General features: G+C 70.9%; 35 protein-coding genes and 3 pseudogenes. 19 read left to right on the top strand and 19 right to left on the bottom strand.

Annotated elements, in window-relative coordinates:
- The first annotated feature begins 132 nt into the window (after nt 1–132).
- Nucleotides 133–786 carry a ThuA domain-containing protein gene (locus AB0D27_RS32880; protein WP_362516000.1) on the top strand — a complete coding sequence of 218 codons (654 nt, stop codon included), beginning with the start codon at nt 133–135 and terminating at the stop codon, nt 784–786.
- Here AB0D27_RS32880 and AB0D27_RS32875 read toward each other — a convergent pair.
- Nucleotides 783–1,097 (bottom strand): annotated as a pseudogene (locus AB0D27_RS32875) (substrate-binding domain-containing protein); the annotation flags it as partial. The gene AB0D27_RS32880 and the pseudogene AB0D27_RS32875 sit on opposite strands and share 4 nt — an antisense overlap.
- 138 nt (nt 1,098–1,235) lie before the next feature.
- On the opposite strand from AB0D27_RS32875, the gene AB0D27_RS32870 reads away from it, so the two are divergent.
- Nucleotides 1,236–2,849 (top strand): carboxylesterase family protein, encoded by a 1,614-nt coding sequence (locus AB0D27_RS32870; protein ID WP_362515999.1) that lies wholly within the window; start codon nt 1,236–1,238, stop codon nt 2,847–2,849.
- Nucleotides 2,850–3,137: 288 nt separating this feature from the next.
- Here AB0D27_RS32870 and AB0D27_RS32865 read toward each other — a convergent pair.
- The 4 genes and pseudogenes from AB0D27_RS32865 to AB0D27_RS32850 all read right to left on the bottom strand — a co-directional run.
- Nucleotides 3,138–3,371: pseudogene (locus AB0D27_RS32865) on the bottom strand (substrate-binding domain-containing protein); the annotation flags it as partial.
- Between the two features lie 38 nt (nt 3,372–3,409).
- Complete coding sequence (mmuM, locus tag AB0D27_RS32860) at nt 3,410–4,336, bottom strand: homocysteine S-methyltransferase (RefSeq protein ID WP_362515997.1); 927 nt, start codon at nt 4,334–4,336, stop codon at nt 3,410–3,412.
- 162 nt (nt 4,337–4,498) lie between these two features.
- Nucleotides 4,499–6,592, bottom strand: coding sequence for an autotransporter (locus tag AB0D27_RS32855; RefSeq protein WP_362515995.1), 2,094 nt, complete (start codon nt 6,590–6,592; stop codon nt 4,499–4,501).
- A 666-nt stretch (nt 6,593–7,258) separates the two neighbouring features.
- The gene (locus tag AB0D27_RS32850) at nt 7,259–8,086 is read right to left on the bottom strand and encodes an oxidoreductase (RefSeq protein ID WP_362515993.1); all 828 of its coding nucleotides are present in this window, start codon (nt 8,084–8,086) and stop codon (nt 7,259–7,261) included.
- Between the two features lie 94 nt (nt 8,087–8,180).
- Here AB0D27_RS32850 and AB0D27_RS32845 point away from each other — a divergent pair, with 94 nt between their 5' ends.
- The gene (locus tag AB0D27_RS32845) at nt 8,181–9,095 is read left to right on the top strand and encodes a LysR family transcriptional regulator (RefSeq protein WP_362515992.1); all 915 of its coding nucleotides are present in this window, start codon (nt 8,181–8,183) and stop codon (nt 9,093–9,095) included.
- Nucleotides 9,096–9,248: 153 nt separating this feature from the next.
- A complete protein-coding gene (locus tag AB0D27_RS32840) occupies nt 9,249–10,658 on the top strand; it encodes an RICIN domain-containing protein (RefSeq protein ID WP_362515990.1) in 1,410 nt (469 codons plus the stop codon).
- Between the two features lie 62 nt (nt 10,659–10,720).
- On the opposite strand, the gene AB0D27_RS32835 is transcribed toward AB0D27_RS32840, so the two are convergent.
- Complete coding sequence (locus tag AB0D27_RS32835; RefSeq protein WP_362515988.1) at nt 10,721–12,397, bottom strand: rhamnogalacturonan lyase B N-terminal domain-containing protein; 1,677 nt, start codon at nt 12,395–12,397, stop codon at nt 10,721–10,723.
- Between the two features lie 189 nt (nt 12,398–12,586).
- Here AB0D27_RS32835 and AB0D27_RS32830 point away from each other — a divergent pair, with 189 nt between their 5' ends.
- The 4 genes from AB0D27_RS32830 to AB0D27_RS32815 all read left to right on the top strand — a co-directional run bounded on the left by AB0D27_RS32830 (nt 12,587) and on the right by AB0D27_RS32815 (nt 17,004).
- Nucleotides 12,587–13,630: a rhamnogalacturonan acetylesterase gene (locus AB0D27_RS32830; RefSeq protein ID WP_362515986.1), complete on the top strand. Its 1,044-nt coding sequence runs from the start codon at nt 12,587–12,589 to the stop codon at nt 13,628–13,630.
- A gap of 68 nt (nt 13,631–13,698) precedes the next feature.
- Nucleotides 13,699–15,405, top strand: a complete 1,707-nt coding sequence (locus tag AB0D27_RS32825) for a DUF2264 domain-containing protein (RefSeq protein WP_362515985.1) — start codon at nt 13,699–13,701, stop codon at nt 15,403–15,405.
- A gap of 370 nt (nt 15,406–15,775) precedes the next feature.
- The gene (locus AB0D27_RS32820; RefSeq protein ID WP_362515983.1) at nt 15,776–16,234 is read left to right on the top strand and encodes a hypothetical protein; all 459 of its coding nucleotides are present in this window, start codon (nt 15,776–15,778) and stop codon (nt 16,232–16,234) included.
- Complete coding sequence (locus AB0D27_RS32815) at nt 16,231–17,004, top strand: isocitrate lyase/phosphoenolpyruvate mutase family protein (protein WP_362515981.1); 774 nt, start codon at nt 16,231–16,233, stop codon at nt 17,002–17,004. Before AB0D27_RS32820 ends, AB0D27_RS32815 begins: the two co-directional genes overlap by 4 nt.
- 15 nt (nt 17,005–17,019) lie before the next feature.
- Here the strand turns inward: AB0D27_RS32815 and AB0D27_RS32810 are convergent.
- Nucleotides 17,020–18,171: pseudogene (locus AB0D27_RS32810) on the bottom strand (amino acid permease); the annotation flags it as partial.
- A gap of 108 nt (nt 18,172–18,279) precedes the next feature.
- On the opposite strand from AB0D27_RS32810, the gene AB0D27_RS32805 reads away from it, so the two are divergent.
- Nucleotides 18,280–18,735, top strand: a complete 456-nt coding sequence (locus AB0D27_RS32805) for an Lrp/AsnC family transcriptional regulator (protein WP_362515979.1) — start codon at nt 18,280–18,282, stop codon at nt 18,733–18,735.
- 23 nt (nt 18,736–18,758) lie between these two features.
- Here AB0D27_RS32805 and AB0D27_RS32800 read toward each other — a convergent pair whose 3' ends face one another.
- Nucleotides 18,759–19,343 carry a WHG domain-containing protein gene (locus tag AB0D27_RS32800; RefSeq protein ID WP_362515977.1) on the bottom strand — a complete coding sequence of 195 codons (585 nt, stop codon included), beginning with the start codon at nt 19,341–19,343 and terminating at the stop codon, nt 18,759–18,761.
- A 258-nt stretch (nt 19,344–19,601) separates the two neighbouring features.
- On the opposite strand from AB0D27_RS32800, the gene AB0D27_RS32795 reads away from it, so the two are divergent.
- The 3 genes from AB0D27_RS32795 (at nt 19,602) to AB0D27_RS32785 (ending at nt 22,658) form a co-directional block, all read left to right on the top strand.
- Complete coding sequence (locus tag AB0D27_RS32795) at nt 19,602–21,305, top strand: PHP domain-containing protein (protein ID WP_362515976.1); 1,704 nt, start codon at nt 19,602–19,604, stop codon at nt 21,303–21,305.
- Nucleotides 21,302–21,889, top strand: a complete 588-nt coding sequence (locus AB0D27_RS32790) for a hypothetical protein (RefSeq protein WP_362515974.1) — start codon at nt 21,302–21,304, stop codon at nt 21,887–21,889. The genes AB0D27_RS32795 and AB0D27_RS32790 overlap by 4 nt, the downstream gene beginning before the upstream one ends.
- A gap of 475 nt (nt 21,890–22,364) precedes the next feature.
- The gene (locus AB0D27_RS32785; protein WP_362515972.1) at nt 22,365–22,658 is read left to right on the top strand and encodes a hypothetical protein; all 294 of its coding nucleotides are present in this window, start codon (nt 22,365–22,367) and stop codon (nt 22,656–22,658) included.
- A 274-nt stretch (nt 22,659–22,932) separates the two neighbouring features.
- Here the strand turns inward: AB0D27_RS32785 and AB0D27_RS32780 are convergent, their stop codons facing one another.
- The 7 genes from AB0D27_RS32780 to AB0D27_RS32750 form a co-directional block, all read right to left on the bottom strand.
- Nucleotides 22,933–25,800, bottom strand: coding sequence for a glycoside hydrolase family 2 TIM barrel-domain containing protein (locus tag AB0D27_RS32780; protein ID WP_362515971.1), 2,868 nt, complete (start codon nt 25,798–25,800; stop codon nt 22,933–22,935).
- A 12-nt stretch (nt 25,801–25,812) separates the two neighbouring features.
- A complete protein-coding gene (locus tag AB0D27_RS32775) occupies nt 25,813–26,697 on the bottom strand; it encodes a carbohydrate ABC transporter permease (protein ID WP_362516002.1) in 885 nt (294 codons plus the stop codon).
- 8 nt (nt 26,698–26,705) lie between these two features.
- Nucleotides 26,706–27,668 (bottom strand): sugar ABC transporter permease, encoded by a 963-nt coding sequence (locus AB0D27_RS32770; RefSeq protein ID WP_362515970.1) that lies wholly within the window; start codon nt 27,666–27,668, stop codon nt 26,706–26,708.
- 20 nt (nt 27,669–27,688) lie between these two features.
- Nucleotides 27,689–28,951 (bottom strand): sugar ABC transporter substrate-binding protein, encoded by a 1,263-nt coding sequence (locus AB0D27_RS32765; protein WP_362515968.1) that lies wholly within the window; start codon nt 28,949–28,951, stop codon nt 27,689–27,691.
- A gap of 69 nt (nt 28,952–29,020) precedes the next feature.
- Nucleotides 29,021–29,326 (bottom strand): ricin-type beta-trefoil lectin domain protein, encoded by a 306-nt coding sequence (locus tag AB0D27_RS32760; RefSeq protein WP_362515966.1) that lies wholly within the window; start codon nt 29,324–29,326, stop codon nt 29,021–29,023.
- Between the two features lie 321 nt (nt 29,327–29,647).
- Nucleotides 29,648–30,913: an ROK family transcriptional regulator gene (locus AB0D27_RS32755; protein WP_362515965.1), complete on the bottom strand. Its 1,266-nt coding sequence runs from the start codon at nt 30,911–30,913 to the stop codon at nt 29,648–29,650.
- Nucleotides 30,914–31,101: 188 nt separating this feature from the next.
- Nucleotides 31,102–32,352: an FAD-binding protein gene (locus AB0D27_RS32750; protein WP_362515963.1), complete on the bottom strand. Its 1,251-nt coding sequence runs from the start codon at nt 32,350–32,352 to the stop codon at nt 31,102–31,104.
- 175 nt (nt 32,353–32,527) lie between these two features.
- Here AB0D27_RS32750 and AB0D27_RS32745 point away from each other — a divergent pair, with 175 nt between their 5' ends.
- Entirely contained in the window at nt 32,528–33,535 is a 1,008-nt protein-coding gene (locus tag AB0D27_RS32745) for a hydroxyacid dehydrogenase (protein WP_362515962.1), read from the top strand.
- Between the two features lie 25 nt (nt 33,536–33,560).
- On the opposite strand, the gene AB0D27_RS32740 is transcribed toward AB0D27_RS32745, so the two are convergent.
- On the bottom strand, nt 33,561–34,400 hold the full coding sequence (locus AB0D27_RS32740) for an alpha/beta hydrolase (RefSeq protein ID WP_362515960.1): 840 nt from the start codon (nt 34,398–34,400) through the stop codon (nt 33,561–33,563).
- A gap of 23 nt (nt 34,401–34,423) precedes the next feature.
- Complete coding sequence (locus AB0D27_RS32735) at nt 34,424–35,221, bottom strand: alpha/beta hydrolase (RefSeq protein WP_362515958.1); 798 nt, start codon at nt 35,219–35,221, stop codon at nt 34,424–34,426.
- A gap of 120 nt (nt 35,222–35,341) precedes the next feature.
- Between AB0D27_RS32735 and AB0D27_RS32730 the strand changes: the two genes are divergently transcribed.
- The 4 genes from AB0D27_RS32730 (at nt 35,342) to rsgA (ending at nt 40,657) form a co-directional block, all read left to right on the top strand.
- Nucleotides 35,342–36,004 carry a pyridoxamine 5'-phosphate oxidase family protein gene (locus AB0D27_RS32730; protein WP_362515956.1) on the top strand — a complete coding sequence of 221 codons (663 nt, stop codon included), beginning with the start codon at nt 35,342–35,344 and terminating at the stop codon, nt 36,002–36,004.
- A gap of 57 nt (nt 36,005–36,061) precedes the next feature.
- The gene (locus tag AB0D27_RS32725; RefSeq protein ID WP_362515955.1) at nt 36,062–37,381 is read left to right on the top strand and encodes a radical SAM protein; all 1,320 of its coding nucleotides are present in this window, start codon (nt 36,062–36,064) and stop codon (nt 37,379–37,381) included.
- A 302-nt stretch (nt 37,382–37,683) separates the two neighbouring features.
- Nucleotides 37,684–39,168, top strand: a complete 1,485-nt coding sequence (locus AB0D27_RS32720) for a cellulose-binding domain-containing protein (RefSeq protein WP_362515953.1) — start codon at nt 37,684–37,686, stop codon at nt 39,166–39,168.
- 397 nt (nt 39,169–39,565) lie between these two features.
- The gene (gene rsgA / locus AB0D27_RS32715) at nt 39,566–40,657 is read left to right on the top strand and encodes a ribosome small subunit-dependent GTPase A (protein WP_362515952.1); all 1,092 of its coding nucleotides are present in this window, start codon (nt 39,566–39,568) and stop codon (nt 40,655–40,657) included.
- 104 nt (nt 40,658–40,761) lie between these two features.
- Here rsgA and AB0D27_RS32710 read toward each other — a convergent pair whose 3' ends face one another.
- Nucleotides 40,762–41,502, bottom strand: coding sequence for a peptidase E (locus AB0D27_RS32710; RefSeq protein WP_362515950.1), 741 nt, complete (start codon nt 41,500–41,502; stop codon nt 40,762–40,764).
- A gap of 65 nt (nt 41,503–41,567) precedes the next feature.
- Entirely contained in the window at nt 41,568–41,936 is a 369-nt protein-coding gene (locus tag AB0D27_RS32705) for a PPOX class F420-dependent oxidoreductase (protein WP_362515948.1), read from the bottom strand.
- 139 nt (nt 41,937–42,075) lie between these two features.
- Between AB0D27_RS32705 and AB0D27_RS32700 the strand changes: the two genes are divergently transcribed.
- Nucleotides 42,076–43,320: an SGNH/GDSL hydrolase family protein gene (locus AB0D27_RS32700; protein ID WP_362515946.1), complete on the top strand. Its 1,245-nt coding sequence runs from the start codon at nt 42,076–42,078 to the stop codon at nt 43,318–43,320.
- A 15-nt stretch (nt 43,321–43,335) separates the two neighbouring features.
- Nucleotides 43,336–43,632 carry a Tn3 family transposase gene (locus AB0D27_RS32695; protein WP_362515945.1) on the top strand — a complete coding sequence of 99 codons (297 nt, stop codon included), beginning with the start codon at nt 43,336–43,338 and terminating at the stop codon, nt 43,630–43,632.
- Nucleotides 43,633–43,903: the final 271 nt, after the last annotated feature.

The raw sequence follows: 43,903 nt of genomic DNA, 5'->3' as shown, positions 1-43,903 counted from the left end.
GGGGCGCTGCCCCCTGGACCCCCGCTCCTCAAACGCCGGAGGGGCTGAATCTTGCCCCGGGCCTCAAACGCCGGAGGGGCTGAATCTTGCCCCTGCTGGGGCTCGGCCGGCCCCGGAAATACGCTGGGGGCCATGAGCCCTCGCGTTGTCGTGTACACCCGCACCGCCGCCTACCGGCACGCCTCCATCCCCGACGCCGTCGCCGCCGTACGGTCCCTCGGGGCGGCACACGGCTTCGGCGTCGACGCCGGCGAGGATCCCGGGGTCTTCGAGGCGCCGCTCGATGCGTACGCGGCGGTCGTCTTCCTTTCCACCAGCGGGGAGGTGCTGACGCCGCAGGGACGCGAGCGGCTCGCGGAGTACGTCGAGGGCGGTGGCGGGTTCGTCGGGGTGCATGCCGCCGCCTGTACCGAGTACGACTGGCCGTACTACGGCGAGTTGCTCGGGGCGCGCTTCGACCGGCACCCGGACTGTCAGCCCGGTAGGGCCGTCGTCGAGGACCGGCGGCATCCGGCAACCGAACACCTGCCACCCTTCTGGGAGTTCACGGACGAGTGGTACGACTTCCGGGCCAGCCCCCGCGGTGCGGTGCGCGTGCTCGTCTCCGCCGACGAATCCTCGTACGAGGGCGGCGGCATGGGCGAGGATCATCCGCTGGTGTGGTGCCGGGAACAGGGCAGGGGCCGGGTGTTCTACACCGCGCTCGGGCACGCCTCCCAGGCGTACGAGGACCCGGCCTTCCGTGCGCATCTGCTCGGCGGCATCACCTGGGCGGTGGGGCACTAGCCGGGTACCGGGCCCGTGCTCGACCGCTCCACCAGGCGGGTCGACAGCTCCGTGCGCGTACCCTCCGGCTGGTCGCCCGCCATCATCCGGACGAGCAGCCGCAGGGCCGCCGCCGCCATCTCGGAGAGCGGCTGGCGCACGGTGGTGAGTGCCGGAGTGGCCCAGCGGGACTCGGGGAGGTCGTCGAAACCGACCACGCTGAAGTCGTCCGGGACGCTCAGCTCCCTTTCGGCCAGGGCCTGGTAGGCGCCGAGTGCCATCTTGTCCGAGCAGACGAAGACGGCGGTGGGCGGTTCAGGGAGGTCGACTACGGCTCGACCAGCGGAGGCTTCGACCAGACCGGTTTCGGCACGTTGCTGTACGCCAAATAGGCATGTCCGCAGGAATACCGGGAGGTGATGTGATGCTCTGATGTGAACGCTTCGGAGCGGTGGGGAGCTGGTGGCCGGATGGCGGTGGACGCGGTGGACCCGGTTGATCGGACGAAGGACCCGGTGGTCGCCACCCCCTACGGAGCGGTGCGCGGCCGGTACGAGAACGGGATCGCCGTCTTCCGTGGCATCCCGTACGCGGCACCGCCGTTCGGGCCCCGCCGCTTCCGGCCACCGGTGCCGCCCGAGCCCTGGGACGGTGTGCGCGACGCGGGCGCCTTCGGGCCGACTCCGCCCAAGCCGCCGTACTCCGAGGCGTTCGCCCGGCTCCTGTCCGACCCCGTCGTGCCCGGCGACGACTGCCTCAATCTGAACGTGTGGACGCCGGAGCCGGACCCGGGTGCCCGGCTCCCCGTCATGGTGTGGATCCACGGCGGGGCGCTGACCCGGGGCTCCTCGGCCGTGCCCGTCTACGACGGACGCGCGTTCGCCCGCGACGGCGTGGTCCTCGTCTCCCTCAACTACCGCCTGGGAGTGGAGGGTTACGGCCTCTTCCCGGACGCGCCCGCCAACCCGGGGCTGCGCGACCAGCTCGCCGCGCTGGAGTGGGTGCGCGAGTCCATCGCGCGGTTCGGCGGCGACCCGGGCAGCGTCACCGTCTTCGGCGAGTCCGCCGGAGCCATCAGCATCGGCGCGCTGCTGGCCGCCCCACGCGCCCGGGGCCTCTTCCACCGGGCCGTGCTGCAGAGCGGGCCGCCCGAGGTGAGCGACCGTGACAAGGTGCGCCGCATGGTCCGCAGGATGGCCACCCGGCTGAAGGTCCCGGCGACGGCCGAGGCATTCTCCGCCGTCGACCGCGAACTGCTTCTGCGCACCCAGGCCGAGGTGAGCAGACTCAGCAGCCCGGTCCTCGGCGGTCCCGCCTTCGGCATCGTCGTGGACGGGGACCTGGTGCCGCGCGACCCGTTACGGGCGCTCGTCGAGGGCGCCGCGCCGGATGTCGGCCTCCTCCTCGGCTGGACCAGCGAGGAGTACCGGCTGTGGCTGGTGCCGGGCGGTCTGCTGGAGCGCGTCGACCGGCTCGGCCCGGTCGCGCTGGCCGGTGCCATGGCCCGCTGCCGCTGCGGCCACGAGGTGCCCCGCGGCTACCGCGCCCTCCACCCGGACACGGGAACCGCGGAACTCGTCGGCCAGATGGTCACCGATCACGTGCTGCGCGTCCCACTGCACCGCCTGGCCGACGCGCGAGGCGGCGAGTCCCCGGCATACGTCTACGAGTTCGCGTGGCCGTCGAACGTACCGGACCTCGGTGCCTGCCACGGCCTGGAACTGGGCTTCGTCTTCGACACCGCCGACGTACCGGAGTCGGCAAAACTCGCCGGGGAGGGCGCCCCGCGGGAACTCGCCGACGCGATGCACAGCGCGTGGGTACGGTTCGCGGTCGACGGCGACCCCGGGTGGGCCGCCTGGGACGCCTCCCACCCGGTCCGGGTCTTCGGCGCCGGTGAACCGCACACCGTCCACGGCCCACGCGACCGCGAACTCGCCCTGTGGGAGGCGGAGTCGGCCAAACCCGTCGGCGCTGCGGAGTCCACCCCGGCGGTGCGCCCGCCCACCGGTCCGCCCACGCGCACGGCACCGCTGTCCGCCGTACGGCGCTTGCGTCGCGCCGGCGGTGCCGGTCGGCCGTGACGACGTCGTCGAGGCGGGGATGAGCGGCGGCAGCCCTTCAGCGCCGTCGAAGCCATGCGCTCGACGAAGCCATGCCCTCGACGAAGTGCCCCTGCGCCACGGGGCGCCCAGCCAGAACGAGTCGGCCACCCACTGACCGATGAGCGTCCCAGCGACCCCCGGCGGCGTACGACGTGATGGCCGGGAGCGAGGCCGGCGGCCGGCACAGGTTCAACATCGCCGGATGAGCCCGGAATCCAAGCCGTCGGACGGCGCGGACGGTGAGGGCGGCGGGGTGAGCCGGGCGGCTCACCGCCCGCCGTCCTCCCGTCGCGCCACCGAGTCACGCACGACCACATGCGTGCCCAGCAGGAGGTGTTCGTTCGGGGCGTCCGGGGTGCGGCCGAGGGCGGTGCGGACGGCGAGGCGGCCGAGCTCCTCGTAGGGCACGTGGACCGTGGTGAGCGGCGGGTGGAGATCGCGGGCGAACGGGATGTCGTCGTAGCCCGCGAGGGAGACGTCGTCCGGGACGCGCAGGCCCGCTACGGGTAGGGGCGGCGGGAGCGAGGAAGACCCGGCGCTCACGCGGGCCGCAGCGTCTGTGCCACGCCCGTGATCGCCTCCGGTCCGACCCGGCAGCATCCCCCGACGAGGCGGGCACCCGCCTGCTGCCAGCCCCGCACCTGCTCCGCGGTGAAGGTGGAGCGGCCGGCCCAGGCCCGGGCCCCGGCGTCCCACCGTTCCCCGCTGTTCGGGTAGACGACGACCGGCTTGCCGGTGACGCGCGCGGCGGTGGCGATCGCTCCGTCCACGTCCTGAGGAGCACAGCAGTTCACACCGACCGCGATGATCTCGTCCGCGTCGGCGGCCAGGGCGAAGGCCTCCTCCAGAGGCTGCCCGGCCCGCGTACGGTCACCCTCGACGGTGTACGACAGCCACGCCGGCACCCCCAGCCCCCGCACGACACGCAGCAGCGCCCGCGCCTCGTCGGCGTCCGGCACCGTCTCCAGGGCCAGCGCGTCCGGCGCGGCGGCGGCCAGCACCTCCAGGCGCGGCCGGTGGAACCGCTCCAGTTCCTCGACACTCAGTCCGTACCGCCCCCGGTACTCGGACCCGTCCGCGAGCATCGCCCCGTACGGCCCGACCGACGCGGCCACCCACAGCGGCCGTGCGACGCCCTTCGCGTGCGCGCGCCGGGCGGCCTCCCGCGCCAACTCGACGCTCCGCCCGAGGAGTTCGGACGCCTTGTCGTGCGGGATGCCGCGCTTGGCGAAGCCCTCGAAGGTCGCCTGGTAGCTGGACGTGATCGCCACATCCGCGCCCGCCTCGAAGTAGGCGAGATGCGCCTCGACGATCGCCTCGGGCCGCTCCGCGAGCAGCCGCGCGGACCACAGCTCGTCGCTCAGGTCGTGCCCGGCCGATTCCAGCTGGTTGGACATGCCGCCGTCGAGGACGACCGGGCCGGCGGACAGGGCGTCGGCGAGGGTGCGGGTGGTGGTGCTGGTCATGTCCTGACGCTAGTCGATGCGGGCGACAGCGCCTTTTTCTGTCCATCACGTGAACATTGAGCCCACGATGTGGGACACGCACGGGATATGATCCCGCTCCTTCCACGTCCGATCACCCACCCTCGCCTTCCATTGCGGCCCCCCGCACTCCCGCCCCGGCCGTCACCGGGGAGCCGCGTGTCGCCGTCCGGCGCGTCGGCGCGTGCGCCTGCGCCGGACCAGCGGGACGGCGAGTGCGGCCACGAGCGGCGCGAGCGCCAGTGGCCACCAACTGTGCGTGCCAGCAGCGGTGTTGAGCGCCGCGGTGCGTTTCACGGAGGGGGCTGCGGAGGCGGACGGAGTTGTCGACCGGTGCTTCGACACGGCCTTCAGAGTCACGTCGTTGCCGTCGCCGCCGCGATAGCTGATCCGGTACGTCGTGTCGGCGAGCTTGATCTCGGCGCCCTCTCTCAGGCCGGTGAAGGCGCCGGTCGTCTTCGCGTGGCCGGTGTGGTCGAGCACCGTGATCTCACGCGCGGGGTCGGTTCCGGCGGCCGACAGGTCGAGGTCGCCGGCCAGGCGGACCGTGCCACCCGCCTTCAGGGGCTTGTCGCCGAGGACCAGTGTGCCCTTGGCGTGCTGCGTGTAGCCGCCGGTCACCGTGAGGGCGCCGGCGACCTCGCCGTCGCTCACCACAAAGCCCCCTACCGTGCCCTTGCCGGTGAGCGAGGTGGACACCCGCAGGGCTGCCGTACCGGCGTCGAGCCGCGCCCCGGCCGAGGTGAGCCGGATCGCCCTGCTGTGCGCGAGCGAGGCGCCCGCGGTCAGGGCGAGCGTGCCCTTCGTGACGGTCGTCGCCCCGGTGTACGTCACCTCGCCGCCCGACAGCGTCGTGGTCGCAGCGCCCGACTGGGTGAGCCCACCGCTGCCGCCAACACGGGAGAGGGTCAGGGGAGTTGTGGTGTTGCGGACGACCAGCGTGCCGTCGTTCACCACCCGCCGGCGTGCCGTACCCGTCATCAGCGAGCCGTCGCCGCCCCGTTCGCCCGAGCCCAGCCGCAGCACGGCTCCCTTCTCGATGGTGGTCGACCCGTCGTAGTACTGCTGGGCCGCGAAGGTGACGTCGTTGCCGCGCGTCCCCTTGATCACGACGTCCCCGGCGCCGGGCGCGGCCAGCGTGTCGTGGTACTTGCCGCCGCCGATGGGGGCGCCCAGTGTGACCGGCCCGTTGTAGGCGAACGTCAGCCGCGAGCGGCGTCCGCTCGCCTCGTGGAGGTTGATGTAGACGGTGTCCTTGGTGCCCGGCATGAAGATCTTGTGGGTCGTGCCGTCGCCCCATTGGACGTTCGCGCCCTCGATGTTGGTGCCCCGCTTGTTCAGGTCATGGGCGATCTCGCGCCAGTTGATGCCTGGGTCGCTGAGCGAGGGGCTGGTGTCGCCGCCCTGGTCGCTGTAGCTGTACTGGCCGGTGAGGACCACCTTGCTGCCGGGCCGCGTATGGACGTTGATGTCACTGCCGTACTCACGCTGGTAGAAGTTCTGGCGAATCGTGATCGTCTGGTACAGCGGGGTGTCGATGATCCAGGAGCCCTGGTTGAGGATGGCGCGGGCGTTCGGGAGCGCCACCGGGTACTCGGGGCGGCCCACCGCCATGCCCGTACCGTTGTCGATCACCCCGGAAAAGGGGTGGGTTCCGGCCAGGTCGAGGGTGCCCCACATGTTGCGGGGCTGGGTGACGAGGCCCGAGCCGCTGATCGTGCCGATGTTGAAGGTACGGGTCAGCGACAGGCGCAGCGTGCCGTCGACCCGGACGTTCAGCTGGTTGAGCTGGTAGCCCGGTGTGCTGTACGGGAAGTGGCCGATGAGGCCGGTGCCGCCGCCCGCGCCGTACTGCAGGGTCGCGCCCCGCTGCACGGTCACCGCAGGCGGATCGGGGTTGGCGACCGTCGTGTACGGGTGGTTGCCGCCCTGCGTCCGCACGGTCTGCCGCTGCCGGGCCCTGGGCAGCGTGAAATCGCTGTCCTTGGTCAGGATCAGCGTCCCGCCGCCGCGCACCGTGAGGGTGCCCTCGCCATGGAACATCCCGTCGTACGTCGTCGTCCCGGCCGGCACGGTCACCGCCGTGTCTCCGGTGAGCGTCACGTCCCGGCCTGCGAGCACGTCGGCCGTGACGTCCCGGGTCCCGGCGGCCGTCGCGGGGGGCGTGGTGAGCATGAGGGCGACCGCCGCGAGGACTCCGGCGGCGGCCGCTGACTTGTGGTCGATATGGCTGCGCACGTGTCGGAGACGGTCCGCACGCCCGCCGATAACAGAAACTTCGGCACGCTCTCGCCCGACCGGCCACGGACCAGCCTCTCGCGACCCGGGCTCCACTCCGCGCCGCGGAAAACCCGGACGTCCCGGAGGAGCGGAAGCCCACGGAGAGCCGCTCCGCCGCGGCGGAGCCGTACGCCGGGGGAGCCGTACGCCGGGGGCGCCGTACGCCGGGGGCGCCGTACGCCGTGGAGATGCCGGGCGCTGCGAAGGGGCGGGAGGCCGAGCGGGACCAGATGCCGGGGGTAGGTGCACGCCGTGGAGATGCTGGGCGTCCCGGAGAGGCGGGAGGCCGAGCGGGGCCAGATGCCGGGGGCAGGTGCACGCCGACGAGATGCCAGGCGTCCCGGAGAAGCGGGAGGTCGCGGAGGAGCCGTAAGCCGCGGGGAAGCGCCGCGGGAAGCCGTACGCCGCGGGGAGCCGGGCGCCCCGCCCAGCGGCCCGGCTCGTCGGCCGCACGCGCCGCGTTCCGCGTCACCGCCGCACCCGTGGCGGAGGAGCCGTACGCCGTGGGGAAGCCGTACGCCTCGAGGAGCCGGGTGCCCCGCCCAGCAGCCCGGGTCGTCGGCCGCGGCTGCACCCGCCGCGTTCCGCTTCACCGCCGCACCCGCGTCACCCTCCGCCCCACCCTCACCCCTCGAACCCCGTCTCCCGCGCCACCTTCTCCCACGCGGTGATCTCCGCGCGCTGTGCGTCGAGGTGACCGACCACGGCGTCGACGCCGTCGTCGCCGAGTGGCAGCCGCAGGGGGGTCTTCTCGGCGGCGAGGGCGGTCAGTACCGCCGCGACGCCCCTCGCCGGGTTGCCGGGCTGGTCGCCGTCACCGCCGGCGACGGCCTGGCGGGTCGGGCCGACCGTGTCCGCGTAGTCGGCGATCTCCTCGCTCGCGGTGGCGCCGCCCAGCAGGTTCGTGCGAAACGAGCCCGGCTCCACGATCAGCACCTTGATACCGAGCGGGGCGGCCTCGGCAGCCAGCGCGTCCGAGAACCCCTCGAGCGCGAACTTGGTGGCGCAGTACGCGGAGAACCCCGGGTACGTCATCTGCCCGCCCATGCTGCTCATCTGGACGATCGCGCCCGAGCGCCGTTCCCGCATGTGCGGAAGGACGGCGCGCACCAGGGCGGCGGGCCCGAAGAAGTGCAGGTCGAACAGGGACCGCAGCTCGGCGTCCGTGGTCTCCTCGGCGGCGCCGACATGGGTACGGCCCGCGTTGTTGACCAGGACGTCGATCCGCCCGTGCCGCTCGACCACATCGGCCACGACGGTGTCGATGCCCGCCGGGTCCGTGACGTCGAGGGTGAGTGCCTCGACCTGGTCGGGGTGGGCCGCCACCAGATCGGTCAGCGCCTCGGGCCTGCGGGCCGTGGCGACCACGACGTCGCCCGCCGCGACGGCCGCTTCTGCGAACGCCCGGCCGAAACCGCTGTTCGCGCCGGTGACCAGCCATACCTTGCTCATGTCCGACTCCCTCGTGCGTGTCCTGATCCCGATGTGTCGAGCTTCGCCGCACACCGGGTCGCCCGTCCAAGACCCTTCGTGATAACCAATGGTTATGGCCTTGGACGTTCACGGGCGGGACCTGCGCTATTTCGTCGCGGTCGCCGAAGACCTGCACTTCACGCGTGCCGCGGAGCGTCTCTTCGTCTCCCAGCCCGCGCTGAGCAAACAGATCCGGGCGCTGGAGAAGCAGTTGGGCGCGCAGCTGTTCGAGCGGGACCGGCAGGGCGTGCGGCTGACCGCGGTCGGCTCGGCCCTGCTGCCGTACGCGCGCCGCGTGCTCGCCGACTGGGACGCCGCCTCCGATGCCGTGGCACGGGCCAAGGCCGAGCAGCGGGCCACCCTCGTCGTCGGGATGAGCACGAGCCCCGGGCGCGGAGGTCTGCTGCCGGCCATCAGGTCCCGGTTCAGCGAGGCATGCCCGGCGGCCAAGGTCGAGCTGCGGCAGGTGAGTTGGGCGGACCCGAGCGCCGGGCTCGCGGACGGCTCCGTGGACGCGGCGTTCGTCTGGCTGCCGGTGCCGGACGAGGGGCGCTACGCGTGGGTGGTGGTGGCCGAGGAGCCGCGCCATGTCGCGCTGCCGGACACCCATCACCTCGCGCCCCGGCAGGAGATCGACTTCGGGGACCTCCTCGACGAACCCTTCATCGCCATCCCCCGGTCCGCCGGTGTGCTGCGTGACTACTGGCTCGCCCTCGACGCCCGCGCCCGCGCCGGACGCCCGGCGCGCATCGGCGCGGAGGCCGCCAACGCCGACGAGACGTACGAGGCCCTGGTGGACGGCAGAGGCGTCTGTCTGCTCGCCGCGGGCAACGCGCCCCTGCTCACCCGGGGTGGTGTCGTCACCCGCCCGGTGCGGGGCATCTCGCCGAGCCGGTTCGCCCTGGCGTGGCACGCGGACGACCGGCGCCCGCTGGTGCGGGCCTACGCGGAAGCGGCCCGGCTGGCCGCGGGCCGCCGCTCCGGCTGAATCGCCCGCTCTCCGGGAAGTTGTCGGTCTCGTCCGACCCGTTGACCTCCTCGTAACGCACCCTTACCTTTTCGACGTTCGGTATGGCAGATGCCGTACGAGATGTCGAACGTGAAACTCCTGTTGCCACGACTCTGAAGGAGAGTGCCTGAGATGAGACGTGTGTACGCGGTCCTCCTCGCCCTCTGTCTCGCGTGCGCCGGCGCTCTCGCGCTGGCAGGACCCGCCCAGGCCGCGCCCCAGACCATCACCAACGGCACCCAGTTCACGGACACTTCGGGTGTCGCCGTGCACGCGCACGGCGGCGGCGTCATCAAGGTCGGCAGCTACTACTACTGGTTCGGCGAGCACCGCAACGCCGACAACACCTTCCAGTACGTGGACGCCTACCGCTCCACCGACCTGAAGAACTGGGAGTTCCGCAATCACGTCCTGAGCCAGTCCAGCGCGAGCGAGTTGGCGAGTGCCAACATCGAGCGCCCGAAGGTCATGTACAACGCGTCCACCGGCAAGTTCGTGATGTGGATGCACAAGGAGAACGGCACCGACTACAGCGAGGCGCGCGCCGCCGTAGCCGTGTCGGACACGGTGGACGGCCACTACACCTACCAGGGCAGCTTCCAGCCGCTCGGCCAGTACATGTCCCGTGACATCACGGTCTTCGTCGACACGGACGGCACGGGCTACATGGCCTCCGCCGCCCGCGAGAACTACGACCTCCAGATCTACAAGCTCACCGCCGACTACACGGGCATCGAGGGCCTGGTCGCCGACCCGTGGCACGGCGGCCACCGCGAAGCGCCCGCCCTCTTCAAGCGGGGCGGGGTGTACTTCATGCTGACGTCGGCGGCGACCGGCTGGAACCCGAACCAGCAGCAGTACGCGACCGCCACGAGCATCGCCGGTCCCTGGACCGCCATGACGAATGTCGGCGACTCGACGGCGTACGGCTCGCAGACCGCGTACGTCCTTCCTGTGCAGGGGACTTCGGGCACCTCGTATCTCTACTTGGGCGACCGCTGGGGCAACTCCTTCGGCGGCACCGTCAACGACTCCCGTTACGTATGGCTGCCGTTGACCTTCCCGACCTCGACCACGATGTCGATGTCCTGGTCTCCGGAGGTCACGATCGACACGGCCGCCGGGACGATCAGCGGGACGAGTGCCACGTACAACACGCTGATCGCGCGGCACTCCGCCAAGTGCGCCGACGTGACCAGTCAGTCGCTGTGGCCGGGCGCCGTGATCAAGCAGTACGACTGCAACGGCGGCAACAACCAGAAGTACTGGTTCAAGTCCGTCGGCAGCGGCTACTACCAGCTGATGGTCAGGAACAGCTCCCTGTGCGTGCAGGAGAACTCCGCCACGGTCACCCAGGAGAACTGCGGCTCGGCCACCAACCAGCAGTGGTCGCTCACCACCACCGGCTCCTACGTCAACGTCACGTCCCGCGCGAGCGGCAAGTGCCTGGACGTGTCCGGCGCGTCCACCGCCAACTCCGCCGCGATCATCACGTACACCTGCAATTCAGGCACCAACCAGCAGTGGACCCGCGGGACATGAGCCAAGCGCTCAGTACGACGCACGCTGCCCGGCACCACCTCCAGGGTGCCGGGCAGCGGAGTTCAGGCCAGCAGGTCGATCGCGTCGATCGACGTGCCCGCGCTGAGGTAGCTCGTCGTGCCCGAGCCGCTGACCACGTCGATCTTCAGCACGTTGTACTGGCTGGTGTCGGTGAGCCACGCACTGGCCGGAACGCTGTACGTGAACGTGTGGTTGTTGCCCCGGTACGAGCCGACTGTCAGAGACCGGGTGCTGGGCTGTGTGGGCGGCGAAGGGATCGACGACACCCAGCTGTTGACCGTGACCTGCGGCCGGCCGTTCGCGTACGCCGTCGTCACCCCGATGCGCAGGGTGTGCGCGGCGGCGGCCTGGGCGGCGGTCAGCTTGAAGTACACCAGCAGCCCGCTGTTGACGTCCTTCCAGATGTATGCCGGGAAGGCCGAGGTCTCGCTGCCGCTGCCGATCACCACGTTCCCGGTCCACGACGCGGCCCGGATGTCGGAGGGATGGGCGTACGTCATCAGGTCCGCGTTCTTGAAGCCGCTCGGCGTGCCGTCCCAGGTGCCGATCCGCCAGATCGCGCTCGCGTTGCCCGGATCGTTGGAGGACGGGATCGCGATCGTGTTCAGGGTGGTCGTGGCGCCCGCCGTGACCGTCACCGAGGTGGTGTACACGGCGAGTTCGCCCTTGAAGACGGTGAGGGTGTACGTCCCCGGAAGGACGCCGGCGATGGAGTAGTAGCCGTCGGTCGCTCGGGCGGAAGCCCAGTACTGAGCAGCCGAGTTGGCGAGCCCGACGGTGTACGCCCGCGACGTGTCGCGGCCCGAGATGCCGACGCCCGCGACCTTGCCCCGGCCGCTCGCGGCGACGTACCCGGAGATGCCGAGCGAGTCCGCCCACGAGGTGGTCAGGGTGCCCGGGTAGAGGGACGAGGAGGGCGCGCCACCGTCCGTGAAGGCGATGACGTAGGGGCCCTGAAGGCCGAAGCGCTGGGCCTCGGTCTGGTTCTCGCCGTAGTAGAGGATCTCGTACAGGCCGCCGCCGTCCGCGCTCTGGTGCCGCAGCAGGGAGCGGTAGAACGGGCCGCCGGAGGCCTTCTCGTGGTTGCTGCGCACGATCCACAGGCCGACGCTGCCGGTGGTCCAGCCGATGTAGGCGTAGTCGCTGACGCGGAGCTTCGAGTAGTGCTTGGAGCGGGTCTGGCCGTCGGACTTCGCGAACACGTCGGCGGACTCGATGGTGGTGGGCGCGTAGGTGTAGGAGTCGGGCTCGTCGTTGAGGAACAGGCCCGCCTTGACGCGCACGATGTAGCGGGTGGCCGAGACCGACGCATCGGCCTTGTTGGTCCACAGGTAGACGTTGTTCTCGCCGCTGCGGGCGGCGTAGTAGTGCCTCAGCGTGCCGTACGAGACGGAGACGAGGATCGTCGAACCGGACTGCGCGATCGTCACGGTGGAGGTGCCGAGGCCCGACTCGACGTGCGAGTTCTTGCCGCCGTAGCCCTGGTACTCGGTTCCGCGGTAGACCAGCGAGGTGAGGTCGCCGTTGGTCTTGCTGACCTTGAAGACCAGGTTCGCGCCGGTGTCGATGACGTAGTTCGAACCGTCGTCCGTGTAGCCGAAGCTCGCCGCGCTCGCCGTCGTCGCGAGGGGACCGGCGAGGGCGGCGGAACCGGCCGCGGCGGCACTGCCGAGTACGAAGGTGCGGCGGCGGACCGGTCTGGGGACGGATCCGGACATGGGGGTGCCTCCTTCGGGAGGTGTGGGGGTGCGGGTGTCTCGCAGCGTGACAGTTGAATCGATTTCGCGAAAGGGCTTTCGCTCTCTGGTAGTTGGCATTCATGTGAAAACGGCTCGAGGGCTAGAAAGCGCTTGCCCATAGCGGTACGGTCCAGCGGCCAGGCCTTGTCCGTGACGGAGGAGCCCCACGTGAGACGTTTCAACACCGCCCTGCTGGCGGCGGTCGCGTTGAGCACCGCCCTGTCGGCCGTACCCGCCCAGGCCCATGACCGGCAGCGCACGCTCGGCATCGACAACTGCACCGGCACCGCCTGCCACTTCGACGTCCCGCCCGGCACGTACGACGTGAAGGTGCTCCTCGGCGGCGACGCCCAGTCGAGCACGAGCGTCGGCGGCGAGACCCGGCGATCCCTGCTCCCCGAGACCATCGCCGGAGCGGGCGAGCGGGTCGCCCGCGGCTTCACCGTGAACGTCCGCACCCCCGAGGGTGAGCCCACCGGTGCCGAGGGATCGCCCGGACTCGACCTGGTGATCGGCGGCTCGGCACCCGCACTCGCCGACATCGAGGTCACCCCCGCCCGGCACACCCGTCAGCTCTTCCTCGTCGGCGACTCCACGGTCTGCGACCAGCCCGGCGACCCGTACTCCGGCTGGGGCCAGCAGCTGCCGCAGTACCTGCGCAAGGGCGTGTCCGTCGCCAACTACGCCGACTCCGGCGAGAGCACGGTCACCTATCTGGCGAACCCGCAGCTGTGGGCCACCGTCCAGCCGCTGACCCGCCCCGGCGACCTGGTCCTGGTCCAGCTCGCCCACAACGACAAGACGACCGACGAGGCGACCTACCGGGCCAACCTGGAGACACTGGTGACAGGCATCCGGGAGAAGGGCGGCCGCCCGGTGCTCGTGACGCCCATCGTGCGACGCTGGTTCAACTCCGACGGCACCCTGAACAACAACACCGCGCTGCTGGTCAACGGCCTCGGCGTCGACCATCCGGCCGTGATCCGCTCGGTCGCGGCGGCGGAGGACGTGCCGCTGATCGACCTCACCGCCCAGACCAAGGCGCTCGTCGAATCCCTGGGCGTCGAAGGCTCCAAGGCGCTCTACCTCTACAACGAGAAGCGGGACAACACGCACACCTCGGTGCACGGAGCGACGGTGTACGCGGGTCTGGTCCGTGACGAACTCGTCGCCCAGCATCTGGTGCCGGAAGGCCTGGTGCGGGTGGGATGAACTCCTGGGGCGTCCCGACCGGAACCGGGGCGCCCCAGGCCTGCGCGCTGGAAGGAACGGAACCACCGATGGACCTGCCCCCCGACGACCCGACACTGAGCCCGTACACCGGCTACACGCGCGCCCACTGGGAGGCGGTCGCCGACTCCCTGCTCTCCGCGGTCGCCCCGTACGCCACCGACGGCGGCGCGCTCTACCACCTCCCGGGCGAGCACACGAGCTGGTCCGGCAGGCTCTCCGACGGCCTTGAGGGCTACGCCCGCACGCTGCTGCTGGCCGCCTTCCGTCGCGACGAGAAGGTCCTGGAGCGGTACGCGGACGGCCTCGCCGCCGGAACCGCCGGGGTGTGGCCCCGAGTCGAGCACCGCAGCCAGCCGCTCGTCGAGGCCGCGTCGATCGCCCTCGCGCTGCGGCTGACCCGGCCGCTGCTGTGGGACCGCCTCGACGACGGCGTCCGGCAGCGGGCCGCGCAGTGGCTCGGCGACGCGCTGACGGCCGAACCCTGGCCCTGCAACTGGGAGTTGTTCCCGGTGACGGTCGGCGGATTCCTCCAGGAGATCGGGTATGAGCGCGAGGCGTCGGGCGCCGCGATCGACCGGGGTCTGGAGCGCATCGAGCAGTGGTACGTCGGCGACGGCTGGTACACCGACGGCCCAGGCCGAGCCTTCGACTACTACAACGGCTGGGCCATGCACCTGTATCCGGTGCTGCACGCGTGGCTGGCCGACGACAGCCGCCTGCTCGACCTGTACGGCGGCAGACTGGAAGCCCATCTCGCCGACTACGCCCGCCTCTTCGGCGGCGACGGCGCGCCGATGCTCCAGGGCCGCTCCCTCACCTACCGCTTCGCCACCACCTCCCCGCTGTGGCTCGGCGCGCTCACCGGCCGTACGCCGCTGTCCCCGGGCGAGACCCGACGGCTCGCCTCCGGTGCCCTGCGCTACTTCCTCGACCGGGGCGCGCTCGACGAAGACGGCCTGCTCACCCTCGGCTGGCACGGCCCCGACGAGGCACTCCTGCAAGGCTATTCGGGCCCCGCCTCCCCGTACTGGGCCAGCAAGGCCTTCCTCGGTCTGCTCCTGCCGCCGGACCACGAGGTGTGGACGGCGCCCGAGGAAGTGGGCCCGACGGAACGCGCCGACGCCGTCACGCCCGTCGGCCCGCCCAACTGGCTCCTGCAGTCGACCCGTTCGGACGGACTGGTCCGCCTCCACAACCACGGCAGCGAGGACGCCCGCTACGACCCGTACTACACACGGCTCGCCTACTCGACGGTGACGTGGCCGTCGGAGTCGTACGACAACAGCGTGATCGTGGGTGACGACGCCGGCCGCACCGACATCGAGCCGCTCGGTGCGGGCGAGGGATGGGTGGCCTCCCGCCACACGGTGGCCGCGGGCATTCACGTCACCAGCCTCGTCGTCGCGCGGGGCGCGGTGGAGGTGCGCGCTCATCTGGTGGCGGGAGCGGCACCCGGGACACCGGTGCGCGTCACGGGCTGGGCGGCGAGTGACCACGTACGCTCCGAACTCCTCCCGGTGCACGGGCCATTGGGCTCGACGGAGGTGACAGGCGATGGCGCCGGCCTCTTCGTCGCCCTGGCCCGACTCACCGCCGAACCGGACCCCCTTCCCCTCAAGGAGCTGGTGTCCGTGAAGGTGGAGGGAGCGTACGAGCTGAGCGTGAGCTGGGCGTCGGGTCCGGCGGCGCGCTTCCTGTTCAGTGCGTCAGACGGGCGATCCGCAGCGTCGTCGTGGTCGGTGAGGCCCCTGTGAGCGCGCTGGTGCAGGACGGGCTGACAGGGGCGTAGGCCCAGGTCAAAGAGCCGTCCGGGAGAGCGGCGATGTCACCGGAGATGTAGGCCTGGACGACCATGTCCGCGCTCTGGAATGCACCGTTCCAGTAGATGAGACGCAGATGCGTGCCCGCGAAGGTGCCGGTGCAGGTGCCGTCCCCGCACTTGGCGTGCTTCAGGGACTCCTAGGAGAACAGGAGCCGGTCGTCGGTGACACTGCGGCCGGCCGGCGGTTGCCGCCGAGGACGCTTCAGCCGCCGGGGTTGCCGTCGGAGACGCCTCAGCTGCCGGGGTTGCCGTCGGAGACGTTTCGGCGGGCGCCGAAGTGTTGCGCGCCTAGCGTTGCGGCTATGAACGACTCCTCGCAGGGACGCCCGGACGCGGCCGTCGTCGCCATGGTGGACCATGTCCTCGACCTGGCGGCAACCTGGACCGCCTGGGACGGCAATCCCTTCCACGTCGACGACCGCGTCCACACCCCGCACAAGGCGATCCGTCGCGTCGCCGACCATCTGATCGACCACTTGGCCGGGTTGGAGGCCCGGATGGTGGGCGAGCAGCCGGTGCCCGACCACTGGCACGCGTCGGCGATCACCACGCAGGCGGATCTCGCGCCGTTCACGCGGGAGGACCTCGACGAGGCGCGTAGCCGTCTCACCCGGCTCGCCCGGACCTGGGCGAACCGGCTCGGCGCGCTCACCGAGGAGCAGCTCGACGACTCTCCGGGGGAGGGGTGGACGTTTCGGGAACTGGCCCTGCACCTGCAAGGATCGACGTACTACGCCGACGCCGTCGGGAGGCTCGCATGAGCACGCGAGAATTCGCCGCACTGCATCACACCGAGACACCCCTCCTCCTGCCCAACGCCTGGGACCATGCCTCCGCGGCGCTTCTCGCCGCCCAAGGGTTCAAGGCGATCGGCACGACGAGCCTGGGCGTGGCGGCCGCCGCGGGTCTGCCGGACGGCGAGGCGGCGACCAGGGACCTGACACTGAGCCTGGTCCGGCGGCTCGGCACAGGTCTCTACCTCCTGTCCGTCGACGCGGAGGACGGCTTCAGCCAAGATCCGCACGAAGTTGCCGAGTGGGCGCGCGAGCTGGCCGACGCCGGAGCCGTCGGCATCAACCTGGAGGACGGCCTCGGCTCCGCCGAGCTGCACGCCGCGAAGATCGCCGCCGTGAAGTCGGCCGTACCGGACCTCTTCGTCAACGCCCGGACCGACACCCACTGGCTCGGCGACGGAGACGAGCGGGAGACCGTCCGCCGCCTCGACGCCTACCAACAGGCGGGCGCCGACGGTGTGTTCGTCCCCGGCCTCACCGACCCGGCCCGGATCTCCGCTCTGCTGAAGACCCTCGACGTCCCGCTCAACATCCTCTACTCACCCGCGGGGCCGACCGTCGCGCACCTCGGCGACCTCGGCGTACGCAGGGTCAGCCTCGGCTCGCTCCTCTACCGCCGCGCGCTCGGCGCGGTCCTGGACACGGTGGCCGACATCCGGGACGGACGGCCGTCCGGGGGCAACACGCCGACGTACGACGACGTGCAGGCGCTCAGCGCACAGAGCCCCCAGCCCTAGCACCAGCGGAACGACCAGGTACACCCCGCAGAAGGCCAGCACGACGGCGACCAGCGCACTGCCCACGACCGCGCCGCGACGCAGCAGACTCCGCCGCGGGAGGAGCACCACCGCGGCGAGCATCCCGGCCAGCGTGACGGCGGCGAGACAGGCCGAGGTCGCCCGGAGCAGCACCTCCAGGCCGACCAGGCCGGGCGCGGCGGCGAGCAGTACGGCCGCGCACGCCCCCGCGAGCAGCAGCAGACTCCGCCGCACCGTCACCGGCCCCGGATCACCGGCGAGCGCCGCCCCCAGCCGCGCACCGCCCGCCAGATACGCGTTGACGGCACCGAAGGTCAGCAGTACCGCCGCCCCCGCGGCCACGCCACGGCCGTACGAGCCGATGCCACGCTCCAGGACGAGGGTGAGCGGTGTCGACGTGGCACCGGCCCGGGTGCCCAGGACGCCGATGGTCACCACGGCGAGGCCGAGGTAGAGGCAGGAGACAACAGCCCAGGCCAGCAGGGTCACACGGGGCAGATCGCGTTCCGGCGCCGCGAACTCGCCGGACAGATGGGTGATCGCCTCCCACCCCGCGAAGGCGAAGAACAGCACGCTCGCCGCGCTGCCGACCGAGGGCCAGCCGTGCGGGAGGAAGGGCGTGAAGTGCGCGGTCCGCAGGTGGGCCGCGCTCACCGCCACCGTCAGGCACAGGAGCAGGGCGAGCAGGAGCGCCATGAGCAGTTGGACGCGTCCCGACACGCGCAGCCCCATCAGATTGGCGCCCACCGCGGCGGCCACCACCAGCGCGGCCACCACCGGTGCGGTCCCGCCGTCCCAACCCGCCGCCGCGGACACGTACTCGCCGCCGATCAGTGCCGCGGCGGGCACACCGAGCGGGACGGCCCAGTAGAACCACCAGCCGACGGGCGCGGCGGCGCGTGCCCCGAAGGCCCGGCGGACGAACGCCGAGACGCCGCCGCCGTCCGGCTGGCGGGCGCCGAGCGCCGCGAACACCAGGGCGACCGGCAGGCTCAGCGCGATCAGCCCGGCCCAGGCCAGGACCGACGCGGGCCCGGCCGCGGCGGCGGCAGCGGAGGGCAGGGCGAGCACGCCGGGCCCCAGGACGGCTCCCATGCACAGGGCGGTGCCGGTACGCAGGCCCAGCCCCGTTCGTACGTTCGTCACCACGGCTCCCCGTCGACTGTTCGGAATCCTGGGCCGAAGGTAGACACAGCGAGCGATCACCGGGCGATACACCGAATTCAATTCGTCACAGTCGGCAGAATGGCGGCCATGGATGAACTTGATTCGGCGATCGTGGAGCACCTCCAGCGTGATGCGCGGCAGACCAACCGGGAGCTGGCCCGCAAGCTGGGCATCGCGCCGTCGACCTGTCTGGAACGGGTACGGGCGCTGCGCAACCGCGGGGTGATCACCGGCTACCACGCGGCCGTCGACCTGCGCGCACTCAACCGCCCGGTGCAGGCGCTGCTCTCCGTGCAGGTGCGGCCATTGAGCCGCGAGGTGATCGAGGGCTTCAAGCGGTACGCCGCCGAACTCCCGGAAGTCCTCTCGGTGTTCGTCGTCGCGGGCAGCGAGGACTTCCTCGTGCACGTCGCCGTACCGGACGTCGACCAGCTCCACTCCTTCCTCCTCGACCGCTTCAGCAAGCGACGCGAGATCGTCACCTTCCGCAGCTCGGTGATCTATCAGCACCTGAGCAATCCGGTGACTACTCCACTGGGCTGACGGCAGCACCGGCCCGCTGGAATTCACGCATGGTCGTGCGTCGTTCTCGGCCAGTGCTCCAGCGCCACATGAAGGGCGTCCAACGCGCGCTTCCAGGACGCCCGTACGTCACGGGGGGCGCCGAACCCGCCGATGGCTTCGAGGGTGCAGTAGCCGTGGAAGGTGCTGCGCAACAGGCGTACGGCGTCGGTGAGATCGGGTTCGGACAGCCCGTACGCGCGGAGCATGCCGTAGGTGACCTCGGCGGTGCGCCGGTAGGCGGCGGACTCGGCGACGAGCGCCGGGTCGAGCTGGGTGTGCGTGGCCCGGTAGCGCCCGGGCCGCTCCAGCGCGTACGCGCGATAGGCGTCCGCGAACGCGAACAGCGCGTCCTTGCCGGCCCGTCCGGCCACGGCGTCGGCGATCCGGTCGATCATCTCGCCGGACGCGAGCAGCGCCATCCGGGACCGCAGGTCCTGCACGTTCTTGACGTGCGAGTACAGGCTGGCGTCCTTCACCCCGAACCGCCGCGCCAGCGCGGACACGGTGACGTTCTCGAAGCCGACCTCGTCCGCGAGATCGGCCGCGGCCTCCACGACACGATCGGTCGTGAGTCCGGCACGGGCCATGTCCACCACCTGCTGCTCGGCTGAACCTAGGGCGCCTAGGCTACAACCTAGTGTGCACAGGTTGCGCCGTACAAGGTTCGTCTGGGCGGAAGTCGGGACGCATCGGGCGGTCGGACGGCCAACGCGCGGGCAGACAGGGCCAGTTGCCCTGCCCAGGTCGCACGGTGATCACGCGTAGGCCGTTCACTGTTCATGTTTCGCATCGAATCTCCTCCTGACACGCGTCCGATGGGGTGGCGCGGCACTCAGGAGGCGGTCATGGGGCACACGCACGGACACGACGGGCATCATCACCACCATCACCACCACGAGGACACGGGCGCCCCGCTGCCCGCCGCGTTCGACACCTCCGTGCCCGACGAGGCCCTCACCCCCGACCAGCAGTCGCGCCGCTCGCTGCTGCGCCGTGCCGGTCTGCTCGGTGCGGGCCTGGCCGCCGGCAGTGTCCTCGCGCAGGGGGCCGCCACTGCGGCTTACGCCTCCACGGGCAGTCGGAAGCAGAACGGCTTCCTCTGGCTGGCGGGCGACCACCACATCCACACCCAGTACAGCAGCGACGGCAAGTACCGCGTCGGCGACCAAGTGCGGCAGGGCGCCAGACACGGCCTGGACTGGATGGTCATCACCGACCACGGCAGCGAGACACACGCAAAGATCGGGGTGGAGAAGGTCAACCCGGACATCCAGGAGGCGCGGGACGCGTACGAGGGCACACTCGTCTTCCAGGGCCTGGAATGGAACATCCCGGCTGCCGAGCACGGCACGGTCTTCGTCCACCCCGGCAAGAACGAGGTCGCGGTCCTCAAGCAGTTCGAGACCGACTACGACGGCAGCGTGAAGGGCGCCTCCGACTCGACGCCCGCCAACGAGGCGCTCGCCGTCGCGGGCCTCAACTTCCTTGCCGAGCAGGTCGAACGGCGCAAGGTCAAGGACGCCCTGATGCTCGCCAACCACCCCGCGAGGCGCGGCGTCGACTCACCGCACGAGATCCGCGGCTGGCGCGACGCGACCGCCCCCGGCCGCCAGATCGCCATCGGCTTCGAGGGCGCTCCCGGCCACCAGGCCGCCGGTATCGCCGCGCCGCTCGGCATGGGGCGGGCCCGTGGCATCTACGACAACAGCCCGAGCGCCAACTCCTTCGCCGGGTACCCGCTGGAGAGCTACCGCACCTGGGGCGGCTTCGACTGGATGACCGCCACGGTCGGTGGCCTGTGGGACAGCCTCCTCGCCGAGGGCAAGCCGTGGTGGATCACCGCCAACTCCGACTCCCACCAGGTGTACACGGACACCGCCGTACGCGGTGGTCCGGACAGCGACTTCACCGCCAACGGCAAGCACACCGACCCGATTTACGGCGGCAAGGTCGACCTCGCCCAGGGCGACTACTGGCCCGGCCAGTACAGCCGTACGCACGTGGGCGCCGACGGATTCTCGTACGCGGCCGTGATGGACGGCATCCGCGCCGGACGCGTGTGGGTCGACCACGGGCAGCTCCTCAGCGGTCTCGACGCGCGGGTGGCGGGCGGCAGCCGCTGGGCCACCCTCGGAGGTGCGCTGCACGTGAAGAAGGGCACCCCGGTCACGCTGACGGTGGACCTGGGACTGGCAGGTGGACCCAACTGGGCCGGATTCGTCCCGAAGTTGGCGCGCGTCGACGTCATCCAGGGCGAAGTGACGGGCGCCGTCTCGGACCAGGACACGTTCACCGCTCCCACCGCGAAGGTCGTCCAGTCGTACGAGGTGAACAAGTCCACCGGCACCGTCCGGCTCACGTACGACCTCGGCTCGGTCGACCGCCCGGTGTACGTCCGCCTGCGCGGCACCGACGGCAACCGCTCCGCCGTCGGCCTGATGGGCGCGGCGGTCGACCCGGCGGGCCCGGCCGTGGACGTCGTCGGCGACGCGGACCCGTGGAAGGACCTGTGGTTCTACTCCAACCCGGTGTGGGTCCTGCCGTCGTGACCGAGCGGTACGGGTACGTCGTCGGAGTCGACACCGGCCTCTTGGGAGCCGCTCAGGCGGCGGACCACCTGCTGCGCGCGCTGGCTGTCGAACTCGGCGTGACCGAAGACGTGCTGGGCTGCACGCACCACGTACGGGACGGGGGGCGGCCGCACACGGCGCTGTCCTTCGCCGTGCCGTCGGAGCGTGCCGCCCGCGCGGCCTTGCGGCGGCTCGCGGAGCGGGAGTTCGGTGCCGCCCTCGGTGGCGAACGGCACGGGCCCACCGAGCTCGCGGCGGGCGCCGCCCAGGCCGCCGCCGAGCATGCCGCGCGCACCGGTGGCCGCGCCGTCCTCTACCCCGGGTCCGAGGCCCTCACCGGCACGGTGACCGTCGCCCGGCTGCTGGCCGTGTCCGCGGTGGACCGGGTCGCCGTACTCGGCGCACCCGACGGTCCCGAGCCGGAGCGGCGGATCGTCACACGCGATCACGTACGCCCGGAGTGGCGCGAGGGGCAACTGGTCCTGACGACGATGCCGGCCGCGGGCGGGACGCTGGTCCCGTTCGAGGAGCCGGAGCCCACGCCCTGCTGCGCGGACCACTAAGTGCAGCGGGTGGTCGGTCGAGGGCAGTCGGCTGGAACTGTGCTGAGGTTCCAGCCGACGTTGCTCCCCAACGACCAAGCCAGGAGCGTGACGGGGTTCACGAGGCTCCACCTCGCGCCCGGCCCGTCTCCGATTCCCGGCGGTCGCCGGTGCCCGCCTGTGCGTCCGGGCGGGGGTGGCCAATCCCGCGCGCACGGCGGGGAATCGTGGTCTTCGGCATCCCACAGCGGTGGCCGCGCGCCGGGGCGCGCCGTCGTCCCAGGCGTTCGGGTTGAGGCCGTTCGACAGCCTCGTGCAGGCCGGCTTCGCCGCGTAGTTCCCGTCGCACGGGAGGCCGGCGCCGCAGCCGCTGAAGGTGCCCGGGAGCGTGGCCGGGACCTGCCCGACCACGAAGTGAGATTGGGAGCCGGTTTCGTTCAACGGCACACCCTCTGCGAGGAGTTGCACGCTCATCGGCACCAGCGGCAACGACACCTTGAACGGCGGCTACGGCAACGACGTGATCTGCGGCCTCGGCGGCGACGACACCGTCAACGCGAGCTACAACAACGACACCGTGTACGGCGGCTACGGCAACGACCGCCTCGACGGCGGCTACGGAGACGACACCCTGATCGGCGGCCCCGGCAATGACAACCTGATCGGCTACTACGGCAACGACCAGCTCAACACCGTCGACAACGTCTCCGGCAACGACACCGCCAACGGCGGCTCCGGCACGGACACCTGTACGACGGACGCGGGGGACACGCGAATCAGCTGCCCGTAAGGGGCCCGCGACCACTGGCTGTCGGGGCCCGGACCGGTCATTGGCGACCGGGGCGGGCCCCGTCGTCGTACGTCGCCACGCGCCCGGCGAGGAGCGCGGCGCACAGGCTCGCCACGCTCAGCGCCACCAGCGCCGGACGAAGACTCGTCGCCTGCGCGAGCAGGCCCACGGCCGGGCCCGCCAGCAGGCATGCCGATGAGGACGAAGGCGACGCAGGACGCGACCGCGGCCTGACGGCTGAAGAGCCGGCCGGCCGCGGTGCGCGTGAGGGGTGTCAGTCCCGAATCTCCGAGAAGACGAACGAGAACTCCGCGGGCGCTGCACGCAGTTGGTACTGAGGCAGGGCGCCGGGTCCGCACGACTGCGAGCCGATGCCCTGCTGGCCGTGGTCGAGGTTGACCCAGACCGTGTCGCCGGGCGTCAGATCCGTCAGATGCTCGGCGGCGTCGAGCTGCTCGGTCGTCCAGCGGCGCGCGGTGAACCAGAAGGACGGATCACCCTCGACACGCAGTCCACCGAGTTCCGCCCAGCGGACGTCGGCCCGGGCGCCGTTCTCCTGCGGACGCACGTACGGCGTCTGCAGCGCGTCGACCGTCGACGCCCAACGCCCGATCACGGAGGCCGACTTGGTGTCCGGGTACCCCTCTCCGGGACCCCCGCCGAACCACTTCACACCGTCCGCCGAGCCCGAAAGCCCCAGACGGATCCCGAGCCGCGGCAAGAGCAGCGTCCAGTCGCCCTCCGGCGCCACGGACACGGTCAACCGGAGCCGCGTCCCGTCGGACGTCCACCGGTACACCGTGCGCAGGCCCACTTCCCAGGCGGCGGGCGCCACCCGGGTCCGTACGGTCAAGGCGTCGTCGCCCAACTCCACGGCGTCCAGGCGGTGTCGCATGCGGTGCAGGCCCAGCTTGCGCCAGAGCGGGCCGTAGCGCAGGTCGTTCTGCCAGTGCGCGCCGTTGTCGTTGTCGGTCGGGGCACGCCACACGTCCAGCCGCAGACCGGTCACGTCGACCCCGCCGATCGTCTTCAGGGCGCCGCTGCGGGCGTCGAAGGCGGCCGGGCCGAGGGTGATGATCCGGTCGCCGAGCACGGGAGCGTCGGACTGGGCAAGAGGCGCCAACGCCCTTTCACCTGCCGGAAATTGAGCCCAGGCGACCTGATGGCCTCGCGGGCCCCACGCGGTCTCCGCGGCCAGCGTCGCCCGTACCGTCCACCGCGTCTCGGCCCCCCGCCCGTCCGCGGACGGCGTCGGCAGCTTCACGTCCGCCGACTCGCCCGGTCCGAGCGCGGGCACCGACAGCGCGCCCGCCTCGACTGTCTCGCCGTCGACCTGGTAGGACCACTCGAAGGCGAGCGCGGAGAGGTCGGCGAAGTCGTACGCGTTCGTGACGCGCACGGTGCCGTCCGAGCCGTCACCCTCGATCCGAACCGGTTCGATCACCTTCTTGTACTCGACGAGGCCCGGGGAGGGTGTCCGGTCGGGGAAGAGCAGTCCGTCGCAGACGAAGTTCCCGTCATGCAGCTCCTCACCGAAGTCGCCGCCGTACGCGAACCCGTACCGCTCGTCCGCGATGCCGTGGTCGATCCACTCCCAGATGAAGCCGCCCTGGATACGGTCGTACGACTCGAAGAGGCGCTGGTAGTCGGCGATCCCGCCGGGGCCGTTGCCCATGGCATGCCCGTATTCGCAGAGGATGAAGGGGAGTTGGCGCCGCTTCAGTGCGCCGCCGTCCAGGCCCCTGCCGATCGTCTCGACCTCGGCGTGGTCGGCGTACATCCGCGCATACACGTCCGTGTCACGGCAGTTGAGGTCACCTTCGTAGTGGATGAGCCGTGAGTCGTCCCGGCCGCGGATCCACTCGGCCATGGCGGTGAGCCCGCGTCCGGTGCCGGCCTCGTTGCCGAGGGACCAGATGACGACGGACGGGTGGTTCTTGTCCCGTTCGACCATCCGCGCGGCGCGGTCGAGCAGCGCCGGGGTCCAGCGGTCGTCGTCGACGGGGTTGTCGCGCCAGGCCTGTTCGGTGAAGCCGTGGGTCTCCAGGTCGCACTCGTCGATGACCCACAGGCCGTACTCGTCGCACAGGTCGAGGAAGGCGGGGTGCGGCGGGTAGTGCGAGGTGCGGACGGCGTTGATGTTGTGCCGCTTCATCAGCAGCACGTCCTCGCGCATGGTCTCCATGTCGAGGGCGCGGCCCTTCACCGGGTGCCATTCGTGGCGGTTGACGCCCTTGAAGAGGATCGCCCTGCCGTTGACCTTGATCAGGCCGTCTTCGAGGGCGACGGTACGGAAGCCGACGCGCAGCGGGACCCGCTCGCCCTCGGTGACCAGTTCACCGTCGTACAGCCGGGGTGTCTCGGCCGTCCACGGCCGCACCGGCACGGTCACCGACGCGCCGGTGGCGACATCGATGTCCAGGGCGGGCAGTGAGACCCGGCCGTCGACGTCGGAGTCGACGCGCAGGGTGCCCGTTTCGGTGAGGTGGTCGTACGAGGCGTGCACGAAGAAGTCGAGCGCGCTGCCCACCGGGCGGTGCAGCAGGGTGACGTCGCGGAAGATGCCCGGCAGCCACCACTGGTCCTGGTCTTCCAGGTACGAGCCCGCCGACCACTGGTGCACACGGACCGCGAGCACATTGCCGCCCGGCTTGAGCAGATGCCCGACCGCGAACTCGTGCGGCAGCCGCGAGCCCTTGAACTCGCCGATGTCCGTGCCGTTCAGCCAGACGCGCGCGCAGGACTCGACCCCGTCGAAGCGCAGCACCGTGCCGCCGTCCGAGGGCCAGTCGGACGGCAGGTCGAAGAGGCGCAGATGGTCACCGGTCGGGTTCTCGGTCGGCACGCGCGGCGGGTCGACCGGGAACGGGTAGAGGTGGTTGGTGTAGATCGGCGAGCCATGACCCTGCAGCACCCAGTGGCCGGGAACCGTGATGTCGGCCCAGTCCCCGGCATCGAACCCCTCCGCGGCGAAGGAGTCGTCCTCGGCGTCGGCGGTGGGTGACAGACGCAAGCGCCAACTGCCGTTCAGCGACAGGGACTTGGCGTCCGAGGACGCGTACCAGGCACGCGGCGGCAGTGCGCCGCTGCCGGGGGAGACGTCCTCGACGTAATCAGTGGCGGCAGGAGTGCGGAAAGACATCGGTCTCCTAGATCAGCCCTTGATGCCGGTCTGTGCGATCCCCTGGACCAGCCACCGCTGGAGGAAGAGGAACACGAACACCAGGGGCAGGATGGAAATGGCGGTGGCCATGAAGATCAGATGGAAGTTGACGGTCTGGTTCGTCATGTACGAGGAGAGCGCGACCTGGACCGTCCACGCCTGCGGGTCCTGGCCGATGACCAGCGGCCACAGGAAGGCGTTCCAGCCGCTGATGAACGTGATGGTCGCGAGCGCGGCGAAGAAGTTCAGCGAGTTGGGCACGACGATGCGCCAGTACGCGCCCCAGTAGCCGAGTCCGTCCACTCGCGCCGCCTCCTCCAGCTCCTTGGGAAACCCCAAGAAGTACTGCCGGAACAGGAAGCAGGTGAAACCGCTGAACAGCCCCGGGACGATGAGGCCGCGCAGACTGTCGACCCAGCCCAGCGAGGAGACCAGCACGAAGCTCGGCACGAAGGTGACGGCGGCGGGGACCATCAGGGTCACCAGGACCGCGTAGAAGATCTTGTTGGCGTGTTTGTAGGGGATGCGGGCGAGGCCGTATCCGGCGAGCGAACAGACCAGCAGCGTGCCGAGCGTGTGCAGCACGCCGACGACGGCGGAGTTCCACAGGGACCGGGCGAAGGGGACCGTGGGGTCGTCGAACAGCTCGCTGATGTTGCCCCACTGGAGGTGAGTGGGGAAGAACTTCCAGTTCTCGCCCGTGATTTCGGCATCGGTCGACAGGGAGTTGCGGATGAGCAGATAGAAGGGGACGAGGAAGAGCAGGGTGGCGATCCCGGTGGCGAGGTAGAGGCCGGTGTTGCCGATGACGCCGCGCCGATCGCGCCTGCGCCCGCGCTTCCTCGGGAGCACGGTGTCACTCTTGCGGCCGTCCATGACGGTGCTCACTTGGCCTCCCCCCGTCCGAATCCCATCAACTTGCCCTGGAGCAGGGTCACCACGCAGATCAGCAGGGTGAGGATGACCGCGCCCGCACTGCCCGCGCCGTAGTCCTGGGCCTGGCCCAGCGCCGTGTAGTACAGCTCGACGAGCGGAGGACGGCCCCAGGTGGTCTTCGACAGGAGGTTGTAGAACTCGTCGAACGCCTGGTACGCGGCGACAAGGAGCAGCAGGATCACGGCCGTCGAGGTGGCGCGCAGCTGCGGCAGGGTGATGTGACGGAAGGTCTGCCAGCCGGGCTTGGCGCCGTCGATGGCGGCGGCCTCGTACAGCTCGGGCGGGATGTTCTGCAGCGCCGCGAGGAACAGGATCATGTAGAAGCCGGCCTGCAGCCACAGCCGCGCGGAGACGATGACCAGCCAGTACCAGGGCGGATCGGGGTTGGCCAGCCAGGCGATGTTGTCGATCCCGAACCAGCCGAGGACCGTGTTCATGAGGCCGAAGCGGACTCCGCTGAAGATGGACATCTTCCAGATCAGCGAGGCGGCGACATAGCTGCACGCGGTCGGCAGGAAGAAGACGGACCGGAAGAACGCCCGCATGAAGCTCAGCCGGTTCACCATCAGGGCGAGGCCGAGTGAGAATGCCCAGGTCACCGGCACGATGATGGCGGCGAAGACGGTGAAGGTGACAAGGGCGCCGGTGAAGTTGCTGTTCTGCAGCATCTGCCGGTAGTTGTCGAAGCCGACGAACTTGTCGGGCGTGACCGTGAAGCGCGCCTCGAAGAAGCTCAGCCAGAGGCTCCAGACGATCGGGATGTAGACGAAGACCAGCAGGCCGATGAGGAACGGGCCGGTGAAGAGCCAGAAGTTGAAGGTGCTGCTGCCGCGCAGCCCGCGCCGCGGCCGGGCCCGGGAGGCCTTGGCCGGGGCGGGACGCGTGACACCGCGGGTGGTGGTGGTCGACATGTCGTAACCCGTCCGTCGGTCTATCCGAAGAGCTTCTTGAGCTCGCGGTTGACGGTCGTGTCGGCCTTGTCGAGAGCGGCCTCCGGGTCCCCGTTCTTGCGGACGGAGTTGGCGAAGACGTCCTCGAGCGCGGTGATCATGGACTGGGTCCAGCCGATGTTGTCGAAGTGCCCGTACTCGTTGAACAGCTTGACGCCCTCGGCGGGCAGGCCCGACTTGAGCTTGGTGGCGGACGTGGCGAGCGAGGCGCGTGGTGGGATGTGGAAGCCGTACGACAGCGACCAGTCCTCCTGGTACTTCTTCTGGTCGATCCAGAGCCACTTCACGTACTCCTTGGCCAGGTCGACGTTCTCGCCCTTGGCGTTGACGAACACCGACCAGCCGCCGTTGTAGACGGAGGGCTTGCCGGCGTCGGTGACCTTCGGGAAGGCGAAGACGCCGATGTCGTCGCCGAGCGCCTTCTGCATCTGCGGCATGGCCCACATGCCGCAGAACTGGATGGCACACAGGCCCTGGTTGATCGCCGAAGGGTCCCAGTAGTCGGCCGGGGCGTCCAGGAGCAGGTCCCCGCTGGTGAAGAGCTTGCGCATCTTCTTCAGACCTTCCTTGACTCCCTCGGTGTGGTACGCGATCTGGTTCTTGGCATCCAGGGTGTCGGCGCCGGCCGACCAGATCAGCGGGTTGATGACCGCGTGCAGGTCGTTGCCGAGGAACAGGCCCTTGACCTTGCCGGTGGTGAGCTTTGCGGCGGCCTCGATCAGCTCGTCGAGCGTGGTCGGCACCTTGACCTTCGCCTTCTCCAGCAGCGAGGGGCGGTAGAAGAAGAACTGTGGGTCGTCGATCATCCGGACGCCGTATATCTTGCCGTCGACCGTGTGCGAGGCGATGTCGGCCGGGTTGAAGTCGTCCTTGACCGGATTGATGATGTCGCTCAGATCCGCCACCTGGCCGCTCTTGACGAGCTGGATCTGCGGGTGGAACTCGAACAGGTCGGGCGCGTTCTTGGTGAGCAGCGAGGCGAAGAGCTTGGATTCGAAGTCGGAGCCGGTGATCCACTGCGTGGTCACGTTCGCCTTGTCGTAGGCCTTCGCGTACCGCTTGATGGCCTGCTCGGTGCCGGCCTCCCCGTACGCGTGGAAGTACTGGACGAGCGTCTTGCCCGAACCGCTGCCTCCCCCGCGGCCGTTGTTGCCCCCGCACGCGGCCAGCGGGCCGAGGGCGGCGAGGCCGGCGGCGGCCCGCAGTATGGAGCGGCGGTCCCAGTTGCTGCTCATTGCCGACATGGTGACGTCCTTGTCTCGAATACGGCTGCGGCTCGAATGCGCTGTGCGGTGCCGGACGTTAACCTTCGCCTAAGGCTTCGGCAAGGGGTTGGACGAAGCCTGTTCGAAGCGTTGCGCGGCGTTCGGGATGCCGGACGTGACGGGCTCACGGGCCGCCGAATCACCGGTCCGCAACCCCCAACACCACGGAAATCGCCAGTGCTTGGACCAGACCTCGTTGGATCCGGGGGTGCAGGTGTAGAGGGTCACTCGGCTTCCATCAGCGCGCGCCTGACCGCTGACGTCCAGGCATGTCCCGGACACCTCACTGCCGATCCGCCCGTCGGCCTTCGTCTGCCATCGCTGGTCAGGACCGCCCGCGCAAGGGGCCGCCACCAGGCCCTTACTCGCGCGTCAGGCACCCGTCGGCGTGCGGAAGTCCACGGGGCGTGGGCGGGGGTGGTGACCGCGGTGCCGGCACCGCCAAGGTCGTAACGGTAGGCGCTGAGGTCCAGGCCCTTGGCGGATCACAGCAGCTTGGCAACCCGGGGCTGGGGAGACCGCGGCGATCGCGGGGCCGGCGGCTGAGGCGGGTGGGGCGGGTGGGGCGGGTGGGGTGGGTGGGGCGGTTGTCAGGGGCCCGGTGGCAGCCGGCGCGGCTGCGGCTGCCGCGAGGGCCGATCTGTGGGTGAGCGTCACGGTGCATCCCTTCCGTCGTCATGAAGGCGGTGCGGTACGACTCCTTGCGGGGGCGGTGCGCTTGACGGGCTGTGCTTGCTTTCTGCGGGGCTGGCCGACCGACTGCAGCGCGCCCTCCAGGGCGAACGTCGCGGCTCCGAGGCAGACCGGGTCGGTCGGAATGGGGGAGAGGACGATCTCGGTGGCCGCGAACGGCCGCTTCAGCGCGTGTCGGGCGACGGCCTCGCGCACCTCGCTCAGCAGCGGCTCCCCGAGCGCGGCCGCAACCCAGCTGCTGAGCACCACCACCTCGGGGTTGAGGAGGTTGACCAGGTCGGAGATGCCGGCACCGAGGTAACGAGCCGTGTCGCGTACGACCTTCACCGCCACCGGATCCTGCGCGGCGACGCCCTCGGCGAGCGCGTTGATCGTGGCGGTCTGGTCCTCGGGATGCAGCAGGGGGCTCCGGGGGCTCAACTCCCGAAGATTCAGCATGATGCCGGGCGCCCCGACGTACGTCTCCACGCAGCCCTGATTACCGCAGTGGCACAGCCGCCCGTCCAGGACCAGTGTCGTATGGCCCCATTCGCCCGCGCTGTTGCTGACCCCGCGGTGCAGCCCGCCACCCAGGGCGAGCCCGGCGCCGACGCCCGTGCCCAGATTGACGACCACGGCGTCGCCGCGACCCCGGGCCGCGCCGAACCACAGCTCGGCGACCGCGCAGGCGCGCAGCGGATTGTCGAGGTGGAGGGGGTAGGCGATGTGCTCGGCGAGCAGGTCGAGCAGGGGCACGTCGTGCCAGTCCCAGTTCGGGGCGTACTCCGAGACCCCGCTCTCCCGGTCGACCTGCCCGGGGACGCTGACGCCCACGCCCAGGACGCGCGCGCCCTCGACGCCGGCCTGCGCGACCACCGAGCCGACGGCCGCCGCGACATGCCCGACGACCTGCTCCGGACGGCTCTCGCCCGGGCGCATGTCCTCGTCGGCGCGGGCGAGCACGTTCAGCGCCAGATCGAACAGCTCGACGCGGACGTAGGTCTCCGCGATGTCGACGCCGATCAACGCGCCCCCCGACGCGTTGACGGCCACAAGGCCCCGGGGGCGGCCCCCCGCCGAGTCCTCGAACCCGACCTCGGTCAGCATCCTGAGGTCGAGCAGCTCACCGACGAGCGTGGCGACCGTGGCGAGGCTGAGCCCGGTGGCAGCCGCCAACTCCTGTCGCGAGGTAGGCGATTCGGCGATGATCTGGCGCAGCACCTCATAGCGGTTCGCGGTGCGGATGTCGCGTGACGTGCCGCGCTTCATCGGACTCCCCTCGCTCCCAGGCGCCGGTCATGCCGGCCCCTGCTTCTCGGGCCGGGGGCCTGGGGGTTTGTCCCCCGGGAAGTCACAGCACCGAAGCTGTGGCCCCCCGGTCCCTCCTGCCCATGGCGAGGCCTCTCGGCCCCGGCGCGGCGCAAGGCTATGGCCTGCGAGAGGCTTTCGACAAGGGGTTAAGAAAGGGGGTGGAGAAAGTCCCGTACGAACGCGTTGGTGAACGTGCCCGCCGGGTCGAGCGCGTCGACGAGCGCCCTGAACTCAGGCAGCCGAGGATAGCGTTCGTGCAGCGCCGCCGACCGCAGTGTGAACACCTTGCCCCAGTGCGGCCGGGGATCGAACGGCTCCAGCGCCTCCTCGACGCGCCGGACCACCGGCAGGACGGCCTCGGTGTCCGCCACCCAGGTGAAGTGCACGGCGACGGTGTCCCGCCCGTACGCCGGGCTCAGCCACTGGCGGTCGGCGGCCACGGTACGCACCTCACAGATCTGCAGCACCGGCGCGATCGACTCCCGGATCGCGTCGAGGGCGTGCAGCGCGGCCATGGCCTCAGGGCGCGGCAACAGATACTCGGACTGCAGCTCGGCGCCGCTGCTCGGCGTGAACTCGGCCCGGAAATGGGGAAGTCGCTCGTGCCAGGGGCCCGGAACGCCGAACTGTTCGGTGCAGTTGACCGCGGGCATGCCCGGCACCGGGTGCATCGCCACACGCGCGGGGGCGGCCCAGGGGAAGTCCGGCAGCGGCTGGTCGGTGCGCTGCTTGAGCCACACGTGCCGAAAGCCCGGCCGACCCCAGTCGGTGAACAGACTCACGCTGTACGCGGCCCCCGCGACTGTTTCGAAGTCCAGCCCCTCCAGGGGGAGTTCGGTGAAGACATGCTGGGCAACCTCGAAGTCCGGCTCCAGGTCGAGGGTGAGGGCGGTGACGACACCGAGCGCTCCCAGTGAGGTCACGGCACCGTCGAAGCGCGCCTCGCCCCGGCTGATCGTCACGGTCGAGCCGTCCCCGGTGACCAGCTCGACCTCCCGTACGGCGGAGGCGAGCGAACCGTTGGTGACGCCCGAGCCGTGCGTGCCGGTCGCGACCGACCCCGCCACGGAGATGTGCGGAAGGGAGGCCATGTTGTGCAGCGCCCACCCGTGCTCGTGCACGACGCGGGCGAGTTCCGCGTACCGGACGCCGCCCGAGACCCGTACCGTACGGGCACTCGTGTCGATGTCCACGGCGGGCGGCAGCGCGGTCAGCGAGAGCAGTACGCCGTCGTCGCCCGGCTCGGCGATCTCGTTGAACGAGTGCCCGCTGCCCAGCACCCGCACGCGCGCGCTGTCGGCGACCAGCGCCCGGAGCGCGTCGAGCGAGGGAGGGCGTTGCAGCTCCTTGGCCGTGTATGTGATGTTGCCGGCCCAGTTGGTCAGGGTCTCGCTCATCCCTGTCGTCCTTCCCCGGGAAGTCGCCGTCCACGGCCGGTATGCCCGGCCACCGAGGAAACTACCTCGTCGGCCGGGTGTGGTGACCGGCCCTTCCATTGACCCTCTCACGCGCCGCGACCTACCGTAGAGACCGGTTGCTATCACTGGAGTCACGAGCCGGAAGGTCACCTCCTTGCCCGAGCGTCCCGTGGCGATGTTCGCCATGACTGCCGAGAACGTGCCGCAGATCTTCCCTCCGGAGGTGCTGGCCCGGCTGCGCGGGCTCGTAGAAATCGATCCCTCTCGGGTGGCCGAGGACTTCACAGATCCCGGTGTCCGTGACGCCCTCGCCGGGACCGAGATCCTGATCACCGGCTGGGGCTGTCCCGCCCTCGACACCGCCACCCTGGACGCGGCCCCGAAGCTGCGCGCCGTGCTGCACGCCGCGGGCTCCGTGAAGAGCTTCACCTCGCCCGATGTGTGGGGACGCGGGCTCGTCGTGTCGTCGGCGGCCGGTGCCAACGCGCTGCCCGTGGCCGAGTACACGCTCGCCATGATCCTGCTGGCGGGCAAGGACCTCTTCACGTACCGGGACCGCCTGCGCACCGACCGTGCCTTCCCCTACGGTCGGATCGTCCCCGGCATCGGCAATTTCGGCCGCCGCGTGGGCATCGTGGGAGCCTCCCGCATCGGCCGGCGCCTCATCGAACTGCTGCGCCCCTTCGACCTCAGGGTGAGCCTCGCCGACCCGTACGTCGACGAGGCCGGCGCCGCCGCGCTCGGCGTCCCCCTGCTGCCGCTCGACGACCTGCTCGGGGGCAGTGACATCGTTACCCTCCACGCCCCGCAGACTCCCGAGACCCGGCACATGATCGGCCGCCGCGAACTCGCCCTGATGCGCGCCGGATCCGTCCTCATCAACACCTCGCGCGGAGCGCTCGTCGACCACGACGCCCTCATCGACGCGCTGCGCGCCGACCGGATCAGCGCGATCCTCGACGTCACCGACCCCGAACCGCTGCCCGCCGACTCCCCGCTCTACGACCTCCCGGGCGCGTTCATCACGCCGCACCTGGCGGGCTCCCAGGGCAATGAGGTCGCCCGGCTCGGCCTCACTGTCGTGGACGAGGTCGAACGCCTGCTGTCGGGCCGGGAGCTGGCGTTTCGGATCGAGGCGGACGAGTTGGAACGGGCCGCGTGAGCGGGCGGGGCCGAAGCAGGGTCGCTCAGCGGAGGAACCCCGCCGTCATCGCGGTGAACCGTTCGGCGTCGTCGAGCCACGGGAAGTGCCCGGCGCCGGGCTGAACGGCCGGCTCGGCGTGCGGAAACAGCTCGGCGAACTCGGCGACCGCGGGGGGCGGGGAGTTGAGATCGACCTCCCCGGCCAGCAGGAGGACCGGCGAGGTGAACCGTGCGAGCGCCGCGCGGGTGGTGTCCGGGTCGAAGGCGCCCTCACCGGCGAAGACGGCCGCGGCCTCGTTGTTCCTGTGCCCGTCCTCGGCCGCCCGATGAGCCCGTGCCGCCGCGTCCCAGCGGCCGTACCAGAACGGGGCGATCGCCTGGAAGGAGTCGGCGTTTCCCCTGCCCGCGACGACCTCTTCCAGGGCCGCGAACGCCCCAGGGAACCACGGCTCGTCCCGGCGGAGCCGCGCCGTCTCGCGCCGGACGTCCGCGCTGACCGTGATACCGACGGCGAAGACGCTCGGCGTGATCAGCGCGAGCCTGCCGACGCGTTCCGGGTGGTGCTGCGCGTACAGCACGGCCAGGTTCGTGCCGGCGGAATGCGCGAGCACATCCATCCGGTCGAGGCCCAAGTGCTCACGCAGGGCCTCCACGTCCTCGACCAGCCGGTCGCAGCGGTAGGAGGCCGTGTCCTGCGGTGTCGCCGACCGGCCGGTTCCCCGGGGGTCCAGCATGATCAGCCGGTGGTGTGCGGAAAGGCCGCCGAGGTCGCCGAGGTACGCGGTGTCCTGCATCGGTCCGCCGGGGAGGCAGACCACCGCAGAACCCTCTCCGACCTCGTGGTAGGCAAGCTTGGTCCCGTCATACGCGGAGAAGGTAAGCACGGCCGGAACTCTGTCAGCGGCGTTCAGACGGAGCAACCGGATTCCCCATCGGCCCCCGCCACCCAGTGCTCCACCAGCTCCACGAACTCCCTCGGCCGCTCCTCGTGCAGAAAATGCCCGGCCCCCTCGAACACGACCGCCCGTGACGCAGGCCCGGTGAGCGTGCCGCGCTCGAAGTCCGCCGCTCCCGGCGTCGCATACACGCCCAGCACGGGGCACGTGCGCCGAGCGAGGTAGGTCACCGTGGCGGGCCGCAGCCCGAAGGCGTCCGGCGTCAGATACATCTCGTCCCTGCACTCGACGAGCACATCCGGGTCCATCTCCGCCATCAACCGGCGCTGCCGGTCCCGGAGTTCGTCCCGCACCCCCGCCCGGAAGGCCCCCGCCACCAAGCGCGCCGCCCACTCGGAGCCCTCCTCGCGCAGCTCCTCCTGTTCGCCGGGAATCCGGACGGCCTCCGCCTCATCCGCCCCGTACGCCGGATCGACGACCACCAACCCCCGTACGAGCTCGGGGTGCTCCACCGCGAGCGCCGTCACCGCCTGCCCGCCCATCGAGTGCCCGACGGCCACCACCGGCCCGGTGTCGAGCCCTCGCAGCAGCTCGGCCAGATCGCCGGCGAAGTCCCGGGCGCCGTACCCCTCGGCGGGCTTCGGTGAGCGTCCGTGGCCGCGCAGGTCGGGGACGATCACCCGATGTCGCCAGTGCGGAAGCGTGGGGTTCCAGTCCTCGCCGTTGCCGCCCCAGCCGTGGACGAGGAGGAGGGCGGGCAGTGCGCCCGGGTGGTCCGAGTGGTGGAGCGGTAGGGCTGTCGTGGTCACGGGCGTGACTGTAGACGGTGGAGGTTGCCGCTCTGCGGATTCGGTTGAGTAATGGCTTACGTGCAACTGATTTCGTCAATTTGCGGCGAGTTCGCGTGCGATATCGATAGTCTCGCGCCCATGACGTACGGACCTCTCCCCGAAACCGACCTCACCCGCCACCGCCGCCTCCGCGAGCAGGGCAGCCGTGACCGCGCGGACCTGGACGCGATCCTCGACGCCGGGTTCATCTGCCACCTCGGGGTGGTCGTCGAGGGGCGGCCACTCGTCGTGCCGACCGTGTACGGGCGCGACGAACGGCAGCTGTACCTGCACGGGTCGGTGGCCAGCCGAAGTCTCGCGGCCGGCGCTCCCGTGTGTGTCACCGTCACGCACGTCGACGGGCTTGTGCTGGCCCGCTCGGTGTTCGAACACGGTGTGAACTACCGCAGCGCGATGATCCATGGCGTACCGCGCGGGATCACCGATCCGCAGGAGAAGCTGGAGGGGCTGCGGCGGCTCACCGAACACGCCACGCCCGGTCAGTGGGACTACGCGCGCCGGCCCAGCCGCAAGGAGCTGGCCGCGACCACCCTGCTCGGGTTGTCCCTCGAGGAGGCCTCCGTGAAGATCCGTACCGGCGCCCCGGACGACGGCGACGGGCCCGACGCCGCGCTGGGCCTGTGGGCCGGGACCCTGCCGCTGACCTCGACCTGGGGAGCGCCCGAGTCCGACCCCCTGCTGCCGCCCGACGCGACCGCTCCGGCACATGTCGCCCGGCGCGAGGGGACCCGGCACGGCTGACCTCCGGGCTGGGGCATACCGTGAGGAGTCGTACGCCTGAGCCGGGAGGAGATACGTATGGGCAGCCGCACCGCGCTGGTTGAGGATCTGATGGAACGCTTCCCGCACGTGCCGCGGGAAGCCGTCTTCAAGGAGGACCTGCTCCGCGGGGGAGTGGCCTTCGACGCCTCCGCCCTCAGCGACAACGAGAGCGGTGAGGTCAAGCCGAAGTCGTACTTCATCTTCTCCTTCGACCACGGCACCCTGCCCGAGCTGGGCGAGGCCGCGCTCAGGCGTCCGCCCGAGGAGATCATCCTCACCGGTGGCCCGTACGACCTGCGCCGCACCGTCGTGTCCGTGCGCGTCAACCCGTCCTCGCCCTACCGCGTGGCCGCCGACGAGGACGGCATGCTCGGGCTCTACCTCGACGGGAAGCGGATCTGCGACGTCGGAGTGCCGCCGATGCCCGAGTACTACCGGCACACGCTCTCGAACGGGAAGTCCGTGATGGAGGTGGCGCCCACCATCCAGTGGGGGTACCTGATCTACCTCACCGTCTTCCGGGTCTGCCAGTACTTCGGCGCCAAGGAGGAGTGCCAGTACTGCGACATCAACCACAACTGGCGCCAGCACAAGGCGGCGGGCCGCCCGTACACCGGGGTGAAGGACGTCGAGGAGGTCCTCGAGGCGCTGGAGATCATCGACCGGTACGACACCGCGAAGGCGTCCACCGCGTACACCCTCACCGGCGGCGCGATCACCTCCAAGGTCGCGGGCCGCGACGAGGCCGACTTCTACGGGCACTACGCCAAGGCCATCGAGGAGCGCTTCCCGGGGCGGTGGATCGGAAAGGTCGTCGCGCAGGCGCTGCCCCGCGACGATGTGCAGCGGTTCAAGGACTACGGCGTGCAGATCTACCACCCCAACTACGAGGTGTGGGACCGCCGGCTGTTCGAGCTGTACTGCCCCGGCAAGGAGCGTTACGTCGGCCGCGACGAATGGCACCAGCGCATCCTCGACTCGGCGGAGATCTTCGGCGCCCGCAATGTCATCCCCAACTTCGTGGCGGGCGTGGAGATGGCCGAGCCGTTCGGCTTCACGACGGTCGACGAGGCGATCGCGTCGACGACCGAGGGCCTGCGCTTCTTCATGTCGCACGGCATCACGCCCCGCTTCACCACCTGGTGCCCCGAGCCCACGACCCCGCTCGGCAAGGCCAACCCGCAGGGCGCGCCGCTGGAGTACCACATCCGTCTTCTGGAGGCGTACCGCTCCACGATGGAGGACTTCGGGCTCTCCTCCCCGCCCGGATACGGCCCGCCCGGACCGGGCAACGCGGTCTTCTCCGTCAGCTCCTTCATGGACAGCCTTCCCGCGCAGGAGCCGTCCCAGGTGTGATCCGGGCCGCGCGGCTCAGGTGTGACCCGCGCCGCGCGGCCGGGAATTGATACGTTCCGGTTTCTCTGCCGTACAACCCCGGAAGACGTCCGGAGGCGGCAGCCCGCACGGCCGTGGCCCGGGCGCGCCGCGCGGGGTAACCGCTTGCCCCATCATTTGAATACGTCGCTTGTCAGTTGTGTTGAAACCGTGAAAGGCTCGGGCCCCGTCCGTGAGAGACGGACTCCAACTCCCTTGTGGACAGCGGCGAGTTGGGCATTGCATGACTTCGCACATGGAAGCAGCGGATGCAGGAGCCACCCATGCCCGACCTGCCGACCCCTCAGGACGCCGCCGAGGCCGCGCTGTTCTCGGAGTGCTGGGACGCGGTCCTGTCGTACGCCGATCTGTGCACGTCCGGTTCCGCCGCGGCCACCCAGCTGGCCACCGAGGCGTTCACCCACGGAATACGGGAGGCGCGCGCGGTCGCCGAGGGCACGAGGAGCACCGGCCGCAGGACGCTCAGGCTGCCCCGGATTCCCTTGCTGCTGACGTCTGTTCGGTCCACGGCCGCCGCCTGGGAGGCGGCCGGGCGCGGCCACCGGCTCGACCCCGACCTGCGGCTGTGGCTCAACTCCGAGAAGGCCGACCGCTACACCGGTCCGCCGCTGCACCGCCCGCTCGCCCTGCGCGGCCTCAGGGACATGCAGGAACCCGACGCGGCGCTGCTGTGGCTGGCCGAGGTCGAGGCGCTCCCACTTCCCGCCGTGGCCCGTCGGCTCGGTCTCGATCCGGCCGCCGCCGCCGAGGAACTCGCCCAGGTGCGGGCGCTGTTCAGGGACCGGTGCCATCGCAACCACCTCGACACGCCGATGGATGCCAACTGCCGCAGCTACGCCCGCCTCCTCGACGCGGTCACCCGCTCACCCGGCGCCGAGGCCCCCGAGGACCTCTCCCGGCATCTCGCCCGGTGCGTGGGGTGCGCGGAGGCGGCGGCCTGTCTGCGGCTGAACGGCAGCGGGCTGCCCGTGGCGCTGGCGGGCGGGGTGATCGGCTGGGGCGGCCTGGCGTACCTGGAGCGCCGGCGCCGGGCAGCCGAAGCGGGCCTCGCGGGCGGGCGCACGGACGCGACCGTGGACACGGGCATCGCCGAGGGCACGACGGCCCGGCCCCGGATCGGCCGGACCGGGCTGCTGCTCGCGGCCGTCCTCGTGTCGGCCCTGGCGCTGGCGGTGTCCCTGATGCCCTTCGACGGCACCAACGGCGGGGGCAGCTCCGCGAGCGGCGACTCGGCGGACCGGCAGCCCGTCGCGGACCCCGGCGTCTCCTCCCCGTCGGCCACCACCCGCCCCGCCGGCTCGCTGGTGTCGCCGCCCGCACCTGCGGACTCGACGACCGGGTCCGGGACGAACCCCGACCCCGAACCCCAGGGCACGTCCTCGTCCCCCGCCCACACGACGCACCAGTCCGCGGACCCCACCCGGAGCGCGTCGTCCTGCGAGGTGAAGTACGAGATCGTCAACCAGTGGCCGGACGGCTTCCAGGCCACCGTCACCGTCACCTCCGTCAAGGCCCTCGACTCCTGGCGGATCGCCTGGACCTTCCACGACGGCCAGCGGGTCAGTCAGATGTGGGACGGCACCTTCGTCCAGCACGACTCCCGGGTGACCGCCACCGCCGCCGACTACAACAAGTCCGTCGCCGCGGGCGGCACCTTCGCCGTGGGTTTCCTCGCCTCCTGGCACGACGGGAACTCGGCTCCGGGCAACTTCACGCTGAACGGCGGGAGTTGCACGACGGCGGGCTGACTCCGAGCGGCGCCACCGCCGCGCAGACCGACACGGCGGCGGGCGAATGGCACCGGGTGGAGCTGTCAGCGCCCTCGACGGCCGCGACGCTGCGGATTCGGGCGACGTCGACGGGAACGTCGTACGTGGACGACCTGATGGTGCAGCCCGTCGGTCAGTTAATTCGCTTGACGGGCCCGAGGGGGCCCCGGCTACGGTGTGGATGTTCGTGCGGAGGCCCGCTGCCGCCGCGCTCGCCGAGTGTGTTCGAGGAGGTGTGACCGTGATGGCTGTCACTGCGATGGGCGCTGCCCGCATCCAGGAGTTCATCAAGTCCACCCCTGTGGCCACCGGCTGACCTTCCTCTTCCTTCGCGCCCGAGTGCGCGTGCCGGGGCCGCCCTTGTGAAGGGTCTCCCTTGACTTCCACCTCTGCTTTCTCCGCGCTCGCTCCCTACGGCTGGGACGACGCATGGGCGGACGAGTTCGCCCCGTACGACTCTGAAGGACTGATCGCCGGGCGCGTCATCCGGGTCGACCGCGGTCAGTGCGACGTGGCCACCACCGACGGGGTCATGCGCGCGGACACCGCGTTCGTGACGCCGCACGATCCGATGCGGGTCGTGTGCACCGGCGACTGGGTCGCCGTCGAACCCGAGGGCAACCCGCGTTATGTACGGGCGTATCTGCCGCGCCGTACCGCCTTCGTACGCTCCACCTCCTCCCAGCGCTCCGAGGGGCAGATCCTCGCGGCCAACATCGACTACGCCGTGGTGGCCGTGTCGCTCGCCGTGGAACTCGACCTCGGCCGCGTCGAACGCTTCGTAGCACTGGCCTGGGAGTCCGGCGCGCAGCCGGTGATCGTGCTCACCAAGGCCGACCTGGTGCCGGACGCGGCGACGCTCGGGCATCTCGTCGAGGACGTGGAGAGGGCCGCGCCGGGTGTCGCGGTACTGCCGGTCAGCGCCGCCACGGGCGAGGGCCTCGACGTACTGGAGGCCGTCCTGTCCGGCGGTACGTCCGTCCTCCTAGGGCAGTCCGGCGCGGGCAAGTCGACCCTCGCCAACGCGCTGCTCGGCGCGGACGTCATGGACGTACAGGCCACGCGGGACATGGACGGCAAGGGGCGGCACACCACGACGACCCGCAACCTCCTCGCCCTGCCGGGCGGGGGCGTCCTCATCGACACGCCCGGTCTGCGCGGCGTCGGGCTCTGGGACGCCGAGACCGGGGTCGGGCAGGTCTTCTCCGAGATCGAGGAACTCGCCGCCGACTGCCGCTTCCACGACTGCGCCCACGTCGCCGAGCCCGGCTGCGCCGTCCTCACCGCCGTCGACTCCGGCACCCTGCCCGAACGCCGCCTCGACAGCTATCGCAAGCTCCTGCGGGAGAACCAGCGGATCGTCGCCAAGACGGACGCCCGGCTGCGCAGCGAAATCCGACGGGACTGGAAGCGGAAGGGAGCGGAGGGGCGCGCGGCGATGGAGCTGAAGCGGGGCCGTCAGTTTTAGCCTGTCCGGCGTTTGAGGACGAGCGCGAAGCGCGATACGGGGTATCTGGGGGGCGAAGGCCCCCCAGATACGGGACGGGTAGCGGCGGAGGGGGCGAAAACCGTTCAGTCGCGCGGTGCCGGCAACAGTCGTGGCTCGAGCCGCTCCTCGACCGCCGTACCCCCCTCGCCCCTCACCACGTACGCGCCCTTGCCCGGTATCTCCGTGACGGCCTCGACGAGTTCGGTGCCCCGATACACCAGCCCGACCCCGTCGTCGGTGCAGTGGGTGACCGGCAGGGTGCCGTCGGCGACGAGCCGGTGCACCAGCGGACGCCGGCCCTCGTCGCTGTCGTAGTGCACACCGTTGCCGTACGGCAGATAGCCGAGTCCGTCGGTGAGCGCGCGCAGTTCGGGGCCGAAGGAGTCGGTGGTGCCGCCTCGGAACCAGCAGATCGAGCCGGCGCTCACCCCGCTGAGCACGACGCCGGCCTCCCACGCGCGCCGGAAGACCGCGTCGAGTCCGTGGACGCGCCACACGGCGAGCAGGTTCGCCGCCGAACCGCCCATCACCCACACGACATCCTGTTCGAGCACCGCTTGCTCGATGTCCTTGAGGTTCGGCATGGGGAAGAGGAGGAGCGGGGTGAGGTCGAAGCCCGCCACGCGGGCGGCCTCGCTCATGCGGGTGGTGACGTGCTCGGCGTCGCCGATCGCTGTCCCGACGTACATGACGCGCGGGCGGCGCCCCTGGACGCCCGCCAGCTCCACGGCGTGGTGCACGAGGGCGTCGAAGGTCACTCGGGTGCGGTCTCCGACGCGGTGACCACCCGAAGTGGCCAGGATGGTGGGCTCCGAGGCGGTCATGGCCCGTGACCCTACCAACGCGGTCAGGCCCCGTGGTCTTCAACGGGGCAGATGCGCAGGGCCGTTCAGTCCTCCAGTCCCCAACTGTGGATCCGCTTCGGATGGATACGGATCAGTTCCTCACTGAAGTGCGGCCCCAACTCATGTGGCCCGGTCAGGAGTTCGGCCTCTCCCCGGATGTCGATGCCTCTGACCTTCCACGGCCGGAGGCTGACGATGTCGTCGACGACCAGGGCGACCTTCGGGTTCTTCCGCAGGTTGCGCCACTTCTTGGTGGTCCCCATCGCGTACCCGCCGACCAGGATCGTCCCGTCCTCCTGCGGGAAGAAACCCACGGGGTTCGCCTGCGGCTGCCCCTGCGGGTCGACGGTGGCCAGCCGCCCCAGCCGCTGCGATGTGAGGTACGCGCGCTCGGCCTCGCTGAATTCGGTCATGGCAGCAGCCAAACACGCCCGCGCCCGCCCCGCATCGGGTCCTGGGCTTAGGTCCAATGGAGGAGGGGACCTCGCACGGGTGCGTCCAATGGGGTGACAGTGCGTTGCGGGTGCCGACGGGCAGGGAAACCATGCCCCCATGACCCGCGCGATCAAGGTCCGGTACCTCCTCGCCCTCCTGGTGGCCACCCTGGTGCCGGCCCCGCCGCTCGCCAGAGCCGACGCGGGGCCCACCCCGGGCCGGGTCGTCACCCGCACACCGAGCGACATGTGGACCGGCACCTGGGAAGCCGCCGCCTCCGGCACCGCACCGGCACTGCCCGGCGCCTCTTTCCGTAACGTCGTGCACACCAGCGTGGGCGGCCGCGCGGCCCGCGTCCGCCTCTCCAACCGGCTCGGCACGGCCCCGCTCCGACTCGGCGCCGTGACACTGGCGTTGCAGCGGCCGGGGTCGCCCGCAAGTCCCAGAGCCGTCGCCGGCTCGATGCGTACGGTCACCTTCGGCGGGGCCCCGTCCGTGACGATTCCCGTGGGCGCGGACCTGGTCAGCGACCCGGTCGCCCTCCCCGTCCCCGCCGACACCAACCTCCTGGTCTCGTTGCGTACCCCCACCGATTCCGGCCCGGCGACCTACCACCGTTCCGCCCTTCAGGCCAACTTCCTTGCCCGCGAGGGCGATCGGACCGCCGAGGAGAGCGGCGCCGGATACACGACCACCCTCGGCAACTGGTACTACGTCACCGGCGTCGACGTACTCGGCCCCTCGGCCGTCGGCAGCGTGGTCACGCTCGGCGACTCCCTCACCGACGGCACCGGCTCGACGTTCAGCGCCAACCACCGCTGGCCGGACCGGCTCGCCGCCCGGCTGCGCGGCCTCCCACCGGACCGCCGGCTCGGCGTCCTCAACGCGGGGGTCGCCGGAAACCGAGTCCTGCTCGACGGCCGCGGCCCCAGCGCCCTGGCCCGCCTCGACGCCGACGTCTTCTCCCGCACCGGCGTCCGCGTCGTGATCGTGATGGAGGGCATCAACGACATCAAGGGCACACCGGAGCAGACGGATCCCCGCGCGCTCGAGGACGCGTACCGCCGTATCGTGCGCCGCGCGCACGCCCGCGGCATCCGTGTCATCGGCGCCACGATCACCCCGTACGGCGGCCACAGCGCGTACACCGGGGCCCGTGAGGCCGTACGGCAGGCGGTCAACGCCGCCGTCCGCACCCGCGGTCTCTTCGACGGGCTCGCGGACTTCGACGCCACCGTCCGCGACCCGGCCCACCCCAGCCGCATCCTCCCCGCCTACGACCCCGGCGACCACCTCCACTTCGACGACGCGGGCATGAAGGCGCTGGCCGACACCATCGACCTGACGACCCTCACTCCTTAAGCGGGCCGTCCCCACGTGGGCGCGTCCTCGTTCGGCCGCACCGGCGCGACGGTGAGGCCGGGCCGGTCACCCTTCGCCGTGATCAGCGCCGACTCGCCCTTGCGCAAGGCGACTTGGATCGCGCCGCCGCCCGTCGCCTCGTACCGCACCCTGCTCCTCCAGGACATCCTGAGCGAGGAGAAGTGGCAGAGGCGGCTCACCGACGCCGACCGGCGAGCCCTGTCCCCGCTGTTCTGGACCCACGTGAACCCCTACGGCCGGTTCGAGCTGGACATGAACTCCCACCTCGCCCTCGCCGCCATCGTTATCTAAGGGGTGGCACCTCTTTCCCCTGCTCAGGTGGTTGATCAAGGGTGCAGGCAAGTGAGGCAAGTACGACTTGTCGTGCCCGAGCAAGGTGGTTCGGCCGAACCACCTCAGGGCCCCTGTTCGAGCGTTCGGTCACCTGCAAGATCCTCGACGTCGACCGCACCGCCGTCCTCAACTGACCGCTACGAGGCACCCCAGAACCAGCCCCCGACCCGCTGAACGGTGGCGGCATGCCCGACCGCACGGTCTCGGTGGACTGGGAGATCGCCGAGGA

This window comes from Streptomyces sp. NPDC048415, assembly GCF_040651675.1.
Classification (GTDB): domain Bacteria; phylum Actinomycetota; class Actinomycetes; order Streptomycetales; family Streptomycetaceae; genus Streptomyces.
Note: the sequence above shows the minus strand (reverse complement) of the source record. Positions and strands in the feature narration are given on the sequence as shown.

Excerpts from the sequence above, each read along its gene's own strand:
- AB0D27_RS32880 (WP_362516000.1), top strand. The coding sequence starts at position 133 with ATGAGCCCTCGCGTTGTCGTGTACACCCGCACCGCCGCCTACCGGCAC.
- AB0D27_RS32870 (WP_362515999.1), top strand. The coding sequence starts at position 1,236 with ATGGCGGTGGACGCGGTGGACCCGGTTGATCGGACGAAGGACCCGGTG.
- mmuM (WP_362515997.1), bottom strand. The coding sequence starts at position 4,336 with ATGACCAGCACCACCACCCGCACCCTCGCCGACGCCCTGTCCGCCGGC.
- AB0D27_RS32850 (WP_362515993.1), bottom strand. The coding sequence starts at position 8,086 with ATGAGCAAGGTATGGCTGGTCACCGGCGCGAACAGCGGTTTCGGCCGG.
- AB0D27_RS32845 (WP_362515992.1), top strand. The coding sequence starts at position 8,181 with ATGGCCTTGGACGTTCACGGGCGGGACCTGCGCTATTTCGTCGCGGTC.
- AB0D27_RS32840 (WP_362515990.1), top strand. The coding sequence starts at position 9,249 with ATGAGACGTGTGTACGCGGTCCTCCTCGCCCTCTGTCTCGCGTGCGCC.
- AB0D27_RS32835 (WP_362515988.1), bottom strand. The coding sequence starts at position 12,397 with ATGTCCGGATCCGTCCCCAGACCGGTCCGCCGCCGCACCTTCGTACTC.
- AB0D27_RS32825 (WP_362515985.1), top strand. The coding sequence starts at position 13,699 with ATGGACCTGCCCCCCGACGACCCGACACTGAGCCCGTACACCGGCTAC.
- AB0D27_RS32820 (WP_362515983.1), top strand. The coding sequence starts at position 15,776 with ATGAACGACTCCTCGCAGGGACGCCCGGACGCGGCCGTCGTCGCCATG.
- AB0D27_RS32815 (WP_362515981.1), top strand. The coding sequence starts at position 16,231 with ATGAGCACGCGAGAATTCGCCGCACTGCATCACACCGAGACACCCCTC.
- AB0D27_RS32805 (WP_362515979.1), top strand. The coding sequence starts at position 18,280 with ATGGATGAACTTGATTCGGCGATCGTGGAGCACCTCCAGCGTGATGCG.
- AB0D27_RS32800 (WP_362515977.1), bottom strand. The coding sequence starts at position 19,343 with ATGGCCCGTGCCGGACTCACGACCGATCGTGTCGTGGAGGCCGCGGCC.
- AB0D27_RS32795 (WP_362515976.1), top strand. The coding sequence starts at position 19,602 with ATGGGGCACACGCACGGACACGACGGGCATCATCACCACCATCACCAC.
- AB0D27_RS32780 (WP_362515971.1), bottom strand. The coding sequence starts at position 25,800 with ATGTCTTTCCGCACTCCTGCCGCCACTGATTACGTCGAGGACGTCTCC.
- AB0D27_RS32775 (WP_362516002.1), bottom strand. The coding sequence starts at position 26,697 with ATGGACGGCCGCAAGAGTGACACCGTGCTCCCGAGGAAGCGCGGGCGC.
- AB0D27_RS32770 (WP_362515970.1), bottom strand. The coding sequence starts at position 27,668 with ATGTCGACCACCACCACCCGCGGTGTCACGCGTCCCGCCCCGGCCAAG.
- AB0D27_RS32765 (WP_362515968.1), bottom strand. The coding sequence starts at position 28,951 with ATGTCGGCAATGAGCAGCAACTGGGACCGCCGCTCCATACTGCGGGCC.
- AB0D27_RS32755 (WP_362515965.1), bottom strand. The coding sequence starts at position 30,913 with ATGAAGCGCGGCACGTCACGCGACATCCGCACCGCGAACCGCTATGAG.
- AB0D27_RS32750 (WP_362515963.1), bottom strand. The coding sequence starts at position 32,352 with ATGAGCGAGACCCTGACCAACTGGGCCGGCAACATCACATACACGGCC.
- AB0D27_RS32730 (WP_362515956.1), top strand. The coding sequence starts at position 35,342 with ATGACGTACGGACCTCTCCCCGAAACCGACCTCACCCGCCACCGCCGC.
- AB0D27_RS32725 (WP_362515955.1), top strand. The coding sequence starts at position 36,062 with ATGGGCAGCCGCACCGCGCTGGTTGAGGATCTGATGGAACGCTTCCCG.
- AB0D27_RS32720 (WP_362515953.1), top strand. The coding sequence starts at position 37,684 with ATGCCCGACCTGCCGACCCCTCAGGACGCCGCCGAGGCCGCGCTGTTC.
- AB0D27_RS32710 (WP_362515950.1), bottom strand. The coding sequence starts at position 41,502 with ATGACCGCCTCGGAGCCCACCATCCTGGCCACTTCGGGTGGTCACCGC.
- AB0D27_RS32705 (WP_362515948.1), bottom strand. The coding sequence starts at position 41,936 with ATGACCGAATTCAGCGAGGCCGAGCGCGCGTACCTCACATCGCAGCGG.
- AB0D27_RS32700 (WP_362515946.1), top strand. The coding sequence starts at position 42,076 with ATGACCCGCGCGATCAAGGTCCGGTACCTCCTCGCCCTCCTGGTGGCC.